Genomic DNA, 40,462 nt, shown 5'->3' on the forward strand with positions numbered 1-40,462 from the left:
GGGAGCGGCGGTGCGCCGATGCGACTTGCCCCGCGATTGGGCCAGGCCTGCTTACTTGCTGGTCAAACCATCGGCCCGGAACATCTGGCGAATGCCGCGGATGGCCTGGCGAATGCGGTCCTGGTTCTCGATCAGGGCGAAGCGCACATGGTCATCACCGTAGTCGCCGAAACCCACGCCCGGCGACACGCAGACCTTGGCCTCGGCCAGCAGCTTCTTGGAAAACTCCAGCGAACCAAGGTGTGCGTACTGCTCGGGGATCTTGGCCCAGACGTACATCGACGCTTTAGGGTTCTCGACCATCCAGCCCATCTCGTGCAGGCCCTTGACCAGCAGGTTGCGGCGCTGGCGGTACTGCTCGGCGATATCGCGCACGCATTGCTGGTCGCCTTCCAGGGCGGCGATGGCCGCCACCTGCAACGGGGTGAAGGTGCCGTAGTCGTGGTAACTCTTGATGCGTGCCAGGGCGCTGACCAGCTCCGGGTTGCCGACCATGAAGCCGATCCGCCAGCCGGCCATGTTGTAGCTCTTGGACAGGGTGAAGAACTCCACCGCGATGTCCTTGGCCCCCGGCACCTGCATGATCGACGGCGCCTTCCAGCCGTCGTAGACGATATCGGCGTAGGCCAGGTCGTGCACCACCAGCACGTCGTACTGCTTGGCCAGGGCCACCACGCGCTCGAAGAAATCCAGCTCGACGCACTGGGCAGTGGGGTTGGACGGGAAGCCGAGGATCATCATCTTCGGCTTGGGGATCGACTCGCGGATCGCCCGCTCCAGCTCGTTGAAGAAGTCCACACCCGGCACCAAGGGCACCGAACGCACCTGGGCGCCGGCGATCACCGCGCCGTAGATGTGGATCGGGTAGCTGGGGTTGGGCACCAGCACGGTGTCGCCCTGGTCGAGGGTGGCGAGCATCAGGTGCGCCAGGCCCTCTTTCGAGCCGATGGTGACGATGGCTTCGCTTTCCGGGTCGATCTCGACCTCGTAGCGGTCCTTGTACCAGTTGGAAATGGCCCGGCGCAGGCGCGGGATACCGCGCGAGGTGGAATAGCCATGGGTGTCTTCACGCTGGGCGACCTGCACCAGCTTCTCGACGATGTGCGGCGGGGTGGCGCCATCGGGGTTGCCCATGCTCAGGTCGATGATGTCCTCGCCACGGCGGCGGGCAGCCATCTTGAGTTCGGCGGTGATGTTGAAGACGTAAGGGGGCAGACGATCGATGCGCGCGAAACGGCGCGGCGAACCTGGATTGGCCATGCTTTCCTCTGGAGACGTAAGCGCCCGGAACCGTCCGAGCGACGTTGGCCGCTGCGGCGGCCGAAACAGAAGATAGTGCCGAGGCAACATTCCTGTAAAGGACAATTTCCTGTTTTGTTTAACCTTTTCAGATGTATTTTTTGAAAATCAACGATTTATGTTTTCGGGGCCGGCCGCTTCGCGGGTAAACCCGCTCCCACAGGGTTGGCGCGGTCCCTGTGGCAGCGGGTTTACCCGCGAAGCCGCCGGCACAGGAATAACAGGCATAAAAAAACCCCGGCGCAAGGCCGGGGTTCTTGGTGTAACAGCCCGCTGTATCAGCGTGCGTAGGTCATCAGCACATCGGCTGCGGTCTGGCTGTCCACACCCATCATCACGCTCAGGGCGGTGACGGTGAGGATGGAGAAGCCAAATACCTTGCGCGCCCACTTGCTGTCGTCCTCGGCCTTGTAGCCGCCCCAGGCCATGTACAGCCAGTACAGGCCCATGGCGGCTGCCACGGCGAGGTAACCCAGGCCGGCATAGCCGCCCAAGGTCAGCATCAGGGTGGCGAGCACGAAGGCCAGCACGTACAGCACGATCTGCTTCTTCGCCGCGAGGATACCGCGCGCCACCGGCAGGACCGGAATGTTGGCAGCGCTGTAGTCCTTGAAGCGGAAGATGGCGATGGCGAAGCTGTGCGGCATCTGCCACAGGCTGAACATCACCAGCAGGGTCACTGCAGCGAGGTCGAAGCTGTTGCTCACGGCGCAGTAGCCGATCACCGGAGGCATGGCACCGGACAGGCTGCCGACCAGGGTGCCGTGCACCGATTTGCGTTTCAGCCAGAGGCTGTAGAAACCGACGTAGACCACGAAGCCAACCAGGGCGCAGAACGCCGACAGCGGGTTGGCCTGCACATACAACAAGCTGAAACCCGCCACCCCGAGCAGGGTGGCGTAGATCAGCGCGAGGGTCAGCGACATGCCGCCCTGCACCATGACGCGGTTCTTGGTGCGCTCCATCTTGTGGTCGATGTCACGGTCGATGCAGTTGTTGAACACGCATCCGGACGCGACCACCAGGGAAGTACCGATCACCACTGCCAGGAACAGGGCGAAGTCCACTTGGCCCTTCGCGGCAAGGAAGAACCCGCCTGCCACGGAAAGCACGTTACCGAAAATGATCCCCGGTTTGGTGATTTGGATAAAGTGCTTCACGGACATGCAGTCTTACCTCACTTGGCCATCATTTCGAAGTGGATGCTGAACATGATCCACAGCGACAGGCCGACCAGCAGTGCAATTACCAGAACGGTGAACAGGAACGTCGACACGTTGGAACGCTGCTCTTTCGAGCGGTCCATGTGCAGGAAGTACACGAGGTGCACTACCACCTGGATGACGGCCATGGCCACCACGATCAGGACGGTCAGGTTCTTCGGCAGGCTTGGGTACATCACCAGGCCGAACGGGATCGCGGTCAGGATGATCGACAGTACGAAGCCGATCATGTAGGACTTCACGCTGCCGTGGCTGCCTTCGTGATGAGTGTCGTGTGCGTTAGCCATTACAGAACCCCCAGCAGGTAGACGACGGTGAATACGCAGATCCAGACCACGTCGAGGAAGTGCCAGAACAGGCTCAGGCAGCTCATGCGGGTCTTGGCGGTCGGCGTGATGCCGTGCTTGTTGATCTGGTACATCATGATCGCCATCCAGATCAGACCGGCGGTCACGTGCAGACCGTGGGTACCGACCAGCGCGAAGAACGCCGACAGGAAGCCGCTGCGCTGCGGGCCGTAGCCCTCAGCGATCAGGTGATGGAACTCGTAGATTTCCATCGCGATGAAGCCAGCACCGAACAGGAAGGTCACGGCCAACCAGCCCAGTACACCTGCTTTCTTGCCGTCGAACATCTTCAGCATGGCGAAGCCGAAGGTGATCGAGGACAGCAGCAGGAACGCGGTTTCAACCAGCACGAAGTCGAGCTGGAAGATGTCGTGACCCGACGGGCCACCGGCGAAACCGCCGGACAGCACCGCGTAGGTGGCGAAGAGCGACGCAAACAGGATGCAGTCGGTCATCAGGTACAGCCAGAAACCGAGGACGGTCATCTGGCCCGAGTCGTGGTGGTGCTCGTCGTGCCCATGGTCGTGACCATGAGCAGCACCGTGGATTACTTGACTGGACATTGATTACACCCGTTCAAACGATTCGACACGTGCGCCGCCGGCAGGCAGTACACCAGCCTTGGCCAGCGCCTTCATGCGCTCGCCTTCGATGCGCGCCACTTCTTCGGCCGGAACCATGTAGCCCTGGTCGTCACGTGCAGCGTGGCGAACGAAGACCGCGATGGTCGCAACCAGGCTCGCACCCACCAGCCACCAGATGTGCCAGATGAAGGCGAAGCCGAACACGGTCAGGAACAGACCCATGAACAGACCGGTGGAGGTGTTGCTCGGCATGTGGATCGCTTCGTACTTGGCCGGGGCCTTGTACGCAACGCCGGCTTCCTTGGCTTCGTGCCAGGCGTCCAGGCCAACTTTCTCAGGCATGTGAGCGAAGTTGTAGAACGGAGGTGGCGACGAAGTGGACCATTCGATGGTACGGCCGCCCCATGGGTCGCCAGTGACGTCCATGTTGTCTTTGCGGTCGCGAACCGACACGAAGATCTGGATCAGCTGGCAAGCGATACCGAACAGGATCAGCACGGCGCCGACAACGGCTACGTACAGGTAGGGTTCCCACAGTGGGTTGTCGGAGTGGTTCAGACGACGGGTCATGCCCATGAAGCCCAGGGCGTACAGCGGCATGAACGCAACGTAGAAGCCCGACAGCCAGAACCAGAAGGCAGCTTTGCCCCACTTCTCGTTCAGGGTGAAGCCGAAGGCTTTCGGGAACCAGAAGGCGAAACCGGCGATGTAGCCGAATACCGCGCCACCGATGATCACGTTGTGGAAGTGAGCGATAACGAACAGGCTGTTGTGCAGAACGAAGTCAGCACCTGGAACGGCCAGCAGTACGCCGGTCATGCCACCGATGGAGAAGGTGACCATGAAGCCCAGGGTCCAGAGCATCGGTGCGGTGAAGCGCACACGGCCTTGGTACATGGTGAACAGCCAGTTGAACAGCTTCACACCGGTCGGAATGGAGATCAGCATCGTCGCCAGGCCGAAGAAGGTGTTGACGCTGGCGCCGGCACCCATGGTGAAGAAGTGGTGCAGCCAGACCGCAAAGCCGAGGATGGCGATGGCGCCCGATGCGTAGATCATCGAGTGGTGGCCGAACAGGCGTTTGCCAGAGAACGTCGAAGTCACTTCCGAAAACACGCCGAAGGCCGGCAGGATCAGGATGTAAACCTCAGGGTGACCCCAGGCCCAGAACAGGTTGACGTACATCATCGGGTTCCCACCAAGCTCGTTGGTGAAAATGTGGAAGTCCAGATAACGGTCAACAGTCAGCAGGGCGAGTGCGGCGGTCAGGATCGGGAACGAAGCGACGATCAGCACGTTGGCCCAGGTGCAGGTCCAGGTGAAGATCGGCATGTCCATCAGCTTCATGCCAGGTGCGCGCATCTTCATCACGGTGACGAGGAAGTTCACGCCGGTAAGCGTCGTACCCAAGCCTGAGAGCTGTAGCGCCCAGATGTAGTAGTCGACACCCACCCCAGGGCTGTACTGAATGCCCGCGAGCGGCGGATAGGCAACCCAGCCGGTCTTGGCGAATTCACCAACGCCCAGCGAGATGTTGACCAGCAGCACGCCTGCCAGCAGCAGGTAGAAGCTCAGGGAGTTCAGGAACGGGAAGGCAACGTCACGTGCACCGATCTGCAGAGGAACCGCCAGGTTCATCAGGCCGGTGAAGAACGGCATCGCCATGAAGATGATCATGATCACACCGTGGGCGGTGAAGATCTGGTCATAGTGTTCAGGCGGCAGGTAGCCTTCGGAGCCACCGGTAGCGGCAGCCAGCTGGGTACGCATCATGATGGCGTCGGCGAAGCCGCGCAGCAGCATGACCATAGCGACGATGATGTACATCACGCCGATTTTCTTGTGGTCGACCGTGGTCAGCCACTCGGTCCACAAGTAGGTCCACTTGCGGAAATAGGTGATGGCACCAACGACAGCGATACCACCGAGCGCGATCATGGCAAGCGTCACCATGACTATCGGCTCGTGATACGGTATCGCCTCCAGAGTTAATTTACCGAACATCTCTTACTCCTCTGCACCGGCAGCTGGTTGCATACTCGATTCCACACCCTTGGTAGTGGCCAGATCTTTGCTGCCTGCTTCTTCGTGGACCGGCTTGCCGCGGTTCATGCCTTCGTACTTGTCGACGATGCGCTGGAACTGGTCAGCCGGTGCCTCGCTGTACAGCGCGACCGGGTTGTTTTCGCTTGGTTTGGCCAGGGCTTCGTATTCGGCCTTGTCCAGCTTCTTCGGCGAGGCCTTCACTTCAGCGACCCATGCATCGAAGTCAGCTTGCGAAGTGGCGGTTGCCTTGAATTTCATACCGGTGAAACCGGCGCCGCTGTAGTTGGCGCTGATACCGTCAAACACACCGTTCTCGTTGGCGATCAGGTGCAGTTTGGTGGTCATGCCAGCCATGGCGTAGATCTGGCCGCCCAGGCCCGGGATGAAGAACGAGTTCATCACGGCGTCCGAGGTGACGCGGAAGTTGACCGGGGTGTTGGCCGGGAAGACGATCTTGTTGACCGTGGCAATGCCTTGTTCCGGGTAGATGAACAGCCATTTCCAGTCCAGCGCGACCACGTCGATCTGCACCGGCTTCACATCGGAATCCAGTGGACGGTACGGGTCCAGCTTGTGGGTGGAGTGGTAGGTGACATAACCCAGGGCGATGATGATCAGGATCGGGATGATCCACACCGCGGCCTCGATCTTGGTCGAGTGCGACCAGTCAGGGGTGTAGGTGGCGGACTTGTTGGAAGCACGGTACTTCCAGGCGAACGCCAGGGTCATGATGATCACGGGAATAACCACCAGCAGCATCAAGCCGGTGGCGATCAGGATCAGGTTCTTCTGCTCAATGCCTACCTGGCCCTTCGGGTCGAGCAGGGTCCAGTTGCACCCACTGAGTAAAAGCATGCCTAAAAAGGGCAATATGCCAAACAGTCTGGGGTAACGCTTTTTACTCATCTCACGACCTCTAGATCAGCTTGCTTCAATGCAATTTGTGTTTTGGTAGCCAACACTTCGTCCTGCCAAGCGTTAGCATTTCGAGCCCGAATTCGCCCCTGCCTGTGGTCCGACTGCTGGACCTGGGCGCGAGCGCGTATACGGTGCTTTATGGTTTCGTAGGCAAACGGCCTGTACTTCAGACCAAGTCCATTTGGTGCGGGAAAACGCGGAGGGGTGTCCGCCCGGATCGCCGTTGGGCGAAACTTGACGAAGTCAGCAATAAGAAAGCGCTGCGGCTTCCTTCAATCCTGCGACTCGCAAGCAGTGCCGAACGGAAATTGGGGGCGATTGTAGATAGGTCGCCCCCCATTGACTATGACTTATTGAGCAACAGTCTTTTACAGAATCCGTAACAATAGCACCCCAAAAATCAACTTCGCGACAGTTTGTCGCACCCCGCGCAGTAGCCCTGAAACCCTTGTGGCGCAAGGCCTGGTGGTTGATCCAGAGCAACCCTGGGGGCTGATTTGCTACTTATCTCGCCGCGCAATAGACCTGGGTCAAACAAGGACTTTGGTCTAACGAACGGTGCGTTCGTGGCGACGGTTACGGTAGATCCCCAGCGGCACCAGGATGGCCGTCAGCACGAACGCCAACAGGGCCCACTGGGCAAGCGACAGACCGAGAATCGGTGGGTAGGGCGTCGAGCAGAAGCCGTCGACCTGGAAGGCCAGCGGCCAGAGCTTGGCCAGCGGCAGGTCATCGACGATCGGCTGCAAGGTGTCGATACCGCAGCTGACCATCGGGTTGGCGAGTATATACACATGGTTACCGGCTGCAACGATGCCACCGATGGCACTCAGCACCACCAGCGCCTCGAACAGGGTCAGGCTTTTACGCCCGGGCATGGCCGCGGCGATGAAGGCAAAGATCGCGATGAACAGCAAGGCGTAGCGTTGCAGGATGCACAGCGGGCATGGCGCTTCGCCCAGCACCACCTGCATGTACAGGGCACCGCCGATCAGCGCCAGGCAGATCAGGCCAAGGAGCACCAGGAAGCGCCGTTCGCGGTTCAGGCGCGATGAGAGTTCGTTCATTGCCGATTCCTTCGATGGAGAGTGGCAGCGCTGGCTGCCCGAGGGGCGCCAAGTCTACACGCTGGAGTGGACCTGTGACTGCGTCGAGGAACGGTAAGCGCGGCTATCCATTGATGACCTAGGACCGAGCGGGTCGGTTTCGGTTCACTGCTGCGCGTAAAAAACGCGGCAGCCCGAGCGCCGGGCAGGGACCAGCCCCTCGACACTCGGGAGTGAAGGATACAGTGATTAAAGGAGGATTAAAGATGAACGCAGGTGTAACCGCGTTCATCACTTCCTTATATAGAAGGGAGGCTGGGCCCAATCGCTGCGGTTCGGCGCTCGGCCAGGCCGATGGCGCGAATGTCATCGTCCGCTTCGTTCTCGATTACCCACGGCCGGAGCATCCGGGTGCTGCCGGCCCGACAGAACGCCGAACCGCAGCGATTGGGGTGAAATCCATCGCGGGGCAAGTCGCACCGGCGCACCGCCGCTCCCACGCTCAACCCGGAGGCACTGGCGTGGGAGCGGGCTTGCCCCGCGATGGGAGAAGCGAATTACTCCAGCGCCGCCGCCGGCCCGAAGAACTCATAACGGCTCTGCCCTTCCGGCACACCAATCGCCTTGAGCTGGCGCTTGATCGCCGCCATGAAGCCCTTCGGCCCCAGGAAGTAGGCATCCACATCACGCTCGCGTGGCAGCCACTCGGCCAGCAGCTCCTGGCTCAGCAGGCCCACGGCATCAGCCGCCTGGCTACCGTCATCCTCGGCATAGCAATAAAAGCGCTTGAGCTGTGGATGACGCGCGGCCAGGCCGTCAATCCAGTCGGCAAAGGCATGCACCGCACCATTGCGTGCGCAGTGGATGAAATGCACCGGGCGCTGGGTTTTCAATGCAGCCTCGAGCATGGCCAAGGTCGGAGTGATGCCCACGCCGCCGCTGATCAGCACCAGCGGCTTGTCGCTGGCCGCCAGGGTGAAGTCGCCGGATGGCGGGAACAGCTGCAGGGTGTCGCCCACCATCAGCCCGTCGTGCAGGTAGTTGGACACCTTGCCGCCCGCTTCGCGCTTGACGCTGATGCGGTACTGCTCACCGTCGCACAGGGCCGACAGCGAATAGTTGCGGCGCTGCTCGGCGCCATCGATGAACAGCTGCAGGCCGATGTACTGGCCCGGCTCGGCCTTGAGCACCGGCTTGCCATCCACCGGGGCGAAGTAGAACGAGACGATCTCGCTGCTTTCCTGCTCGCGGCGCACCAGGCGGAACTCGCGGGCACCACGCCAGCCGCCGGCGGCTTCTTCCTTCTGTTTATACAGGCTCTCTTCGGCGCCGATCAGGATGTCGGCCAGCTGGCCGTAGGCGGCGCCCCAGGCGGCGATCACTTCAGGGGTGGCGATCTCCTTGCCCAGCACTTCCTCGATGGCGCGCAACAGGCAGCTGCCGACGATCGGATAATGCTCGGGGAGGATCTGCAGGGCCACATGCTTGTTGATGATCTGGCCGACCAGGCCACCGAGCTGTTCAAGCTTGTCGATGTGGCGGGCGTACATCAGCACGCCATTGGCCAGGGCGCGCGGCTGGTCGCCGCTGGCCTGGTGGGCCTGGTTGAACAGCGGACGCACCTCGGGGAACTCGCTGAGCATCATCTTGTAGAAGTGGGTGGTCAGCGCTTCGCCGCCGCTTTCCAGCAGAGGAACAGTGGCCTTGATGATTGCACGTTGTTCGGCATTGAGCATTGCTACAACTCCTGAGCCTTTGGCTTCGAATGGTTGCCTTTGACTTATCAGCAATCGTGCCAACTTTAAAAGTCAATAAAATCAGGCCCTTGAACATATAAGTGTCAAAAGGACACACTCAAGCGTATAGTCATTTCGACCAAATGGAGTCCATATGACTGCAAGACCCCTGCTCACCGCCCTGCTGCCCCTGGTCAGCGACCTGTCCTGCGACCTGCCCGACCAGGAACGCTACCGCCGCCTGCTGCAGGCCATGCGCGGCCTGTTGCCGTGCGACGCCGCGGCGCTGCTGCGCCTGGACGGTGAATGGCTGGTACCGCTGGCGGTGGACGGCCTGTCACCGGACACCCTGGGCCGGCGCTTTCGGGTCAGCGAGCACCCGCGCTTCCAGGCCCTGCTCAGCCGCCCCGAGCCGACCCGCTTCCCCAGCGACAGCCCGCTGCCCGACCCCTACGACGGCCTGGTCGATGCCGAACATGTCGACCTCGAAGTGCACGACTGCATGGGCTGCCCGCTGATGGTCGACGAACAGCCCTGGGGCCTGCTGACCCTCGATGCCCTCACCCCCGGCCAGTTCCAGAGCCTGGAGCTGGACGCCCTGCAGGCCTTCGCCAGCCTGGCCGCCGCCACCGTCACCGTGGCCGAGCGCATCGAGCACCTGGCCCTGCGCGCCGAGGATGAACACCAGCGCGCCGAGGTGTACCGCCAGGCCAGCGGCCAGGACAAGGAGCTGATCGGCCAGAGCAAGGCGCACAAGCGCCTGGTCGAAGAGATCCGCCTGGTTGGCGGCAGCGACCTGACCGTGCTGATCACCGGCGAAACCGGTGTCGGCAAGGAGCTGGTGGCCCAGGCCCTGCACCGCGCCAGCAAGCGCGCCGACAAGCCGCTGATCAGCCTCAATTGCGCCGCCCTGCCCGACACCCTGGTGGAAAGCGAACTGTTCGGCCACGTGCGTGGTGCCTTCACCGGCGCCCACGGCGAGCGGCGCGGCAAGTTCGAACTGGCCAACGGCGGCACGCTGTTCCTCGACGAGGTCGGCGAACTGCCCCTGGCTGTGCAGGCCAAGCTGCTGCGGGTGCTGCAGAGCGGCCAACTGCAACGGCTGGGCTCGGACCGCGATCACCAGGTGGACGTGCGCCTGATCGCCGCCACCAACCGCGACCTCGCCGAAGAGGTACGCAACGGCCATTACCGCGCCGACTTCTATCACCGCCTCAGCGTGTACCCGTTGCAGGTACCACCGCTGCGCGAGCGCGGCCGCGACGTGCTGATGCTGGCCGGCTACTTCCTGGAACAGAATCGCTCGCGCCTGGGCCTGGGCAGCCTGCGCCTGTCCGCCGAGGCCCAGGCGGCGCTGTTGGCCTACGACTGGCCGGGCAACGTGCGTGAGCTGGAGCACCTGATCGGGCGCTCGGCGCTCAAGGCGCTGGGGCAGCATGGGCAACGGCCGAAGATTCTTACCCTGGAGGCGGCGGATCTTGATCTGCGCCCTGCCGTGCCCAATGCACAGTTGCCCGCCCCTGTGGAGCTGGCGCAGGCGCCACTGCCGAACGGCGGATTGCGTGAGGCGCTGGATGAGTACCAGCGCCAGATCGTCGAGGAGTGCCTGAAGCGCCATGGTGATAACTGGGCGGCTGCGGCGCGGGAACTGGGCTTGGACCGGGCCAACCTGAGTCGTTTGGCCAAGCGCTTGGGGCTGCGCTGAATACGCCATCGCGGGGCAAGTCGCATCGGCGCACCGCCGCTCCCACGAGCGTATACGCTGTCTGCGTGGGAGCGGGCTGGCCCCGCGATGGGCCACAAATAGCAAACTAAGCTAAAGCCTGACGTCACAAAGCCGATAACCCGGCATCCTCCCCCTTATCCGAACGAAGGTTGCCCATGGCCACGCAAAAAGCCCGCGCGGACTCCTTGTCCCTGCTGCTGTTCACCCTGCGCAGCAGCAAGCTGATGGCAATCAACCTGCTCAAGGTCAGCGAGATCATCACCTGCCCGCCGCTGACCAAGCTGCCGGAGGCCCACCCGCACGTCAAAGGCGTGGCCACCCTGCGCGGCAACTCGTTGTCGGTGATCGACCTGTCCCGCGCCATCGGTGAAATGCCCCTGGCCGACCCCGACGGTGGCTGCCTGATCGTCACCGAGATCAGCCGCTCGCGCCAGGGCCTGCACGTGCAGGCGGTGAGCCGCATCGTCCATTGCCTGAGCACCGACATCAAGCCGCCGCCGTTCGGCTCGGGCAACCGCTCGTTCATCACCGGCGTGACCCGGGTCGACAACACCCTGGTGCAGGTGCTGGACATCGAAAAGGTCATCCACGGCATCGCCCCGCCTCAGCACGAACCGCACCCGGGCGAAGTCAGCGAAGAAGACGCAAGCCTGCTGGCGGCCGCCAACATCCTGGTGGTCGACGACAGCCAGGTGGCGCTGCAGCAATCGGTGCACACCTTGCGCAACCTCGGCATCGAATGCCACACCGCACGCAGCGCCAAGGATGCAATCAACGTACTGCTGGAGCTGCAAGGCACCGAGCGGGAGATCAACATCATCGTTTCGGACATCGAAATGTCCGAAATGGACGGCTTCGCCTTCACCCGTACCCTGCGCGAAACCCCGGACTTCAAGCACCTGTACATCCTGCTGCACACCTCGCTGGACAGCGCCATGAGCGGCAAGAAGGCCGAGGAAGCCGGGGCCAACGCCATCCTCACCAAGTTCAGTTCGCCGGAGCTGACCGACTGCCTGGTGGTGGCCGCCCGTGCTGTGGTGTTCGCCGAGCGCTGATATATTCAGCGACAAACTCCCCGGCTTGCTGCCGGGGTGCGTTCGGGCATAATTCGCGCCCTTCGCAGCCAACGGCGGACCCGCACATGAAATACCTCAGCTCCCTGCTGATCGCTTTCGCGCTGTTCAGCGGCGCGGCCCACGCGTCCAGCACCCAGGCCTGGAACGACCAGCGCCAGCACATGCTCAAGGCTTGCCTGAAGGCCAGCCAGTTCAAGCAAGCCCACGCCCTGGGCAAGCCTGCCGAATTCGACGACCAGGTCGGCTACAGCGCTCTGTTGATCGAAGGCGTGTACCCGCAAAAGCACATGAACAACGCCACCGGCACCGAACTGTGCCTGTACGACCGCCAGCGCCAGCAGGCTTTCGTCACCGAGTGGGCGGCCGGCAAGTGAGCGACAGCATCCGTTTCGGCTGTACCGGCTGCGGCAAGTGCTGCACCGGCCACCATGTGCCGCTGACCCTCGCCGAAGCCGGCCAGTGGGCGCACGCCGGGGGCCAGGTGATCGTGCTGATCGAAGGCTTCATGGCCGATGGCCCGGGCATGCCGCCAGCGCAGCGCGAACACGTGCTGCGCCGCTCCCACCCGGTGCCCTGCGGCACAGGCGAGCTGCGCGTGTCGGTGACCTTCGCCGCGTTCAACCCGGGGCGCTGCCGCAACCTGGACGCCGACGACCTGTGCAGCATCTATGAAAGCCGCCCGCTGGTGTGCCGCATCTACCCGGCCGAGATCAACCCGCACCTGCCGCTGCGCCCCGAGAGCAAGGACTGCCCGGCCGAGGCCTGGGAACAGGGGCCGGAGCTGATCCATGGCGGGGTGCTGCAGGATGCAGAACTGCGCGGCTTGATCGAGGCGTCGCGCCAGGCCGACCGTGAAGACATCGCCAGCAAGGTCGCCATCTGCCAGGCGCTGGGGATCACCACCAGTGCGCTGAAAGGCAACGGTTTTACCGCCTGGCTGCCGGACATGGGGGCGCTGGCGACGGTATTGGACGCGGTGCCTGTGGATAACCCCGCCCAGTGGCAGGTGCATGTGGTGGATGGCGAGTTGGCCGATAGCCTGCAAGGTCATGGGTTGCAGACTACCGCCGAGACGCCGGTGTACTACGCCTTTATCGGCTTCTGATCAAAAGGCCCTATCGCGGGGCAAGCCCGCTCCCACATCGGCGTGGGAGCGGGCTTGCCCCGCGATGGCCTCCATCACTGACACCTGCGCCAGAACTCATCCGCCAACCGCCGCAGGTCCTGCGCCAGATCCGCCACGTCGCTGGCGCTGCCATGGCTGCGCTGCCCCACCTGCACCGTCGCCTCGCTGGCCTGACGGATGCTGATGATGTTGCGGTTGATGTTCTCGCTGACCTGGCTCTGCTGCTCCACCGCCGCGGCAATCTGCAAACTCATCTCGTTGATCTGGTTGACCCGCACGCTGATGCTGTCCAGCGCATCGCTGGCCAGTTGCGCCTGCTCGACACTGTGCCCGGCATGGGCGCTGCTCTCGCGCATCACCTGCACGGCCGCGCGGGCACCGTCCTGCAGGGCGCTGATCATGTGCTGGATGTCGTGGGTGGACTGTGCGGTGCGCTGGGCCAAACCACGCACCTCATCGGCGACCACGGCAAAGCCGCGCCCCTGGTCGCCGGCCCGCGCCGCCTCGATGGCGGCGTTGAGCGCCAGCAGGTTGGTCTGCTCGGCAATGCCGCGGATCACGTCGAGCACCCCGGAGATCTCGCTGCTGTGGCTTTCCAGTTGCTGGATCACCTCGCCGGCCTCGACCAGCGAGCCGGCCAGGTCCTGGATCGCGCAGCGGTTGCGGTCCACCAGCTGGTGCCCGGCCTGGGTCTCGCCCTCGGCCTGGTCGGCGGCCATCGAAGCCATCTGCGCGCTGCTGGCCACCTGGGCCACGCTCGCGCTCATCTGGTGAATGGCAGTGGCCACCTGATCGGCCTCGCTCTGCTGCTCAAGGCTATTGGCATGGCTGCTGTGCAGCGCCTCGACCAGCGAGCCGGAATGCCCGGCCAGGCGCGACGAGGTGTCGCCGATGCGCCCGACCACGGCGCCCAGTTGCGCCTTGAGCATGCGCATGGCGAACTCGATCTGGCCCAGGCCATCGCGCCGGCCAGTGTATAAATGCTGGCTCAACGGGTTGTCGGCAATCGCCAGGGCCTGGCGGCGCAGGCGCTCATAGGGGCGCAGCAACAGCAGGATGGCCAGCCCGGCCAGGCCCGCCACGGCAAGCACTTCGGCCAGTGACACCAGCATTGGCGCCCCTGCCCACCATTGGCCCACGCCGATCACCAGCGCCGCAACCCCGGCCACCGCCAGCGACAGACGCGTTGCCAGGCCCGTCACCGGCAGCCGTTCGCGCCAGCTGCGCCGCCCGTCACGCAGGCGTGCATAACAGGCCTCGGCCGCCGCCACCTGTTCCCTGCCCGGCTTGGTGCGCACCGACTGATACTCCAGCGCCTGCCCGCCACTGCTGATGGGCGAGACGAACGCACTGACCCAGTAATGGTCGCCGTTCTTGCAGCGGTTCTTCACCAACCCCATCCACGAACGCCCGGCCTTGAGCGCCTGCCACATCTGCGCAAAGGCCTGGGGCGGCATGTCCGGGTGGCGGACCAGGTGGTGGGGCTGGCCCAGCAGCTCGTCGCGGGTAAAGCCGCTGACCTGCATGAACACATCGTTGGCGTAGGTGATGCGGCTGTCCAGGTCGGTGGTAGACAGGATGTTGGCGTCGCCGGGGTAATCCACTTCGCGACCGGTAACAGGCAAATTGCACTTCATCGGAGGCTCTCGTTGTTGTTGGGGACAATCGGCAGGGCGCTCGAGATTAGTGGCAATTGGCAATCATTTTTTGATCTGGCTCAACCCTCGCGTCATTTGTAGGTCAAGGTGAACCCCACCGAAGCATTGGCCACGCCGCCCACCGGAGCGTCCTTGCCAACCTGGATGTAACGGGCAGCCATGGGGATCTGGATATCGCCATTCTGCAGGCGGGTCATCTGCACTTCCTCAATCAGCGGCATTGGCGTGAGATCAGACCTGAGCACCTGCACGCCAACACCGGTGGCGTCCGAGTCCTGGTTCAGGCCAAGGATGCCGCGCGGCGCGTCGAGCACACTGGAACCATTGCGTGGGTCCAGGCGTAACACCGCGAAGTTCTCGTTGCCGGGCTCGGTGCCGGCCCGACAGGCTTGCACCGGGATGCTGAACGAACGGGCATCGGTGAAGCTGCCCTCACCGGTGAACTGGCCGGTGCGCCAGGTGCCCATCGGCACGGTGACCTGGGTGGACGGTGCGCCGGGCAAACCACACAGGGCGGTGTCGAGGGTGCCCGCGGAGAACACCAGCTCGACCACCTTGCCTGCCTTGTCGTTGGTGACCTCGGCCAAGGTATGACCAGCCAGGGATTGTGGCCCCATCCCCGAATCGACAGGGCCGTACTTGATGATGCGGTAGTCGTAGTACATGGGGCGGATTCCAGAACCCGACGTATCGCTTTCTATCTGGACGATCGAGGTGTGGGGCACGCCCCACCCGAAGCGCCCCTGGCCGGGCGTGTACGACCAGTACGAATGCCCAGGGCTTCCGTAACTGGCCCCCATCACGACACCAATGCCCGGTATCCGCGTCTGCAGGATCACCTCGCCGGGACCGACCAGGCTAGAGCCATGGATTTGCGGCATGGGTGACGTGACCTCGAATCGATTGGTCCCATAACACCAAATCAGGTCGCCATACGTGCTCTCCCACTGATAGCTCGGCCGCTGAGGACGAATGATGGTGCCAATGGGGGCATCCCGACCGACGAACAGGTGGCCCGGATCAATGTTTACCCTGTAGAAGAAACCCGGTGGGAAATTGCAGCCCATCACCGACAAGGGCAACCACAAGAGCACTGCCAACCCCCACTTGAGCGGCCCACGGCAAATGCCTGTCCGAACCCTGTCACGCATTACTCGTTCCACTATCCCGCTCCTCATCCGCGACCTGCGGCGTGATGCTCGACCAACGCCACCTCGCCCTGGCGACAGACACTCTGTACCTGTCGATACCCTTGTGCAGGCGCCTCGCCCGCCAGTGCCAACAGCGCCCGACACTGCTGCGAGGCATTGGCGCCCCAGCGTACGGTCAGCGCCCCCACGTCTCCTTCGAATGCCAGCAACGCCTGCCCGCCAGGGCCGACCACGCCGACCGTGCGCTGCGCTCCGTCCACCACCTGGGCGCCGAACGGCGGCAGCCCACCGTCCTCCAGGCGCAGGTTGAGCAACACCTTCTCCACCCGCTGCGCGGCGAACTCGGCCTTGACCACCGCCCCCCGGCGCGGCACCACGTTGGTGACGCCGTTCTCGATCTCGGTGCTGTGGTCCAGCCCGCTGGTATCCAGGCTCACACGGTTCTTGCGGTACGGCGTGAGGTAGGGGATCAGCGCATAGCCGCGGCTGTCGGTTCGGGTACCCGGTGCATTGCCAAGGCCCACACCCGGGGTGTCGGCCACATGCACCAGCCCCAGGGTTTCGCCCAGGGTCTGGCCCAGGGCGATGCCGCCGCCGTGGGCCAGCAATGAGCCCGAGGCGCTGACGTTGACCTGCTGGTAGCGCTCGCCGGCACTCACGCCAGCGCCCAGTTGCGCGAACGGCGCCAGGTAGTTGAGCGAGGCCGAGCCACTGCCACCGGAACGCTCGGCATGGCTGGCATCCACCGCGTAGTTGAGGTGCCCGTCCCGGCCTCGGTAGCCGGCACGCTGGTCGTAGCTGCCGTCGTTGTTGCGGCTCAGTGCCAGGTTGCCACTGCTGCCCCGCCCCAGCGGGATCGAAACGTTGAAGCTGATCAGGCTCGACTGGCCATAGGAGTCCACCAGGCTCTTGCTGGCGTACAGGCCATAGCTCACCCCCCGGTGCACGGTGTTGACGCCCAGTTGCAACTGGCGCTCGCGGCGCGAGGTGTTCCAGTAGTCCTGCTGGCTGAGGTCCAGGTACAGCGAGGTGCTGCCGAAATTCTGGTTGATGCTGGCCTGCACCCGGCTGCGCTTGGTCATGCGGTTGAAGTCATCGCCCTGATGCTGCCACACCGCCTCGCTGAAATCGCGGTAGCCCTCGGTGGAGTAGCGATAACCGGCGAAACGCACCGAGGTGCCGGTGGCGAACGCCTTGCCGTAGCGGATGCCATAGCTGCGCCCCTGCTCGGTACGGCCATCGCGGCCTTCGGTGCGGGCCTGGGTCACATCCAGCGAAATGGCGCCGAGGCTGCCAAGGTTCTTGCCCAGCCCCAATTGCGTCGCACGGTAGAAGTCGTTGCCCAGCAGGCCGCCGGACAGCGTGTAGTCGTAGGGCAGGCCATAGGCCAGCGTGGCCTGGGCCAGGCCCGGTCGGTTGCCGTTTTCGGCGGCGGCGTTGTACTCGCCAACGGTCAGGCCATAGCGCCAGGTGTTCTCGCGCAGCAGGTTACCGAGGGTGGCGTACGGCTGGGTGAAGCTGCGCTCACGGCCATCGGCCTCGGTGATGATCACCTCGAGGTCACCGCTGCCGCTGGAGGCGTTGAGGTCGTTGATCTCGAACGGCCCAGGCGGCACGTAGGTGGTGTACAGCGAATAGCCGTTGTGGCGCACCTCGACCCGCGCGCGGGTTTCGGCCACGCCGCGAATCACCGGCGCATAGCCCTGCATCGAGTCCGGCAACATGCCGATGTCGCTGGCCACCTGCACGCCACGAAACGGCAGGCTGTCGAACACATCACCGGCCGTGAAGCTCTCGCCGAGGGTGAAGGTGCCGAAGCTGCCCGGCAGGTCGGTTTGCGCGTAGCTGGTCGAACGCTGCCACTGACGCTGACCGTTCTGGTCCTGGATGTAGCTGCCGTTGGAGCGCAGGCGCCAGCCGGCGAGGTTGAGGCCGCCATTGAGGTACAGGCTGAACTGGTTGTGCTCGCCCTGCCCCGCCGTGTGCCCTTGCGAGCCAGTGAACTGGTAGTTGAGCAGCCCGGCGTTGATGCCTGCGTCCCATTCTTGCGGCGCCACGTAGCCCGCTGCGTCGCGACGCAGCGCCACCTGCGGCACGCTGATGTCCAGCGCCAGGTACGCGGGATCGAAGGTCACCAGAGCGCCTTCGACCGCCTGCTGCAGGTCGACGCAGTCCAGCGTGCCCAGTTCGCGCTGGTCGATGAACGCGGCCAGCTTCACGCCCATGGCGTCGAGCATCGCCGGGCTCAGGCAGGCACGCACCTCGCCGTTGCCGGCATCGTCAAAGCGCAGTTCGCGGCGGTCGTAGAAGCTCTGGTTCAGGCGGATGGTCACCTGGTGCAGGCCCGGAGGTACCTGGGCGTTGTGGGCGATGGCTTCCAGGTCCAGGTTGGGGCCGGCCGAGCCGCCACCGAAGGGCTGCATGAAGCTGCTGTCGAAGGTCACCGCCTGTGCACAGGGCAAGCCGGCGCCGAGCAGACAGGCGAGCAGGGCTGGGCCGCCGGCATGACGCCGGTGGCAGAGAATCTTGGGCATTGCGGTTACTCGATCAAAGTGCGGGCGCCAGTCAGCGCGCAGCGGTAAGGCTGACCCGTTCGGGCTTGGTGTAGCCGCCGAAGTCGTTGATCACCGAGAACTCGACGCTGTTCGGCGTCCAGCCCAGGCGCGGGGCGATGGCGTACTGGCGGGTGGAGAACGGCGCCACCATCACCGGCTTGTCGATTTCGCTGTCGCGCCCGCCGTCGGCCACCTTGATATGGATGAACGAGACGTGGAACGGCGTTGGGTTGTACACCTGCAGGCGCGCTTCGCCGGCCTCCTGGCGGATCGCCCACTCCAGCCGTGGCAGGGCCTCGAGCAGGCTGCCCTGCAACCCTTTGGGCCGGTAGAACAGCTTGATCCGCGTGCGCAGGGCGATCTTCAGGGTGTTGCCGTCGTCGTTGCTGGCGGCGGGGATTTCCTGGGCGTTGAAGTAGAACACCGACTCGCGATCGGTCGGCAGGTTGTGCGCGGTCGGCACGATACGCACCATCTGCTCCTTCATCGCATCCAGCCGGAACAGCGGCGGTGTGGCAATGAACGGCGCGCTGATGGCGTGGTCGTCTTCTTCGGTGTTGACCCAGGCCTGCACGGCGTAGGGTTTATCGGTGCCGTTGCCGGCGGTGATCGATGCATCGCGCTTGCTGGCATCGAAGATGATGCGCGTGCCGCTCAGGGTCACTCCAGCCTGCGCCGTAGGCAGCAGTGCCAGCAGCAACGCGCCGGCCAGCCACCTGTGCGAATGAGTGCGGAACATCACAGCCCCCTTGGTTTCAAGGTGAGCCACGCCCTGCACAGGGCGCGGCTGCAGCCCGGTTTACTGGATGTTCACGGTGAACTGCGCCTTGGCGTTGGCCGGGCCAGGGGTGGCCGCGCCAGTGGCGATGTAGTTGGCGGTGAAGCGCAGGGGTTGGCTGAGGTTGGCGTACTCGGCCGACGGCTCGGACACCGGCAGTTCGGTACCGCTGAAATCGCGCAGTTGCACGGCCACGTTGCTGGCGGCACCGGCCACCGGCTCCAGCGCCAGCCATTGGCCCGAGGCGCCAGCGGAGCCGGTGATCGGCAGGAAGGTCACGGTGGCGGCTTTGCCGGTGATATCGCAACCTGGGTCGCTGGCGTCCACCTGCAGGGTGAACGAGCCACCGCCGGCCACGTCGCCGGCCTTGGCCAGGCTGCTCACCGGCACTTCGTCGCCGAGCTTGACCACGCCCTTGGCGCCGCCGGTGCCGTTGCCCACTTCGATGGCGCAGGTGCTGTTGACGATGGTGCCTTCAAAGCTGATCTCGCCATCGGCAGCTTGTGCGAACTGGCTCGCGCCCACCAATGCCACTGCGGCGACCAGGCCGCTCAAGGTTACCTTTTTCATGGATGCTCCCTTTATGATGCTGCGCACGTAGCGCCTTGATGATTCGTGCAACGGCAACCGTGGGTGGCAGCCGAGTGCGAGGGGCATCATGCCGTGGCCGACAAGTCGGGCCATGGCGAAACGGAGCAAGCTGAAGAGGACGTTTTCCCAAGCAAACAGCGAAATTTCCTAACGCTTGCAATACTGACAGCGCTGACAGCCAGCGGTCACCCTGGCGACCCGATCGGCGCGCTATAAGACACTGTCCCCTTCCCCTTTCCGGCCACCGCCACATGACCCGACCCCTGCCCCGCAAAGCCCTGATCCTGCTGCTCGTCGCCGCCCTCGGCGCCACCGCCTGGTGGCTGCGCCCGGCCGCAGACACCGCGCACAAGCCGGCTGCCGCCATCCCGGTGCGGGTGGTCGGCGTGGCCCAGCAGGATGTGCCGCGCTACCTCGGCGCCATCGGCTCGGTGCTGTCGCTGCACAGCGTCGAGGTGCGCCCGCAGGTCGAAGGCGTGCTGACCCAGGTGCTGGTGAAGGAAGGGCAATGGGTGAAGCAGGGCGACCTGCTGGCCACCCTCGATGACCGGGCGATCCGCGCCAGCCTCGACCAGGCCCGTGCCCAGCTTGGCCAGACCCAGGCGCAACTGCAGGTGGCGCGGGTCAACCTCAAGCGCTACCAGTTGCTGAGCAGCGACGACGGCGTGTCGAAGCAGACCCTCGACCAGCAGCAGGCACTGGTGAACCAGTTGCAGGCAACCATCACCGGCGACCAGGCGGCCATCGACAACGCCGCCGTGCAACTCAGCTATACGCAGATCCGCTCACCGGTAAGCGGCCGCGTGGGCATCCGCAACGTCGACCCGGGCAACCTGGTGCGCACCAGCGACACTCAAGGCCTGTTCAGCGTCACCCAGATCGACCCGATCGCCGTGGAGTTCGCCCTGCCCCAGCAAAACCTGCCGACCCTGCACAAACTGCTCGAAGCCCCCACGCCCGCGGAAGTGGAGGCGTTCATGGATGCCGACGGCGAGCGCAGCCTGCTGGGCAAGGGCCACCTGGCGCTGATCGACAACCAGGTATCGGCCAACACCGGCACGGTGCGGGTCAAGGCCGAGTTCGACAACAAGGACGGCCACCTGTGGCCCGGGCAACTGGTGACCGTGCGCCTGCTCACGGCAGTGGACGAGAACGCCCTGGTGGTGCCGCCACCGGTGGTGCAACGCAGCATCGACGGGCACTTCGTTTACCGCCTCGATGGCGACAAGGTCGCCGCCGTGCCGGTGAAAGTGCTGTATCAGGACAGCACGCTGAACGTCGTTGAAGGTGTGAAGCCTGGGGATTGCCTGGTGCTCGATGGCCAGTCGCGGCTTAAGCCCGGCAGCCGGGTTGAAACCAGCGGACAGTGCGCAGAGCCGCAGCGCCTGGCCGATGGCAATCGCGGGGCAAGCCCGCTCCCACAGCAGCAAGACGTGGGAGCGGGCTTGCCCCGCGATAGCGTCAGCGCAAACAACCCGGAGCCCCAGCCATGAACACCCGCAACGGCGTGTCGGCCTGGTGCATCGACCACCCCATCGCTACCCTGCTGCTGACCTTCGCCCTGGTGCTGCTGGGCGCCATCGCCTTCCCGCGCCTGCCGGTGGCGCCGCTGCCCGAAGCCGACTTCCCGACCATCCAGGTCACCGCCCAGCTGCCCGGCGCCAGCCCCGAGACCATGGCGTCCTCGGTGGCCACGCCCCTGGAGGTGCAGTTCAGCGCCATCCCCGGCATGACCCAGATGACCAGCAGCAGCGCCCTGGGTTCGACCAACCTGACCTTGCAGTTCACCCTCGACAAGAACATCGACACCGCCGCCCAGGAAGTCCAGGCGGCGATCAACACCGCCACCGCGCGCCTGCCCCAGGACATGCCCAGCCCGCCGACCTGGCGCAAGGTCAACCCGGCCGACAGCCCGGTGCTGATCCTCACCGTCAGCTCGGTGCAGATGCCCGGCAACGAGCTCAGCGACTACGCCGAAACCCTGCTGGCGCGCCAGCTCAGCCAGATCGACGGGGTCGGCCTGATCAACATCACCGGCCAGTTGCGCCCGGCCATCCGCGTGCAGGCCCAGCCCGAGAAGCTCGCCGCCATCGGCCTGACCCTCGCCGATATCCGCCTGGCCATCCAGCAGACCAGCCTGAACCTGGCCAAGGGCGCGCTGTATGGCGAGCACAGCGTGTCGACCATCGCTGCCAACGACCAGCTGTTCCACCCCGAGGACTATGCGCGGTTGATCGTCAGCTACCGCAACGGCGCCCCCGTGCATCTTGCCGACGTGGCCAAGGTGATCAACGGCGCCGAGAACGCCTACGTCAAGGCGTGGTCGGGCGACCAGCCGGGGCTCAACCTGGTGATCTTCCGTCAGCCCGGGGCGAACATCGTCGACACCGTGGACCGGGTGCTCGATGCCCTGCCGCGCCTGCAGGGAATGCTGCCGGCCTCGGTGGAGGTGTCGGTGCTGCAGGACCGCACCCAGACCATCCGCGCCTCGCTGCACGAGGTGGAGCTGACCTTGATGATCGCGGTGGCCCTAGTGATCGGGGTGATGGCGCTGTTCCTGCGCCAGTGGTCGGCAACCATGGTGGTGTCCAGCGTGCTGGGCGTGTCGCTGATCGCCAGCTGCGCATTGATGTACGTGTTCGGCTTCAGCCTCAACAACCTGACCCTGGTGGCCATCGTCATCGCCGTGGGCTTCGTGGTCGACGACGCCATCGTGGTGGTGGAGAACATCCACCGCCACCTGGAGGCCGGCGACGACAGCCGCACCGCCGCGCTCAAGGGCGCCGGCGAAATCGGCTTCACCGTGGTGTCGATAAGCTTCTCGCTGATTGCCGCGTTCATCCCGCTGCTGTTCATGGGCGGCGTGGTCGGGCGGCTGTTCAAGGAGTTCGCCCTGACCGCCACGGCGACCATCCTGATTTCGGTGGTGGTGTCGCTGACCCTGGCGCCGACGCTGTGCGCGCTGTTCATGCGCAAGCCACCACAGGAGCAGCACGGCGGTTTCGGCCAGCGCCTGCTGGGCTGGTACGAGAAAGGCCTGGACCGTGCCCTGGCGCACCAACGCCTCACCCTCGGCATCTTCGGCATCACTCTCGCCCTGGCGGTGGTCGGCTATGTCGGCATCCCCAAGGGCTTCTTCCCGCTGCAGGACACCGGCTTCATCCTCGGCACCACCGAGGCGGCGGCGGACGTGTCATACCCCGCCATGATCGAAAAACACCTGGCCCTGGCCAAGATCATCGGCGACGACCCGGCGGTGCGCGCGTTCTCCCATTCGGTGGGGGTGACCGGCAGCAACCAGACCATCGCCAACGGCCGCTTCTGGATCTCGCTCAAGCCCCGCGGCGAACGCGATGTCTCGGCCAGCGAATTCATCGACCGCCTGCGGCCCAAGCTGGCCCAGGTGCCCGGCATCGTCCTGTACATGCGCGCAGGCCAGGACATCAACCTCAGCTCCGGCCCTTCGCGCACCCAGTACCAGTACGTGCTCAAGAGCAACGACGGCGTGGCGCTGAACCTGTGGACCCAGCGCCTGACCGAGCGGCTGCGGGAAAACCCGGCGCTGCGTGACCTGTCCAACGACCTGCAACTGGGCGCCAGCGTCACCCGCATCGACATCGACCGCCAGGCCGCGGCGCGCTTCGGCCTGACCACCACCGATGTCGACCAGGCGCTGTACGACGCCTTCGGCCAGCGCCAGATCAGCGAGTTCCAGACCGAGACCAACCAGTACAAGGTGATCCTCGAGCTGGACGCCCGCCAGCGCGGCAAGGCCGAAAGCCTCAACTACTTCTACCTGCGCTCGCCGCTGTCGGGCGAGATGGTGCCGCTGTCGGCACTGGCCCACGTGGCACCGCCCAGCACCGGGCCGCTGTCGATCAGCCACGACGGCCTGTTCCCCGCCGCCAACCTGTCGTTCAACCTGGCCCCCGGCGTGGCCCTGGGCGATGCGGTGCAGATCCTCGAGCGCACCCAGCGCGAGCTGGGCATGCCCGACTCGATCGCCGGCAACTTCCAGGGCGCGGCCCAGGCATTCCAGAGCTCGCTGTCGAGCCAGCCGTACCTGATCCTCGCCGCGCTGGTGGCGGTGTACATCATCCTCGGCGTGCTCTACGAGAGCTTCGTGCACCCGCTGACCATCATCTCCACCCTGCCCTCGGCGGGCCTGGGGGCGATCATCCTGCTGTGGGGCACCGGGCAGGACTTCAGCATCATGGGGCTGATCGGCGTGGTGCTGCTGATCGGCATCGTCAAGAAGAACGGCATCCTGCTGATCGACTTCGCCCTCGAGGCCCAGCGCCACCACGGCATGACGCCCGAACAGGCGATCCGCCAGGCGTGCCTGGTGCGTTTTCGCCCGATCATCATGACCACCCTGGCCGCGCTGCTCGGCGCGGTGCCGCTGATGTTCGGCTTCGGCGCCGGCGCCGAGCTGCGCCAGCCACTGGGCATCGCGGTGGTGGGCGGGCTGCTGGTGAGCCAGGCGCTGACGCTGTTCTCCACCCCGGTCATATACTTGGCCCTGGAGCGCCTGTTCCATCGCCGCCAGGCCGCCACCGCCACCGCCGCCGCGCCGACCGCCCGCTGAGACAAGACCATGCGCGTACTGATCATCGAAGACGAAGAAAAAACCGCCGACTACCTGCACCGCGGCCTGACCGAGCAGGGCTTTACCGTGGACCTGGCGCGCGACGGCATCGACGGCCTGCACCTGGCCCTGGAAGGCGACTATGCGGTGATCGTGCTCGACGTGATGCTGCCGGGCCTGGACGGCTACGGCGTGCTGCGCGCGTTGCGGGCACGCAAGCAGACGCCGGTGATCATGCTCACCGCCCGCGAACGGGTCGAGGACCGTATCCATGGCCTGCGCGAAGGCGCCGACGATTACCTGGGCAAGCCGTTCTCGTTCCTGGAACTGGTCGCCCGCCTGCAAGCCCTGACCCGGCGCAGCAGCAGCCACGAACCGCTGCAGGTGCAGGTGGCCGACCTGTGGATCGACCTGATGGCGCGCAAGGCCACCCGCGCAGGCCAGCGCCTGGAGCTGACCGCCAAGGAGTTCTCGCTGCTCAGTGTGCTGGCCCGGCGCCAGGGCGAGATCCTGTCCAAGACGGCCATTGCGGAGCTTGTGTGGGACATCAATTTCGACAGTGACGCCAATGTGGTGGAGGTGGCGATCAAGCGCCTGCGCGCCAAGCTCGACGGGCCCTTTGACAACAAGCTGCTGCATACCATCCGAGGCATGGGCTATGTCCTGGAAAACCGTGGTTGATCGCGACAGTGCTCCGTTCACTTGGCGCGGCACGTGGGAGCGGGCTTGCCCCGCGATCCGGCTACCGAGGTGGATGGCACCGGCTTGCCCGGTATTCGCGGGGCAAGCCCGCTCCCACGAAGACCGCAAAGCAGCCCCGTGGGGGAGATGCCCATGAAGCTCATGCGTGCCAAACCCGGCAACTCCATCGCCCTGCGCCTCTGCGCCCTGTTCACCCTGGTCGCCCTGGGCGTGTTCGTGCTGATCGGCAGCGCCCTGTACCGCCAAGTCGACCGCAGCCTCGACCTGTTGCCCGCCGCCGAGCTGGACGCCCGCTTCAGCGTGCTGGAGTCCGCCCTCAACCGCTACGGCACGCCCGAGCACTGGGCCAAGATCCACAACAAGCTCAACCTGCTCGGCGAAGAGGACAAGCGCATCCGCTTCTGGGCGGTCGGCAGCAACCCGAACTACGAATACGGCCAACCCACCGAACTGATCCGCGCCTTCGCCGAAGGCCCGCCGGGCATGCACGAGCTGCGCCTGGCGGACAGCCCCTACCCTTACAAGGTGCTGGTCAGCGAGCTGCCGGCACTGGGCGAACGCCCGCCGCTGCGTTTTCTGATCGGCATCAACACCGAGACGTTCTGGCAGGCCCAACACAGCCTGCTGGTGGCCATCGTCGGCCTGGCGGCATTCGGCGTGGTGCTGGCTTCGCTGCTCAGCTACTGGGTGGCGCGCATCGGTTTGAAACCCTTGCTGACGCTCTCTGACCAAGCCCAGAGGCTCGCCCCGCCGCGCCTGGACGGGCGCCTGCCAACCGAAGCCCTGCCACCGGAACTGGCCCGCTTCGCCGGCGCCTTCAACGCAGCGCTGGACCGGGTCAGCCAGGCCTATACCCAGCTCGAGGCGTTCAACGCCGACGTCGCCCACGAACTGCGCTCGCCGCTGACCAACCTGATCGGCCAGACCCAGGTGGCGCTGACCCGTGGGCGCAGCGCCGAGCACTACTTCGAGGTGCTGCAGTCCAACCTCGAAGAGCTGGAGCGCCTGCGCAGCATCATCAACGACATGCTGTTCCTGGCTAGCGCCGACCAGGGCAGCAAGGCCACCGCATTGACCCGCGCCTCGCTGGCCGAAGAGGTCGCCACCACCCTCGACTACCTGGACTACATCCTCGAGGACGCGCAGGTCAGCGTCAGCGTCAGTGGCGACGCCGAGGCCCGCATCGAGAAAGCCCAGCTGCGCCGGGCGCTGATCAACCTGCTGAACAACGCCGTGCAGCACACCGCGCCTCACCAGGTGATCGAGGTACGCATCGAGGCCGATGAGCAACAGGTCAGCATCGCGGTGAGCAACCCGGGGCCGAGCATCGCCGAGGAACACCTGCCGCTGCTGTTCGAGCGCTTTTACCGGGTGGATGCCGCTCGCGCCAACAGCGGTGGCAACAACCACGGCCTGGGGCTGGCGATTGTCAAGGCCATCGCCTTGATGCACGGAGGTGAGGTCTTCGTGCACAGCGATAAGGCAGGGAATTGCTTTGGAATCCGCCTACCGAATGCGGGACCGGAGTACACCGCACAAGACGCCAGCAAAAAGAAAAGAGGCGAGCAGGTCTGAACGCCTCTTTCGCTAAAAAAACGATCTGCTATTTCTTGGCGTTAACAGCCGTGGCCTTGAATTTGCCCGGTTTGTTTGGGTCGGGTACCTTGGTGAAGGTTACCTCTGAGCCTACGGCAATTCCCGAATTGGCTATTAATTCGAAATACAGCTGGTCATCCTCTTCCTCCGACTCAGGATCGAATTCAATCCAACCGAACTGCAAGTCCGTGTTCATTGATTTAACTTTCCCACTCTGCTCGGCCATATTGATCACCTAAATATTGAGTTGCTCCGAGCGCTCCGAATGCCTTGACAACTCAGTATTCGGAACAGCCTCTATTTAAGCCTATTAAATTCATCAAACAGGCGCCACTGGCATTTCTATCAGGTCCTGCACCACGCGTGCGAGTCAAATACTGAGCTCCATTGTGCTGCGAATTTCGAACTGGCCAACAGCACGTGCTACTTCCTTGATGTTGAGATCAGAAAGATAAGAGCCTCTTGCCCTTGCACTGATTGTCGAGGTTTGATTACCCCACGCCAGTGCAGTCGACGACTCGATCGTCCCGCGCAGGATGTTCGCTTCGATCGCCAACGCCATGTTTTCACTGAGTGTGGAAACGAAGCGCGATTGGTTCGCCCACTTGTAAAAGGCGGCCGATCTACCCGTGAGCTTGAGGGGATCCGGTCCATCCCAAAGGCTTTTCAACCTGCCGAACACACCATGCCTTCCGTAAGTGGGCATAGGCTCAAGCCGAGCGGCCGGTGCCTTGATATAGTCGTCCACCTTACACAGGAGCTTTCCAGGCGCGGACTTGACGGCTGCTATCGCCCTGGATGCACCCTCTCGCATACTCAGCCACACTGATTGGCGCGTAACGCCGAGTTTGGCGGACTTCAGTCGCTTGAAGCCCCGCCCGACGGCCTTCAACCCGTTCCCCCCCCACCGGACAGTGCGTTGCACCAAATTTTTGGTAGCGTTCAACAGCTTGAGACTGGCTTTCATCACCCCCTGGAAGCCCAGCGTGGACAACACGCCGGTTGCCATTGACGCAATCCCCAGCGCCTTGGACAACTCCGGATTGGTCTCTGCGGTCAACGCCGCGGCCACTTCCAGTCCAAAGGACGTTGCAGCCATGGTGGTCAAAAAGGCGAAGAGCATCATCGAGGCTGCCCCCCCCGAAAACACCGTCGCCCCCACTCCTAGTACCGTCAGCACGAATGACAAGGCCAGCCCTCGCCACTTGCCCCCCAGCCCCACGTTCCTGGTCCCCCGCAATTGCTCCTCGCGCTCCCGCAATTGACGGTCCTGCCCCCATCGGCTGAGCATGATCGCACCGCTAGGGTCATGCAGGTTGACCGGGTCCGGACAGTGCTGATAAGGATTGTGGCCACCGTCCCCAAACGGGGCCAGCCAGTCAGGCTGGGCATAGCGGCCTATGCCGGGATCGTAACTACGGTACCCGTTGCCTGCAGGATACTGCCCTGTCACTGGGTCACGACGCATGCCGTTGTATCCGCTGACCACGCCCTCCAGCAACGCGCCCTCGCCAAACGGCAATCGCGGGGCCAACGTGAGCCCACCGTCCCTGACCTGCCCTGCAATGCCAACCTGTGGATCGTCGATCAACCAGCGCACCTGGTCGCCTTCGTACTCCGCCAGGCCTGCCGAGATGCTCGTACGACGCGTGACGGCACACGTCTTGTCGAACCAGATTTCGCCAATCAGCTCATCACCGTCATATCGCAGCTCGCGAATGCTTTCGTCCTGTTCGACGTATTGCGCGACCAAGCGCTGATGACCGTCGTACTGATAGCGCGATAACAGTTGGCCTTCAGCATCGTTCACCCTGCTCACCTGGCCGGTACCGGTATAGCTGAATGCGTGGCCCTGTCCATCATCGACCAAGTAGCCATTATCGCTCCAGCTCAAAACCCGAGACTGCGAGCCGTGCTGCACCGAGGTCATGCGCGTGGGGTCTGCATTCGCGTCGTAGCTGAAATCCTGCGTGTGCTGGGTGCCATCAAAGCGCGTAGTCACATTGGTGACAATGTTGTCCAAGGCGTCCCAGATGAACGCTTGCGCCTTCACGGCATCGCCGCTGGCATTGGTCGGGCAGTAGGCAGCATCGTCGCTATCGCAGGTGTAGCCCTTAAGACGATCAAGTACATCGTAAACGAAGCGCTCGGTGCTCTTGAGCTGACCGTCCTGGTAGTTCGCTTTGCTGATCAGCCGGCCATCACCGCGCCAGGTCATGCGTTGACTGAAGCGTATCGCGCCATTGTGCAGGAAAGTCCGCACGATCTCCTGGCCGAGACCATTGTGTTCACTGAGTACCTGCCATTGCTCACCGGCCTTCATTGCATGGACGAGGCGCGACTTCAGCCTGCCCAAGGCATCGTAACGGTACAGCACATCCTCATGATCCTTGCATGTACGCAGCAACCGCCCCTGGTCGTCGACGAAAACTCGCTGCCAACGCCCATCGGCACGCAGCGAAGCCACGGTGGCGCCACACAAGGTCTGCCAGTCATGCGTCGGCACCTTTCCACGAGGCGTGGTCTCTGTGCCCTCGATGCGCCCTGGCAGGTCGCTCTGGATGAAGCGGTGCCTCCAGGTACCGTCCGCTCCATCCTCGCAGACCACAGTGGCTCCGCCATTCTTGCGTGCAAGACTGGCCATGGCGCTGTCGCCCGCGCGCCAACGGACGCAGTCGGCATCGATGTGCGTCTGCAGGCACGTCTTGTCGGGCAGGGTATCCCTTAGTTGCACAAGACAAGTAAGAAACCTGAGCATTTCCTCTTCATCATCTCCACCACTGCACGTTAGCGCGACATCAACGTCCCACTCACTTGAATCGACGTCCGGTGGAGTTGGGTTTGTGCTCGATTGCTCCTCGACAACGGCTCCCAACGCTGTCAGCCACGGTTCTCGCCCGTCCTTGGGCTGTACCTGTGCCATCTCGATCACTGCCTGGCCCCCCGGCAGATAGTCCCACTCCCAACACCCTACCGACTGCGACTCATCGAGCCCGTCCCTGCAGTACTCATCCAGTGGCACATAATCAATGGCCCCAGCGGGCTGCCATTCACTGCGCCAAACCCGCTGAACACCGTCCAGGTGATTGCGGCGTTGAGCACCGTTGGCATGGGTGTGAGTCTCCAACTTGTTATCCGCGGAATATGCAGTGGTGATATGTATCACTGCTCGCTGGTTTTCTGCCCTGCTTTTTCTGCCAGGCTCCAGGCGATACCGAGCGTCGTCCACGACCCGCCCAAGAGCGTCGTACTGCCTTGTCATCTCGATCTCAGAATCCGTTTGAGTAAGCCAGTTCGCGCTATGGCGTGAGAAGTGACGGACACTGACCTGCTGCGTGCCGGCCTGGGTTTGCGAGGTAATACGCTCCAGGATGTACGGGGCATTTGGGTTGTCCTCGAACGTCTTGGTGGTTTCCTCCCAGAAGACATCAGGCCCCTGAAGCGTCATCTGTGTATTCTTGACGGTCCATACCTTGACCTTGCTCGCATCGCTCGGCGTCGCCTTATGCGTCACCGTCGACGAATAATGCAAATGTCGACGACACAGCACCGAGGCAAGGCCGATTTGCTCCGGTTCGTCCGTAGGGATGAAGAGCTCGCCGGCCTCCATCTGCAGGCGCCTCCCCTGAATGACTCGCTCTTCGGCCAATTCAAGGTACGGTCTGCCTGCATGCGCTACCGTGCGGTAGCCGAAGAGTTTCAGACCAAGTGGATGACCGAAATCGTCACATTCATACTCGTACATCACAGGTAGCATCGCGTACTCAGGTACTGCCGGGCAGTCCAGTAGCGGTAGTTCCTGTAGTTCCTGTAGTTCCGGCAGGCTGTCAACTATGTACAACAGATCGGCCTCGATATGATTCGCGCCACCCGCGCGACCATAGTAGCCACGGTAAAGCGTATGCTGGCCCTCGATGATCACTTTCACGGGCAGTCCGTCATCGTCCGTCGTCGTGATCTGCATATCGACCGCCTTGCCATGGGGCTGGCGCTGTGCGACCGGGACGACTTGCAAGCAGGCCTGAATAGCGTTGACCAACACCTCACGTTGATTGCGGCTGAATTGCCAGAGCATCTCTACGATTGCCTGCTGATGCTTGACGGAGTGTTTGCAAGCCAATGCAGGCTTTCCCTTCCTGATGACCAACTTGATCGACTCGATCACCTCGATCAGGTCATTCCCATACCCCGTATATCGAATATTATGCGTCGTATTCTTGTTCTGGGCCTTTAACTCCAGCCACTGGTCCTCGGCGGATGCCTCACCTGCCAGTATTTCTCGCCTGTGTCTGCCGTCCTCACCGAACACCTGTAAATGATGCCGTCGCTTGCCATAGGGACCTCGCCGGCCGGCAATGATGTACAACTGATCAGAGCTGTCACGCAACTCCCCCGAGTATTGGTAGGTGGCCACGTGGTTCTCTTGCCCACCGCCAGGAATCAAGGCATGGAGCTCGACCTTGGGCCACGAGGGCCACTTATTGGTGTCTTTGGGTTCTGGGCGTACACCCGGGGTGTAGCGCACGTACTCGACCGAACCATCCAACTCCTCTAACCGACACAGCACCCGGTCTAGAACCGGATCGTCTTCATAGCCACATTTGACCTGCTGAAGGCGCGCACCTGCTTGAGTCCACTCAAGGGTCCGTAGCAGCCAGTCATTCAATTGCAAATTGACCTCGAAGCGTTCATCGCTTGCTGGCCATATCTGCATGCTCACCTGCGCAGCCGACTTGTCCGGGGTGACGTACTCAGCCGTGAACAAGGGTTGTTGCTCGCTCTCGATGCGCATGAGCAGGAATTGCCCAAGCTGACGCTTCCACGTCAGTTCGAGCACCTCACCATAATGCGAGATGATGCGAGAAGGCAGCAGCTGCACGAATGGACGCTCGTAGTAGGCGATGCGCTCGTTCAGCTCCGCGATCGTTCCATGTGTTTCCCATGCCTTGGCGGCCTCGTTGTAATCGAGCACCGCACCGACGTAGTAGGCCGCCGGTGAAGCCACTAGCAGCACCCATTGAGTCCAGTGCTCAGGCACGGCGGGAAACTGCGGTTTGCTTTTCTCCTTGATAGCCCGCAGGAGCTTCAGGATTGTCCGGCGAAATTCATCATTGGGCTCGACCTCGTTGACCTCCTCCATGGCAGGCTTTTTCAAGACTTCCTGACGGCCATTGGGCAGCTCGATCGTGAATTCACTGTAATCCTTGTTACAGCGCAACAGGCAGTGCTTCTTCTTCAACGGTTTTTGCTTGCCAAGGTCTTCCCACTCCTCGGGGGTGAACGTGATTTGCCCGCCATTGGCCAGGGTCAACACACGGTCACGCACGTCCAGGCTGGAGAAGCGCCAGGCCCAGCCATCCCCCAACCCCGCCTCGTTTCCGCGCAAGGCCGAATAATGCAAGGTCAGGTCGCACAATGGCCCCCGTGCGCCCAGACCTTGCAGCGTTGCGATCGGGTAGTGAGCATGGAACAAGCCCAGGCGGCCATCTACGCCGGTCATGTCATGCCCGAAAGTATCGAAAATTTCCGAGTGATCCGTGTTCCCCCAGTCTTCGCATAGCAGACTCCTCGGCGTGTAGGGCGCCAATGCGGCGGACGGGGTGAACTCGACCGATTTCGAATCTTTCCAGAATGCGTGTTCGTCAAAGGCGCCGAAATGGCCGACGATCAATTTGCCTTCACCGCGCAGGCTCTCGGGATAATCCAGAACGATCTCGTAGTCTTGCTTGACCCGGCCGCCCCAGATGATCTTGCCGGCGCTGACCCAAAGCGGCGACTCTTCACCTTTGCCGAAAACCGTCGGCTCGCAGGCGGCCAAGCGGAAACTGTCATTGCAGGCCAGCGCCTGTACCAGATTGCTATCGAATGGAGCATTGCTGAAAGCCCGGTACTTGGCATGGCTCCACAGCCGTAATGGGCCACTCTCGGTCGTGAAGTTATTGTTCTCGTCCCATGCTCCGGCAGTGATCGGGGCGCCCTGCTCGGCAACATACTTGGCAAATGCCCGAGGCCAATTCTGTGCCGTTAGTTCACTGGCCTGAGGGGTGAAGGTAAACCGACTGATCTCTCCATCGCAGCGGTTGACCAGAAACGCACTGAGCCTTTCATTACGCGCGAGTTCGCGACCCGCCTTGATCGGTACGGTGCTGTACCACCCATCGTCGACGCTGCCCTCTCGCATCAGTGTGAAGTCGGTCATGTCGGGAAGGTAACCGTCAGACCGCGTGGTGATCAGGTAAGGAACCGCATAAGGGTCAATCTGACTGACGATTCCGCTGAGCAAATAGACATTCTTGATGTATTTGAAAAACCAATGCAGACCATTGAATAGGCCAGTCCCCTTCAATATCGGATAGTCAAGGGTGAGTTGAGCATGATGATCCTGCAGAGCATTATCGACAGTGAACACAAATTTCGCGTACTGACCGGGGTAGCCTACGACCGTTACGTAGCCAAAAAATGAGTAGTAGCCGTTTGTCTCAGTAGTCAGCTCCACCCACACCGCCCCCGACGCTGGTGACAGCTTCCCCCACTCCTCGGGTTTGACCAGTACCGCGCCGCTTTCGAGCATGGCCTCCAGTTGCATGGCCTCTTGCGCTAGCTTCGCATCCAGCTCGGGCACATGCTCGATGTCGGTGTAAGCCAAGCTTCGTTTGTCTGGAAAACTGATACGCAGCACATCATCCTCTGCGTATTCGTAAACAGCTTTGACGCCGTCCACCGTGATGGGATCGCCATTCTTGAAGAATTTCCTGAAGGCGTGACAGTTGTACGTCATCACCAAACCCTCGCGTGCTACCGGCTCGTCGTCATTGAATGGCGACCAGGTGAATTGCACAACTGACAAAAATGCCAGGTGTCCGCTGCGTGGGCGAGAGCATGTGCAGCGCGAGAAGATGCGTGTCAATCCTTAAGCGCTCTACAACGTGGGTTGTGAACGAAAATCCGCGCATGCAAGCGCCTACAATTACATTTTCCGCAACAGTGCTTATCGAACGGAGTGCTGTTTCAGGCCTAGGGAAACGACTAACTTTAGCCCTGTCTCCATTAACACTTGCCCCCGCAAGAAGGTAGTTTCAAATGTCCAACAGTATGGGTATTGCCAGCGTTTTCGTCCTGTCTTCCCTGTTGTTGTCGCCACTGGCCATGGCCGAAGAATCCCAGGCCTTCGTCACCCGCAATGCAGAACTTGCCGCTGTTCACCAAGAATCCCGCGAAGCCTTGGCGCACAAGGCTGACGCCGGCGATTCCGCAGAACAGACAGCCTCGAAGGTTTCCAGCGACGCCAATGTCGATAGCTGATTACGCACCGTCGCACCGCCCATCTTCCCTTGGCTACTCATGGGCACCCGCGGTGCCGATATGTTAGCCTTTCAAAGCCGCTGCTCATCAGCGGCTTTTTTTATGTGTCGAAAATATCAGCCAGGCTGCTGCGTCTCTAATAAGAAACTTGCAGAACACGACAATAAAAAACTGCCCCACCGCTTGACCAAAGGAGTTTGTACCGGTGTCTTTCGCGTTTCGTTTTACCCCGCTTTTCCTTGCGTTAACCGCAACGATGCCCCTGGCCGCCCAGGCCGATGAAGACAAGGCTGATGGCTTCATCGAAGGCTCTACGCTGAACCTGCATTTTCGCAATGCCTACTTCAACCGCAACGAACTCAACCGTGACGTGCGTGACAAGCGCGAATGGGGCCAGGGCGCCGTGGCGCGCTTCGAGTCCGGCTACACCCCTGGTGTGATCGGTTTCGGCCTGGACGCCCACGGCATTCTCGGCCTCAAGCTCGACGGTGGCGCGGGCCATGCCGGCACCTCGATCCTGCCCAACCACGTGAAGGACGACGGCAGCCAGGGCGCTGCACCGCACTCGTTCTCCACCGCAGGCGGCGCGATCAAGCTCAAGGGCTTCGACACCGAGTTCAAGGCCGGTGACCTGTTCCTGACCAACCCGGTGATCGCCGGCGGCGAATCGCGCATGCTGCCGCAGACCTTCCGTGGTTTCGCCCTGACCAACACCAGCATCGACGGGCTGATGCTCGAAGGTGGCCAGGTGAGCTTCACCAAGCCATACAACCAGAGCGGCCATCGCCGCATCGACACCTACTACGGTGCACTGGAAGACGGCGACAAGAGCAAACACCTGAACTGGGCCGGCGCGTCCTGGAGCGGCACCGAAAACGTCACTGCCAATGTCTACGCCGCCGAGCTGAAGGACATCTGGAACCAGTACTACGCCGACTTCGACTACACCTACCAGGTCAACGACCTGGTCAGCCTCAACCCGGGCGTGCACTACTACCACACCCAGGACACCGGCCAGTCGCTGCTGGGCAAGATCGACAACAACACCTACAGCGTGCACTTCACCGTGGCCGCCGGGTTCCACAGCGTCACCGCCGCCTACCAGCGGGTCAACGGCAACACGCCGTTCGACTACATCAACCTGGGTGACAGCATCTACCTGGACAACTCGCGCATGTACTCGGACTTCAACGCGCCCAACGAGCGCTCGTGGAAGCTGCAGTACGACTATGACTTCGCCGGTGTCGGCGTGCCGGGGCTGACCAGCTCGCTGTCGTATTCGCGCGGCGAGGCGGACCTGACCAAGGCCACCCAGGACACCACGCACTACGACTACTACAACGCAGACGGCAAGCATGCCACCCACTGGGAGCGTGACTTCGACCTGAAGTACGTGTTCCAGGAAGGCCAGCTGAAGGATTTGTCGGTGCTGCTGCGCTATGCCAGCCACCGGGCCAATGCGGCCTATGCGGCGGAGTCGGATAACGACGAGCTGCGGGTGATCGTCGATTACCCGGTGAACGTGTTCTGATCTGACGTCGGTGCACGGCGAGGGCTTCGCCCTCGTTTCGCCGGCACTGAAAACGCCAGACCGAAGGTAAACGTGGGAGCGGGCTTGCCCCGCGATTGCAGCACCGCGATATACGGCACCGGCTTCGCCGGTGCTCGCGGGGCAAGCCCGCTCCCACGGTAAGTGCTATTGCCGCGATACCGATGAAACAGGATATGCAAGGTTTCAGCAGTTTCTGTTCAAGCCGAGTTCTAGGTCATTGACCAGCGCCTTGGCCATGGCGCTGAGAATCCGCGCCGCACTGCCGGCCAGCAAATCCCCCTCCATTTCCGCCTCGGTCGTCAGGTGCAGGATGCAGCCCTGCAACATCGACAGCTCATCGAATGCCCGGCTGAACGGGATATCGGGCTGCACACGGTACAACTCAAGGAAGGTCTCGACGCCTGCGGTGAAGGCGGGTTCGGGTTTGTCGCTCATGGCGCTGCCTCCAGTGACCGGGCATGGTCGAACAGGCAGCGCAGCAACTGGCTGAGGATGGCCACGTTTTCCATCAGGACCATGGGGCGGTCGTCAGGGGGGAACGCGCGGTAGGCGTCCAGGGTTCTGCTCATGGTCGACATCAGCACGGCGGCGTGGGCCATGGCGGCGTCGTGGGTCAGGTGGTCGATGATGGAGATGTAGGGGATGGGGGGATCGGGGACTAGCTTTTTCATATGCAATTCCCAATATCGATAAAGGAAACCGCCAGCTCATCCTTTCTCACGAGACAAGGGTGGCAGCCGTACATGGGGTGAGAAAGCCGAGGACATTGGAACCCGGCCAGACCTAAGTCTGCCCATGCACGACTGCCATAACAGCGTGCGGGACCAACATCGTTCGGGTTTCTCACGCCCGGTCACCAAAATTGGCGACCAGGGGAAGTTATCCCTGATGATTGTCCCGGCATATCTGGAACCTTCCGGCAGGCGCGTAGGATAGGTCCCAAGCTCAGCCTGACTGAAGTATTTGGTTTCAGATTCGGAAATGTCGTACGCCGTTGTGGGGTGGCTGATCGGGATCTGGTAATGGCTACCAGGTGCATGTCGAAAGATGGGGTGAGGGCCACCAGGTGCTTGCCGGTGTTTTTGCAGCGCCTATGAGATCGAGCGCCGCCCGCGCGGCGCTTCGCGGGTAAACCCGCTCCCACAGTTTGTTTCGGGCCAATTATTCCTGTGAAAGTACCGGCGCCTGCCTTGGTGCATGCCTTGAGTCATGCGGGGCGGCGGCAACGCCCACAATGAAACCGCGTCGTACCAACAGGGCGGACCAGGTAAAGGCCCAGGAGAGACTGGCCCGAAACAAACTGTGGGAGCGGGTTTACCCGCGAAGCGCCGCGCGGGCGGCGCTCGATCTGATAGGCGCTGCAAGGGCTGCGGCAAGCACCTTCATGCCCTGATGCCATCACCAGCCAGGCACCTGCATGCCCTGACGCCATCAACAACCAGCCACCCGACAACCCTCATGCGATCCCAAATCCACCACCAGAGCCCCGCCCGCCACGATTTCGTCGGATGGAACACCATAATTCTTGTCCGACAATCCACCGTTCCTTAGAATACCGCCGCCGCGTAATGGCCCATCCCCCATGGATCAAGGGGCTTATGCAGTAGCGAGCATGACGTCAGTTACCCGATCACCGCGTTCAGCCCTGTACAAGTCGCACCCCGAACTGATCCTCAACCTGGGCAGTTGCCTCGCCGTGCTCGCCATAGTGGGCATCGTCAGCTACCTGCTGGCACGCGAGCGCGACAGCGTCGAACAATCGGCCATCCGCTCCTCGGGCAACATCGTGCAGCTGATCGAAAGCGACATCCTGCGCAACGTCGAACTCTACGACCAATCGCTCAAAGGCCTGATCTGGGCCGTTAAGCACCCCGAATTACTCAATGTCCAGCCCAGCCTGCGCCAGCAGATCCTGTTCAGCCAGGCGATTTCGGCACCGGTGCGCGGCGACATTCTCTGGCTCGACGCCAAGGGCGATGTAGTCGGCGACTCCACCAGCGTGGTGCCCCGCCAGGCCAACTTCGCCGACACCATCCCCTTCCAGCGCCACCGCGACCACCCCGGCCTGGGCCTGCTGATCAGCCCACCGTTCAAGGCCCGGCTGGGCAACCTGGACTGGTGCATCAGCTTCAGCCGGCGGATCTCCGGCAGCAACGGTGAATTCATCGGCCTGGCCGCCGGGGCCCTGCGCCTGTCGTATTTCAGCCGGCTGTTCGAGCGCCTGGACATCGGCGACGACAGCAGCATCAACCTGCTCAACACCGACGGCCAGCTGCTGGCGCGCCAGCCCTCCCGGCCACAGGACCCGCTGATCGGCACCAGCTTCAGCGAGCGGCCCAACTTCAAGCGCATCCTCGGCGAGCGCAGCGGCAGCTTCACGGCCAGGTCCAGCCTGCGGGAAACCCAGCGCATGTACACCTTCGCCCGGGTCGCCGACCTGCCGTTGATCGTGCTGGTGGTGCACTCCACCGACGAGGTGTTCCAGTCCTGGCGGCGCACGGCGATCGTGGTCAGTGTGGCCACCGGCGTGCTGTGCATCGGCATCCTCTGGCTCACATTGCTGCTGGGCCGTGAATTGCGCCGGCGCCACGATGCCGAGCAGGGCCTGGCGACACTGGCCGCCACCGACAGCCTCACGGGGCTGGCCAACCGCCGCCGGCTCGACCAGGTGCTGCGCCTGGAATGGGCACGCGCCCAGCGCAACCGCAAGCCACTGGCGGTGCTGATGGTGGATGTGGATCACTTCAAGGCGTTCAACCAGCGCCACGGCCATGCCGGCGGCGACCATGTGCTGCGCGAGGTGGCCAAGACCATCGAGCAGTGCATACGGCGCCCGGCGGACCTGGCGGCGCGTTATGGCGGGGAAGAGTTCCAGGTGGTGCTGCCGGAAACCGAACTGGCCGGCGCGCTGCTGCTGGCCGAGCGCATCCGCGCCAGCGTCGAGTCGATGCCGCCGTTCGGAGCGGACGAGCGCTCGGTGACGGTGAGCGTCGGCATCGGCCTGCACATCCCCGGCACCCAGCACGACCTGACCCGGCTGCTGGGTGACGCGGACGAAGCGCTCTACCGGGCCAAGGCCAATGGCCGTAACCGGGTAGAGGGCCCCAAGGCTTAAGAAGCGGCGCGGGCTGCGGTGCGCAGCGCCTTCACCTGGTCGTGGTTGCGCTGTACACCCTGCAACTGGTTTTCCACCAGCATGTAGGTCTGGTCACTGGCGGTGCGGCCCAGTTTCACCAGCTTCTCACGGCCATCCTTGTAGGCCTTGAGCGCGTGATCCTCGCCACGCTCCACTTCATTGAGCACCGCCGCTTCATCCTTGCCGGTGACCATCGACTTGAGGTTGACCCAGCCACGGTGCAGGTCGCCGCTGATGCTGGTGCTGGTTTCCGGGTCGCCGCCCAGGCGACGGACTTCGCTTTGCAGCTGGGCCGCGGCATTGGCGCACTCGCCGGCACGCTGGACGAAGAACGCCTTGAGTTGCGGGTTCTTCACATCCTCGGCGGAGGTCTTGAAGCCCTTCTCGCCGTCCTTGCTGTACTCGATCAGGTCGTTGAGCACATCGATGACGTCTTTGTTGGGGTTACTCATGGCAACAACTCCTTGGCAGGTGATAGTCACCTTTACCGGAGCAGGCTTCATGCCAGGCTTTGCCATTAAAAATAATCTATAAAAATCAGTTACTTATGATTATTTCGAAACCACCGCGCCGGTGCGTTCTGCATGATCGCCGCTTGGGTCGTCGTGCAGATTGCAGTATCGTCCGCGCTTCACCCGCCACAGGCTGCCGCGCCAATGAAACCTGAATCCCTGCAACTGCTGGTCACCCGCACCATGCCTTTTGGCAAGTACCAGGGGCGGATCATCGCCGACCTGCCGGGCGACTACCTGGCGTGGTTTGCGCGCAAGGGTTTCCCCCATGGCGAGCTGGGCGCGTTGCTGGCGTTGATGCATGAGATCGACCACAACGGCCTGGCCGACCTGCTGGTGCCGCTGCGGGCAAAAACACGTCAGGGCTGAGCGCTCAAGACTGCGCTGTGCCCGCCGAAAACTCGAAGAACTCTTTTCAAGGACGAATGACCTTCCATGCAATCGCGTCAATCCGCTTCATCGGCGTTTGTCATTTCCCTGCTGATCGCAGGCTCAGGGCTCTACTATGTAGGCCGCCTGCGTTGGGCGCTGATACTGCTGGCACTGTTCCTCATCGACTTCTTCCTGATCGGCCTGTTCGCCACGCCCAAGGCGGTGATCGTCGGCCTGTGCGTCGCCTTGGCGCTGAAGCTCGGCTCGGCCTGCCTGGCCGCCTGGATCGCCTGGCGCGGCCACCCGGGCAGCGAACCACCCGGGGCACGCCTGGTGGCCTACGCCGCTGCGGTGGTGGTCCTGGCCGGTGTGCTGGTGGTGCTGCGGGGGCCATTGTTCGGTTACCGGCTCGACCAGATCCCTTCGGGCTCGATGGAGCCGGCGCTGCAGATCGGCGACCACATCGTCAGCGACTCGCGCTTGCTTGGCGATCTCAAGGTGGGGGATGTGGTGCTGTACCGCCAGGGCAATGTGGAAGGGTTCAAGCGCGTGGCGGGGGTAGCCGGCGACCGGCTGGAGATCGTTGCCGGCGAACTGTTGGTCAATGGCCGCAACCTGGGCTTGTTTCATGCACCCGCCGAGATGGTGCGCAGCCCTTATTCACTGAGCCTGGCGCCCCTGGTGGTTGAACCCGGCCATGTCTACCTGCTCGGCGACCGGCGCGACAACAGCACCGACAGCCGTTACTTCGGCCAGGTCGCAGTGGCGGATGTAACGGCGAAGGTCAACGGGGTCTGGTACGCGAAGAATCGCCAACGGATCGGTACGACCTTCGAATAACC

General features: G+C 63.0%; 30 protein-coding genes and 2 pseudogenes. 13 read left to right on the plus strand and 19 right to left on the minus strand.

The genetic code is table 11. The features are described from left to right. Positions 1–51: 51 nt before the first annotated feature. The 8 genes from alaC to hmpA form a co-directional block, all read right to left on the minus strand. Positions 52–1,260 (minus strand): alanine transaminase, encoded by a 1,209-nt coding sequence (alaC, locus tag DM373_RS23690; protein WP_110995869.1) that lies wholly within the window; start codon positions 1,258–1,260, stop codon positions 52–54. A gap of 317 nt (positions 1,261–1,577) precedes the next feature. After that, on the minus strand, positions 1,578–2,465 hold the full coding sequence (gene cyoE / locus DM373_RS23700) for a heme o synthase (protein WP_110995870.1): 888 nt from the start codon (positions 2,463–2,465) through the stop codon (positions 1,578–1,580). Positions 2,466–2,476: 11 nt separating this feature from the next. Further along, positions 2,477–2,809, minus strand: a complete 333-nt coding sequence (gene cyoD, locus DM373_RS23705) for a cytochrome o ubiquinol oxidase subunit IV (protein ID WP_110995871.1) — start codon at positions 2,807–2,809, stop codon at positions 2,477–2,479. Further along, the gene (gene cyoC, locus DM373_RS23710; protein ID WP_110995872.1) at positions 2,809–3,432 is read right to left on the minus strand and encodes a cytochrome o ubiquinol oxidase subunit III; all 624 of its coding nucleotides are present in this window, start codon (positions 3,430–3,432) and stop codon (positions 2,809–2,811) included. Before cyoC ends, cyoD begins: the two co-directional genes overlap by 1 nt. Before the next feature lie 3 nt (positions 3,433–3,435). After that, positions 3,436–5,457, minus strand: a complete 2,022-nt coding sequence (gene cyoB / locus DM373_RS23715) for a cytochrome o ubiquinol oxidase subunit I (RefSeq protein WP_110995873.1) — start codon at positions 5,455–5,457, stop codon at positions 3,436–3,438. A 3-nt stretch (positions 5,458–5,460) separates the two neighbouring features. Next, positions 5,461–6,405 carry a ubiquinol oxidase subunit II gene (gene cyoA, locus DM373_RS23720; protein WP_110995874.1) on the minus strand — a complete coding sequence of 315 codons (945 nt, stop codon included), beginning with the start codon at positions 6,403–6,405 and terminating at the stop codon, positions 5,461–5,463. A gap of 560 nt (positions 6,406–6,965) precedes the next feature. Then, entirely contained in the window at positions 6,966–7,484 is a 519-nt protein-coding gene (locus DM373_RS23725; protein ID WP_110995875.1) for a disulfide bond formation protein B, read from the minus strand. A gap of 536 nt (positions 7,485–8,020) precedes the next feature. After that, the gene (hmpA, locus tag DM373_RS23730; RefSeq protein ID WP_110995876.1) at positions 8,021–9,199 is read right to left on the minus strand and encodes an NO-inducible flavohemoprotein; all 1,179 of its coding nucleotides are present in this window, start codon (positions 9,197–9,199) and stop codon (positions 8,021–8,023) included. Between the two features lie 154 nt (positions 9,200–9,353). Here hmpA and norR point away from each other — a divergent pair, with 154 nt between their 5' ends. From norR to DM373_RS23750, 4 genes are all read left to right on the plus strand, one after another. Continuing rightward, complete coding sequence (gene norR, locus DM373_RS23735; RefSeq protein WP_110995877.1) at positions 9,354–10,904, plus strand: nitric oxide reductase transcriptional regulator NorR; 1,551 nt, start codon at positions 9,354–9,356, stop codon at positions 10,902–10,904. Between the two features lie 176 nt (positions 10,905–11,080). Then, positions 11,081–11,980, plus strand: a complete 900-nt coding sequence (locus DM373_RS23740; protein ID WP_110995878.1) for a chemotaxis protein — start codon at positions 11,081–11,083, stop codon at positions 11,978–11,980. Positions 11,981–12,066: 86 nt separating this feature from the next. Then, positions 12,067–12,375 carry a hypothetical protein gene (locus DM373_RS23745; protein WP_110995879.1) on the plus strand — a complete coding sequence of 103 codons (309 nt, stop codon included), beginning with the start codon at positions 12,067–12,069 and terminating at the stop codon, positions 12,373–12,375. Further along, positions 12,372–13,106 (plus strand): YkgJ family cysteine cluster protein, encoded by a 735-nt coding sequence (locus DM373_RS23750; RefSeq protein WP_110995899.1) that lies wholly within the window; start codon positions 12,372–12,374, stop codon positions 13,104–13,106. Before DM373_RS23745 ends, DM373_RS23750 begins: the two co-directional genes overlap by 4 nt. Positions 13,107–13,180: 74 nt before the next feature. On the opposite strand, the gene DM373_RS23755 is transcribed toward DM373_RS23750, so the two are convergent. The 6 genes and pseudogenes from DM373_RS23755 to DM373_RS23775 form a co-directional block, all read right to left on the minus strand. Further along, a complete protein-coding gene (locus DM373_RS23755; RefSeq protein WP_425272611.1) occupies positions 13,181–14,236 on the minus strand; it encodes a methyl-accepting chemotaxis protein in 1,056 nt (351 codons plus the stop codon). Between the two features lie 246 nt (positions 14,237–14,482). Further along, positions 14,483–14,764, minus strand: a pseudogene (locus DM373_RS29815) (PAS domain-containing protein); the annotation flags it as partial. 92 nt (positions 14,765–14,856) lie between these two features. Further along, positions 14,857–15,450, minus strand: a complete 594-nt coding sequence (locus tag DM373_RS28845; RefSeq protein WP_157966882.1) for a fimbrial protein — start codon at positions 15,448–15,450, stop codon at positions 14,857–14,859. Positions 15,451–15,959: 509 nt separating this feature from the next. Next, positions 15,960–18,470 (minus strand): fimbria/pilus outer membrane usher protein, encoded by a 2,511-nt coding sequence (locus DM373_RS23765; RefSeq protein WP_110995882.1) that lies wholly within the window; start codon positions 18,468–18,470, stop codon positions 15,960–15,962. A 31-nt stretch (positions 18,471–18,501) separates the two neighbouring features. Then, positions 18,502–19,230, minus strand: coding sequence for a fimbrial biogenesis chaperone (locus tag DM373_RS23770; RefSeq protein ID WP_110995883.1), 729 nt, complete (start codon positions 19,228–19,230; stop codon positions 18,502–18,504). Positions 19,231–19,290: 60 nt separating this feature from the next. Next, entirely contained in the window at positions 19,291–19,839 is a 549-nt protein-coding gene (locus DM373_RS23775) for a fimbrial protein (protein ID WP_110995884.1), read from the minus strand. 272 nt (positions 19,840–20,111) lie between these two features. Between DM373_RS23775 and DM373_RS23780 the strand changes: the two are divergent. From DM373_RS23780 to DM373_RS23795, 4 genes and pseudogenes are all read left to right on the plus strand, one after another. Further along, a pseudogene (locus DM373_RS23780) lies at positions 20,112–21,254 on the plus strand (efflux RND transporter periplasmic adaptor subunit); the annotation flags it as partial. Between the two features lie 95 nt (positions 21,255–21,349). Continuing rightward, positions 21,350–24,448 carry a multidrug efflux RND transporter permease subunit gene (locus DM373_RS23785; RefSeq protein WP_110995886.1) on the plus strand — a complete coding sequence of 1,033 codons (3,099 nt, stop codon included), beginning with the start codon at positions 21,350–21,352 and terminating at the stop codon, positions 24,446–24,448. Between the two features lie 9 nt (positions 24,449–24,457). Then, positions 24,458–25,129, plus strand: coding sequence for a heavy metal response regulator transcription factor (locus DM373_RS23790; RefSeq protein ID WP_110995887.1), 672 nt, complete (start codon positions 24,458–24,460; stop codon positions 25,127–25,129). 153 nt (positions 25,130–25,282) lie between these two features. Next, positions 25,283–26,725: a heavy metal sensor histidine kinase gene (locus DM373_RS23795; RefSeq protein ID WP_425272610.1), complete on the plus strand. Its 1,443-nt coding sequence runs from the start codon at positions 25,283–25,285 to the stop codon at positions 26,723–26,725. A 28-nt stretch (positions 26,726–26,753) separates the two neighbouring features. On the opposite strand, the gene DM373_RS23800 is transcribed toward DM373_RS23795, so the two are convergent. Next, on the minus strand, positions 26,754–26,972 hold the full coding sequence (locus tag DM373_RS23800; RefSeq protein ID WP_110995889.1) for a hypothetical protein: 219 nt from the start codon (positions 26,970–26,972) through the stop codon (positions 26,754–26,756). A 144-nt stretch (positions 26,973–27,116) separates the two neighbouring features. Then, the gene (locus DM373_RS23805; protein ID WP_110995890.1) at positions 27,117–33,524 is read right to left on the minus strand and encodes an RHS repeat-associated core domain-containing protein; all 6,408 of its coding nucleotides are present in this window, start codon (positions 33,522–33,524) and stop codon (positions 27,117–27,119) included. Positions 33,525–33,826: 302 nt separating this feature from the next. On the opposite strand from DM373_RS23805, the gene DM373_RS23810 reads away from it, so the two are divergent. After that, the gene (locus DM373_RS23810; RefSeq protein WP_110995891.1) at positions 33,827–34,048 is read left to right on the plus strand and encodes a hypothetical protein; all 222 of its coding nucleotides are present in this window, start codon (positions 33,827–33,829) and stop codon (positions 34,046–34,048) included. A 205-nt stretch (positions 34,049–34,253) separates the two neighbouring features. Beyond that, positions 34,254–35,579, plus strand: coding sequence for an OprD family porin (locus tag DM373_RS23815; RefSeq protein ID WP_110995892.1), 1,326 nt, complete (start codon positions 34,254–34,256; stop codon positions 35,577–35,579). 204 nt (positions 35,580–35,783) lie between these two features. Here the strand turns inward: DM373_RS23815 and DM373_RS23820 are convergent, their stop codons facing one another. Next, positions 35,784–36,035 (minus strand): DUF3077 domain-containing protein, encoded by a 252-nt coding sequence (locus tag DM373_RS23820; RefSeq protein WP_110995893.1) that lies wholly within the window; start codon positions 36,033–36,035, stop codon positions 35,784–35,786. Continuing rightward, a complete protein-coding gene (locus DM373_RS23825) occupies positions 36,032–36,271 on the minus strand; it encodes a hypothetical protein (protein WP_110995894.1) in 240 nt (79 codons plus the stop codon). The genes DM373_RS23820 and DM373_RS23825 overlap by 4 nt, the downstream gene beginning before the upstream one ends. A 941-nt stretch (positions 36,272–37,212) precedes the next feature. Here DM373_RS23825 and DM373_RS23830 point away from each other — a divergent pair. Then, positions 37,213–38,715 (plus strand): sensor domain-containing diguanylate cyclase, encoded by a 1,503-nt coding sequence (locus DM373_RS23830; protein WP_110995895.1) that lies wholly within the window; start codon positions 37,213–37,215, stop codon positions 38,713–38,715. Here DM373_RS23830 and DM373_RS23835 read toward each other — a convergent pair. Next, complete coding sequence (locus DM373_RS23835) at positions 38,712–39,188, minus strand: ferritin-like domain-containing protein (protein WP_110995896.1); 477 nt, start codon at positions 39,186–39,188, stop codon at positions 38,712–38,714. The genes DM373_RS23830 and DM373_RS23835 overlap by 4 nt on opposite strands. 204 nt (positions 39,189–39,392) lie before the next feature. On the opposite strand from DM373_RS23835, the gene DM373_RS23840 reads away from it, so the two are divergent. Continuing rightward, positions 39,393–39,617 (plus strand): DUF3820 family protein, encoded by a 225-nt coding sequence (locus DM373_RS23840; protein ID WP_110995897.1) that lies wholly within the window; start codon positions 39,393–39,395, stop codon positions 39,615–39,617. A gap of 66 nt (positions 39,618–39,683) precedes the next feature. Further along, positions 39,684–40,460, plus strand: coding sequence for a signal peptidase I (lepB, locus tag DM373_RS23845; RefSeq protein WP_110995898.1), 777 nt, complete (start codon positions 39,684–39,686; stop codon positions 40,458–40,460). Positions 40,461–40,462 lie beyond the last annotated feature (2 nt).

Origin of the sequence: Pseudomonas sichuanensis, assembly GCF_003231305.1 — a bacterium.
GTDB classification, from domain to species: domain Bacteria; phylum Pseudomonadota; class Gammaproteobacteria; order Pseudomonadales; family Pseudomonadaceae; genus Aquipseudomonas; species Aquipseudomonas sichuanensis.

Bases quoted from the DNA above. Each gene is read 5' to 3' on its own strand.
- alaC (WP_110995869.1), bottom strand. From the start codon at position 1,260: ATGGCCAATCCAGGTTCGCCGCGCCGTTTCGCGCGCATCGATCGTCTG.
- cyoE (WP_110995870.1), bottom strand. From the start codon at position 2,465: ATGTCCGTGAAGCACTTTATCCAAATCACCAAACCGGGGATCATTTTC.
- cyoD (WP_110995871.1), bottom strand. From the start codon at position 2,809: ATGGCTAACGCACACGACACTCATCACGAAGGCAGCCACGGCAGCGTG.
- cyoC (WP_110995872.1), bottom strand. From the start codon at position 3,432: ATGTCCAGTCAAGTAATCCACGGTGCTGCTCATGGTCACGACCATGGG.
- cyoB (WP_110995873.1), bottom strand. From the start codon at position 5,457: ATGTTCGGTAAATTAACTCTGGAGGCGATACCGTATCACGAGCCGATA.
- cyoA (WP_110995874.1), bottom strand. From the start codon at position 6,405: ATGAGTAAAAAGCGTTACCCCAGACTGTTTGGCATATTGCCCTTTTTA.
- DM373_RS23725 (WP_110995875.1), bottom strand. From the start codon at position 7,484: ATGAACGAACTCTCATCGCGCCTGAACCGCGAACGGCGCTTCCTGGTG.
- hmpA (WP_110995876.1), bottom strand. From the start codon at position 9,199: ATGCTCAATGCCGAACAACGTGCAATCATCAAGGCCACTGTTCCTCTG.
- norR (WP_110995877.1), top strand. From the start codon at position 9,354: ATGACTGCAAGACCCCTGCTCACCGCCCTGCTGCCCCTGGTCAGCGAC.
- DM373_RS23740 (WP_110995878.1), top strand. From the start codon at position 11,081: ATGGCCACGCAAAAAGCCCGCGCGGACTCCTTGTCCCTGCTGCTGTTC.
- DM373_RS23745 (WP_110995879.1), top strand. From the start codon at position 12,067: ATGAAATACCTCAGCTCCCTGCTGATCGCTTTCGCGCTGTTCAGCGGC.
- DM373_RS28845 (WP_157966882.1), bottom strand. From the start codon at position 15,450: ATGTACTACGACTACCGCATCATCAAGTACGGCCCTGTCGATTCGGGG.
- DM373_RS23765 (WP_110995882.1), bottom strand. From the start codon at position 18,470: ATGCCCAAGATTCTCTGCCACCGGCGTCATGCCGGCGGCCCAGCCCTG.
- DM373_RS23770 (WP_110995883.1), bottom strand. From the start codon at position 19,230: ATGTTCCGCACTCATTCGCACAGGTGGCTGGCCGGCGCGTTGCTGCTG.
- DM373_RS23775 (WP_110995884.1), bottom strand. From the start codon at position 19,839: ATGAAAAAGGTAACCTTGAGCGGCCTGGTCGCCGCAGTGGCATTGGTG.
- DM373_RS23785 (WP_110995886.1), top strand. From the start codon at position 21,350: ATGAACACCCGCAACGGCGTGTCGGCCTGGTGCATCGACCACCCCATC.
- DM373_RS23790 (WP_110995887.1), top strand. From the start codon at position 24,458: ATGCGCGTACTGATCATCGAAGACGAAGAAAAAACCGCCGACTACCTG.
- DM373_RS23795 (WP_425272610.1), top strand. From the start codon at position 25,283: ATGAAGCTCATGCGTGCCAAACCCGGCAACTCCATCGCCCTGCGCCTC.
- DM373_RS23800 (WP_110995889.1), bottom strand. From the start codon at position 26,972: ATGGCCGAGCAGAGTGGGAAAGTTAAATCAATGAACACGGACTTGCAG.
- DM373_RS23805 (WP_110995890.1), bottom strand. From the start codon at position 33,524: ATGACGTACAACTGTCACGCCTTCAGGAAATTCTTCAAGAATGGCGAT.
- DM373_RS23810 (WP_110995891.1), top strand. From the start codon at position 33,827: ATGTCCAACAGTATGGGTATTGCCAGCGTTTTCGTCCTGTCTTCCCTG.
- DM373_RS23820 (WP_110995893.1), bottom strand. From the start codon at position 36,035: ATGAGCGACAAACCCGAACCCGCCTTCACCGCAGGCGTCGAGACCTTC.
- DM373_RS23825 (WP_110995894.1), bottom strand. From the start codon at position 36,271: ATGAAAAAGCTAGTCCCCGATCCCCCCATCCCCTACATCTCCATCATC.
- DM373_RS23830 (WP_110995895.1), top strand. From the start codon at position 37,213: ATGACGTCAGTTACCCGATCACCGCGTTCAGCCCTGTACAAGTCGCAC.
- DM373_RS23835 (WP_110995896.1), bottom strand. From the start codon at position 39,188: ATGAGTAACCCCAACAAAGACGTCATCGATGTGCTCAACGACCTGATC.
- DM373_RS23840 (WP_110995897.1), top strand. From the start codon at position 39,393: ATGAAACCTGAATCCCTGCAACTGCTGGTCACCCGCACCATGCCTTTT.
- lepB (WP_110995898.1), top strand. From the start codon at position 39,684: ATGCAATCGCGTCAATCCGCTTCATCGGCGTTTGTCATTTCCCTGCTG.